This window comes from Marilutibacter chinensis, assembly GCF_021725675.1.
Taxonomy (GTDB): Bacteria; Pseudomonadota; Gammaproteobacteria; order Xanthomonadales; family Xanthomonadaceae; genus Marilutibacter; species Marilutibacter chinensis.
Map to the genome: position 1 here is coordinate 1 of NZ_JAKJPO010000022.1, position 55,287 is coordinate 55,287.

Consider the following 55,287-nt stretch of genomic DNA (forward strand, 5'->3'; position numbering starts at 1 on the left):
TGATGCGCGAGTCGCCGCAGCTCGCCGAGCGGATCGTCGCACGCTGGATCGGCGGTGCCGCACGTTACGCGTCGGCCTGAGCAGGCGCAGGAATCCGCTCTGGATCGATAGAATGGCAGGCCGAAAAAGCCACTCGGCCGAGTTCGCCGCCCGGTTCATCTCCCAACCCAAGGCCGAATTTTCCAGTTCTGCTCGGGCCTAACGCGGGGAGGAGGTCAGCCTGTTAAACCGGAAGGATCATTCCGCGCTTGTAGCTGACATACTCGCTCCGGTTCACCAGCATCCACGCTAGCTGCCGCAAATGCTCGAGGGTCGAGGTATCGACCTTGAGCCGGCGCATGATGGATTTGGTCCAGCGCAATTCATCGGGGTCGAAATCCCGATCGATATGCCCATCGCGCACTGCCATTTCAAAGAGCGCCGAACCGGGAAATGGCACCACGGCAAAGAAGAGGGCATAGTCCAGGCCCTCTTCGACGTTGCGCTTGGCCATTGTGATCGTGTCGAAAATCTCATCGATCGATTCATCCGGATAGCCGATCATGTAGTTCCCGGAGACGCGGATTCCGCGATCATTGAAGGCGCGAATCAGTTTCGCCGTATTGGTATCGGCGATTCGCCACTTGGCCGACGCGTAACGGTCTAGGATGCGTTGCGAGGCCGACTCGAATGGAAGTGCGAGCGCGGTGAAACCTGCTTCGGCCAACACGTCTATAAGCTCATGATCGACCTGTTGCTCCTGGGTACCCTGCCTGCCGCGATGGAGATGGCAAAGATTGATGCCGTTGACGTCAAGAAGCTTGAACCCGAGGTCGCGTACCATACGGAAGATGTCCAATGCGCGGCGCTTCTTCGCGAAGAGGCTGTCGTCCTCAATGAAGATGTACTCGACGCCAATGCTCTTGAGAGCCTCGAACTCGCGGTATGTCCGGTCTACGGATTTCATCCGGAAGGCGCCGACATGACCATATTCGGAGCCCGACTGTTCACGCGAGATATGGCAGTACTCACACCGGAAAGGGCAGCCGCGTGAGGTTTGAAGGGATGCGTACCTGATCGTCTGCCCTTCCGGGAAATTTCCGCCATGTGGTCGCGATATAGCCCAGTACTGCTGCATGGGCAACATATCCCACGCGGGCATCGGCAGTTCGTCGAGGTTCTGCAGGACTTGGCCGACGGGATTGCTTCGCTCTCGGCCGTCTTGATCTAGAAACATGATGCCTGGCACCGCCGAGAGGGGCACGCGTCCCTGAAGCGCTTCTGCGATGCGTACGATGGTGGTTTCGGCCTCGGAAATCGCTATCAGATCCGCACCGGCGGCGAAGAAACGTCTGCGCATGCTTCTTGCGTTCACTCCACCGGCAAGGATCAGCTTGTTCGGGTAGCAATTTCGGATCTGGGCGATCAGATCCAGGCATGGCGTGGTCTGTGGCGTAAAAATGGAAGTCAAACCGATGACGTCGTAATCCTCGATGGCTCGTAGTATCGCCTCCGCGGGCATCCCGATACGTCGCAAACCGTTCGGCTGAACCGTGACATTGAAGAAGCTGTCCTCCAATGGCGAGCCATCGGCGCCCACCGTGCAGTCAAGCACCGAAACCTCGTAACCGGCGTCGCGAAGCGCGCCGGCGAGGTAAGCGAGACTCAGCGAGCCATCGGGCTTCGCAACTTCGTTCTGAGCGAACTGGAGCGGAGGATAAAGAAGCAGAAAACGGGGGGATTTGCAGCGAGCCCTTACAATCTTCTGTTCTGCTGCAATTTCCACCATGGCGGTTCACATGCCCTGTTTCTTCCAATTCATCTACACTGTACCAGCTCACTCTTCGTGTCAAGTGGAAAGCGGCGGTTTCTAGCTTCTGCAAGAGGCGCAAAGAGCGCCCTATCACAGCGCCCGCGCTTACGCTTACTTCCGATGATCAGGGCCCGGGTCGGTCGCGTACCGGGTGGATCGTGTCGACCCGCATTTGCGCACATTGGCGTGCAAGTACGGTTGGCTTCGGCATCCTAACCGAGCATCCCGTCGTCCGCGCAACACGCATTGATGCCCTCAAGACCCGGGCCACTATAACCCTTGGCGTGTGTGGGACAGCCGTGAATGATTCGTGGCGACAGAAACCGCCTACTCTCGACAAAGGAACTGGAACGGTCCGGTTTGAAGCGGGCGGGCTGCGGAGGCTTTATTAGCGAGCCACGGCTCTGCGTGCCGACTGCATCGCGGCCGACGGCGTGTCGCTTCCCTGCTGACCACCGCCCTCCGGCACTCAAGCCCACAGAACTGGGGAATGGTCACAGCCGATCCAGCTACTTTCTTCAAGCGTAGCCGGACCGCTGTCCACCGCTACTGAGCCATTCGATATCCTTTTCCGGCAGCCTCATCTTACCTTTATGTAGCGACATGAGGAAGTTTTGACAGATCGCCGGCAAGAAGCTGCTGTACCTGAAGCTGTCTCCTCCGAGGAGGAGGTAAAGCTTTTCGAATGAATCGATGTCTGTCCATTCACTCTTTCCGTCGAACAGTATACGAGGGATATCGTTGGGATCCGAAGTTATAAACTCCTCATGAATCGTCACCCGCTTGGGGATACCGTCTTGCCGCGATGGGTGGACCTGCCTGAAACGCCTTCTCCTGAGTCCATCCCTGAAATTCAGCGCATAACGGAAATACTCGTTGCCGACACCGTTCTCCGCCGGCCATTTCAACTCTAGGAATACACTCATCAGCAGCAGATTCCGATAGATCGCCTTGTATCTGCTTTCCTTGGGCGCGCCACTCGTGAGTGCCTTCATCCAGCCGATCTCGCCTATGAAGACGTCGGTCTTCACGAATGCAGGGCTCGCATGCATCCTGAAGAACGGCGTCGCGAAATGGAACTGCCGAAACTTGTCGCGGATGACGTACTCGCCAATGTTCCTACTTTCAAGATATGCATCCAGCGCTGTCCAGAAGCACCCCCCACGCGCAAGTTTTAGGTGGGATGCGAGTTGGTTTCTGCCGATCGCAATATCTAGATCGTTGAGGTAGGGCACCTCGCGGTTTCCAACGACTACATATTCGAAGTCGTTGAACCCGAGAAGCTCCATGGCATCGGCGGCTGCAGTATTCAAGGCTCGATTCGGGAGGGGTGCAAAGTCAATTCCGACGAACATGATCGATATTCTCTTCGCCCACTGGGGTTTCGATGCCAAACGTGCAACTGTAGCCAATACTACCGCCGGGTAGCATAACGCGTGCGCCTCGATACTCCGGTCACATCACCTATGCACTGCCATAAGGTCTGCCGCCGGCCCCGGAGGCCTGCATCGAATGTTTCTATAGACTATGCGGCAGCGGGTAGCTCAATGTCCATCCGCTCAACGATCCGAATTTCGAGCGATCAGCGATACCTGCGTGTGCCGCTACGACGGCAGACGTCTGTATGGATAGGCGTGGACAAGTCGTTCCGGGCCCCTGCAGTCGTTCACGTGAACAGCGAACGACTTGGCGCCCGAGGTGTGTGGCGGCTGGTACCTTGTCGATCATCCGGTCGAGTCCATCGAACCGACGTTGAGCGGTTCCCGGCGAAGGTCCGGCAGGCAGGCCTCGCCATGAGTGCCGTGTTCAAGCGCCAGTTCGAGCGGCGAAGAGGTTGGCCGACGAGGTGACCATGCTCCAGTCGCGTCAACAGACGCAGTTGTGATGCATACTGCCCGCCAATCCGCGGCCACCGCCGCACCGGGCCGATCGCTCTGTCCATGCAGCGACCTTCGACCCCGATTGATCAGGATTGAGTTCCGAGCCAGCATTGGCAGGTCGGTTGGAGGAAGAGCGTTTGAGCAACGATACTAATACCGTAGGAAACATCATTGTTCTCGTTCTGGGAATGGCGCGCAGCGGATCGTCGGCGACGGCGCGGGTGATGTCGTTGTGCGGCGGCAGGTTACCCCTATCGCTGTTGCCGCCCAATCGGTGGAACCCTTCCGGCTATTGGGAGCCCTCCACCACGGTGCGGGCGAATGCTCGTTACCTCAGGGACAGCGGTTCGAGTTTCTTCGATACGCAGCTCGTTCAGGACGCTCCCGAAAGCGCATCGATCGATCGGGCTTTCGTTGTAGAGCTCGCCGAGCTGCTTCGGAGTTACAAGGACACGACCGCGGGTGCTCCGTTAATCTTGAAGGATCCGAGGATTGGCGTCTTGCTGCCTTTCTGGTTGGAGGCCATGGCGCATGCGGGCCTGTCGCCCCGCATCGTCATACCCGTAAGGCATCCAAACGAGGTGATCTCCTCACTCCACGCATGGAAGGGGGTGCCCCATGCCCATGCTGCCGAGCTCTGGCTGAAGTACAACCTGCTGACGGAACGCCACTCGCGGCACCTTCCGCGCACCTTCGTCAGCTATTCGAGGCTGTTAACGGACTGGCGACGAGAGATCTTGTCAATCGCCGGAACGTTGGGTTTGCCCTTAGCTCCAAGCGATGACGTCGACCGGTTCCTCGACCCGAGCCTCCGTCACATGATCAGCGACGAAGACGCGATATCGATCGATCTTCCCTGGCTTGGCGACGTCTATCGAACGATGTCATCAGAGTGCCAAGGCGGCCAGCTCGACGTCGAGCTTCTCGATGCCGCCTTTTCGGATCTGAGCCGTGCCCAAGCTATGGGTAGACGTCCTCCGCGCAGGTCGTTCGGCACCGATTTCGGCCTCGCAACTTGATCTCAGGCCGGGCGAGAAGCCGCGAGGCGAGACGCACGTCGATGGAGCCGCCGCTCGCGAAGGTCGACAGTGGCACAGGCGAGATCACGCCCATCGTGCGTCGGCCGGATCCGTCTTTACGGCTGGCCACGCAGGTAAAGATCATCGTGAGCCGGGCATACCTGCGTGCGCGTCGTAGTGATCTCGCCATCGCCTCCTCGAGGACTTCGCATCGCTCCGGGCTCTTCCGTCGCTTCCGGCTCGGACATCCGCTCGCAAGGAATAATCCTCATGCCTGGTGGCAAGTTGCTAGAAATGGCGGGAATCAGCCGTGGCGAGGCGTTGGGGCTTCGGCGTGTGCCATGCATCGTGACCCGCTTGCCTGCCAAAGATGGCCTGGAAAGCGCGGCCGGTTATCGTATGGGTCGTCCGTCGCGAGTATCGCCGTGATGCTGTGGCGTAGTCGTCGACGGCCCAACCGGATCAGTTGCTTCGTGCTTTGGCGATCTGCGCATCGAGGCGGCTGTCTTCCTCCTGGCGCAGCCGGTGCAGAGTTTCCTCGTCCACCATGCGCCCATCAAACATGAAGACCTTGCGCTGTGCGAAGTCGGCATAGCGCGGGTCGTGCGTGACCATGCAGATCGTGGATCCTGCCTTGTGCAGCTCCTCTAGCAGCACCATCACCGCTTCGCCGTTCCTGGAGTCAAGGTTACCGGTGGGCTCGTCCGCCAGCAGGATGGAGGGCGAGCCGACCAGGGCACGGGCAACGGCGACGCGCTGCTGCTGGCCGCCCGAAAGCTGCGCTGGGTAGTGTGAGAGACGATGCGCCATGCCGACCTTCTCTAGGACGTTCAGCACTTTGTCGCGACGTTCGGCCTTGCTAATGCCATCACGGTAGGTAAGCGGCAACTCGACGTTCTCGAACACGGTAAGATCGCCGATCAGATTGAAGGACTGGAAGATGAATCCGACCTCTTGGTTGCGGATGCGGGCACGTTCATCGGTAGCGATGTCGCCAACCGCCATGTCGTTGAGGAAATACTGGCCGCCGGTAGGCGTGTCAAGCAGCCCCAGAATCGAGAGCAAGGTCGATTTCCCGCAGCCGGACGGCCCGGAGATGGACACGTACTCGCCGTGCTCCAACGCAAAATGGACGTTGGAGAGCGCGTGGGTTTCGACATCGTCGGTGTAGAACACCTTGGCGATGTCCATCATGAGGACGAGCGGATTTTTCTCCGTCATGGGTCTGCTCTCCGTACGTGGGCTTGGCTCCTGTCAGGAGCGAGAGGGAAGGTTCAATCGATGCGGAGGCGGTCGTACTTGTCCCACTGCGACGTATCGGAAACTACGATCTGGTCGCCGGATTGCAGTCCTTGCCGAACCTCGATCAGGTTCATCGAAGCGCGCCCGAACTGCACCGAAACCCGCTGCGCGATTCCGGTTTTCGGATCGACCTTGAAGAGGCGCAGTTCAGAGTCGGGCTGGGCATAAGCGGGGCGTCCGACATAGAGCACGTCGGGCAGGCGCTCGATGCGGATCGTACCGTCCACGGAAAGGTCTGGGCGCGCGCCCGGCGGCAGGGCACCGATCAGGTCGACATCGACCAGCACTGTGCCAGTCTGCACAGCAGGGTCGAGGCGGATCACACGGCCGGACACCAAGCCGTTGCGCGTATCTATGCTCACTTCTTGGCCTTCGCGCACATCGGTGATCTGCGTCTCAGGGATGCGCAACACGGCCATCAATATGTCAGGACGCGCCACGCGTGCCAGGTTCGCTCCGGCGGCGATTTGCTGCCCTTCCTCCACCGGCACCTGCTGCAGCACGCCGGAGATGCCAGCGCGCACCTTCAGCGCGTCGAACTGGCGAGCGCGCAAGTCGGCAGTATTGCGTAGCTGTTCGATGCGCGCATCCTGTGCGGATTGCTGGGCCAGCATGGTCTGCATGAACTTGGCGGCGCGTTCCTTCTCGATGCCGACCCGCACCTTGAGCTGGTCAGAGGCGATCTGGTTGCGGCGATACTGGAGCTTCGAAATGATGCCGGTGGCGGCGAGTTCGGCCTCCGCTTCGGTCTGCATGCGCGCCAATTCATATTGGGCTTCGACATCGGCGAGTTTGGTCCTTTGATCGAGAAGCTGGCTTTCCATGGTCGCCCGCTGTGCCGCCATGTCTGCTTCGGCAGCGATGAGCTCAGAGTGCGCCACCAACTGCGCTTCGGCGACCTCGGGATTGCTCATCTCTAGGATGACGCTATCGGGCCGCACCACAGATCCTGGCTTCAGGACAATGCGTTCGACGCGTGCCGGCGTCTCTGCCGCGATCCACCGGATCTCCTTGGGCACCAGCAGGCCCGGCCCGCGGACTTCGCGCAGCATTTCACCGCGCTTGACGCTGTCTAACCAGAGATTCTCGCGTCCGACCTTGAACGCAGCGGGATCAAGCGTAATAGATACACCTAGTACGGTGAGTGCAAGCGCAATGCCTGCGGCAGCAAAGATGATCCGGCGACGACGCCTTTTCTTGGCAAAGTTGGGTCTTTTAATATCCATGTGATGTTCTGGACCTCACAATCTTGTGAACGTTACCATGATCATGGCCTTGGCACATACTCGGCAACCGACCAGTCGTCACTGAAGAATCAAGAAACACAGTTTGATTGCGATAGCCTGACACAGGCTGTCGGGCGCATCAGCGCTGGCCCGGCACGCGGGAAGCGTCCCGTTGTATTCGCTCCATAGGCTTTGTAGACTGACTTCATCTGATGACTGAGGCTGGATCCAGAGTTGCTTCAGGGTTCTAACCGGCTAATCGCTTGGGCGTGAGCTTCATCATCTCTGCCTTCCGGGCGCACGGGCAATGCATTCGAGATGCTCGATGACGAATTGGCGCACTGTACGGTCTTTGAAGAGGGCTCCGGTTTTCGCGATCGCGATGATCCTGACCCTTTTACTAGGCATCGGCTCGGTGGGCGCCATGTTTACCGTCGTCTACGGAGTGCTACTCGCCCCCTTGCCGTACGCTGAGCCGGATCGCTTGGTGGGTGTCGGCCTCCAGGTGGCCGATCAGCCACTGAGTCAGGCGCCGGGATTCTATTCCACCTACGAGCGCACGGCGCGGAGCCTGGACGACGTCGGTCTCTACAAGGCCGGCACTGCGAACGTCAGGACTAGCAGCGAGAGCGACGATGTAGAAAATGTCGCGACCTCGTGGGTGACCGCGTCGACGATGCGCCTGCTTCGCGTCCGCCCCTTGCTCGGCCGTTGGTTCACCTCCGAAGAGGAGGTCCGCGGCGGCCCCAATGTGGCGATTATCGGCGAGTCGGAATGGAGGTCGCGCTTCGGCTCCGCGGTTGACATCGTCGGAAAGACGCTGATTGTGAACGACGCGCCCCGCGTGATCGTCGGCGTCATGCCGGAGCACTTCGCGTTCCCTACGGCGGCCATACGCATCTGGCTTCCGATCAAGGAGAATGACGACGGCTCCGTTGGGAGCTTTTCGTATGCGGGTGTCGCGCGACTCGCCCCTGGAGTCACTGCAGCGCAGGCACAAGCCGAGCTCGGAAGCCTCTTGCCGAGGGTGGCAGAGTTGTACCCGCGTCTTCAATCCGGCGGCTCGACAGCGAGGTGGCTCGAAGACATGAAGCCGATGCCGGTCGTGCTGCCATTGCGCGATGAGCTGGTAGACAGGATCGCGCAGACGCTATGGCTGCTCGCTGCAGCGGCAGGGCTCGTTCTTCTCGTCGCTTGGGCGAACGCCTCCAATCTGATGCTGGCGCGTGCCGATGCCAGTCTGCTGGAAGTCGGAGTGCGTCAGGCGCTGGGCGCAAGCCGCCTGCGAATTGCAACCCACTTCCTTGGGGAGTCGACGCTGCTCGGCGCGATATCCGCAGTACTTGCGCTGATGGCATCGTATGGCGCCGTGAGAGCGCTCGTGGTTTTCGGGCCCGCCGATGTGCCGCGGTTGGAGGAACTCGAGATCGGTCTGACGACGGTCAGCCTCATCGCGCTCGTCGCGATCGTCGGGATGATCATATGCATGGCGGTCCCTGCAGCGCGGCTCCTGCAGGGCGGAATGCACCGGAATCTGCAGGACGGCACGCGCGGTCATTCAACGGGAAAGGCGCGGCAACGGCTCCGGACGGCCATCAGCGCACTCCAAATAGCTGTGGCTCTCGCAGTCTCGATCTGGTCCGCCCTGCTATTCCGCACCGCACTCCAAATCTACCAGACGCAACCTGGATTCGATGCCGCTGAGGTGACCACTGCCCGCATCCTGCTTCCGCTCGCACGCTATCGTGATTCCAGCACGGTGGCTTTCTATGCCCGCCTGGCCGAGCAGACGGCCCAGGTGCCCTCCGTTCGCTCCGTAGGACTGGTGGCGCAACTGCCGCTCGGAGGGGGCCATACCCTGCAGCAGGATTTCCAAATCGAGGGACGGCGGGCGCCTGTTTCTCTGCCGGTGAACATCGTCGGCAATGGGTACTTCGGAGCGATGAGAATCCCTGTCATCGCTGGCCGCGATTTCCGGCCCTTAGAGTCAGAGCAAAGCCGGGACATCATCATCAGCCGAAGCGCGGCCGGGATCCTTTTCGGGGATGGTAATGGGACGGCGGCCATCGGGAAGTCGTTGATGCTCGCGCCCAACGGACCGGCCTATACGGTCGTCGGCGTAGTCGGCGATGTACGCAACCGCGATCTGACGATACCCGCTTCCGCAATGCTGTACCGGCCTCAGATCGTACCGCTAGACCCCGACGCGGAGCCCGGTCCGCGGCCGTCAATGGTGCTCGTGGTGAGGTCGAGCGGTTCTTCTGGCGAGATCGTCTCAGCCATCCGGAAGATTGTGCGTGGGCTCGACCCTGCCGTTCCCATTTTCGATGTCAGATCGATGGATGACGTGGTCCGTGCTTCAACGGCCCGATTGTCGCTCAGTCTTGCGCTCATCACGGTTGCGGCCGCAGTCACCTCTTTGCTTGGTGGGATTGGACTGTATGCGCTGATGAGCTATATGGTTTCGCTCCGAACCCGTGAGTTCGGCGTCCGGATAGCTCTAGGCGCGGATCCTGGGCGGATTACCCGATTAGTTGTTGTCCGCGGACTGGTGCTGACCGTATGCGGCGTCGGCGTGGGATTCGCCCTGCATGCGTCCGCAGCACCGTTTTTCCGGGCGTTCCTCTATGGCGTAAAGGTCACAGACCCCCTCGCCCTTGCTGTCGCGACGCTGATGATTGTCGCCACCGCGGCCGTGGCAATCTGGATTCCCGCAAAGCGGGCTGCAAGTATCGACCCCGCGGAGGCATTGAGGTCGGAATAGCGATGTCGAACGTCCTCGGCCGGTCAGATCCAGGTCCATGGCGATCCAATCCGTTAATCTCAACGCTGCACGGCAATGTGATCACGCGGCACTGCAGCGGCCGGGATCGAGTGGCGACGCAGAGATTTTCCAGGGGGCACGACATGTCCGGCCCGCCGCTCGCATCGCCGCCGTCTGTTGCACGCGCTGAAGTTGTCCGTACGCAGGCCGTGCGCCCATTGCAGACGCGGACTGGCCGGAAAGGGAAGGGCGCGCCGGTCAAGAAGGTCGTCGAGCGATAAAGGTCAGCGGCGTTCGGAGGGGCAACCAGGGTCGAAGTGGCCGCACTGGAGTATGCGGACCGATTGGATCGCCGCGGCCGACAGGAGGCGTTTCTTCGGCGCGGGCCGAAGTGGCGTGCTCCCGAACAAGTGGTCCATGGAATTGCCAGCAAGGGTGGCTTCTCGAAGCCGCAGAGCGCAGCGCGGCCGAGATGCCAAAATGTTTTGCCGGCCGGCGACCGCCGCCGGAACGGTTCCCGTTGCCGCATGGCATAGGCTTGACGCTGGAGCGTGCCGATGCGCGGTCAGTGCGGAATTTCCAGTCCGGGTGTGACGGAAGGAGATGGCGATAGGCGGCACTGCTGCTAAATTGGCCTGCGTTACCGGAGTGGGAGGGATGAAGGAAAGTACTGATCTGCGGGAGAGGCGGGCTACATCGGCAGCTACATGGCGATTTTGACCTCCTCCCTGTAATTCGGACCAGCCAGAAGTAGAGAATTCGGCGACACTCAGGCCCGAAGGAGGCCCGTCGCCCTGAAGAAGTCGAAGTTCACCGAGGAACAGATCGCGTTTGCCCTTAAGCAGGCCGAGAGCGGCACGACGGTCGAGGAGATCTGCCGCAAGATGGGTATCAGCCAAGCCACGTTCTACGCCTGGCGAAAGAAGTTCGGAGGGCTGGGAGTGGCCGGACTGCGACGGCTGCGGCAGCTCGAGGAGGAGAACCGCAAGCTCAAGCAGCTGGTCGCCGACCTGAGCCTGGACAAGGTCATGCTGCAGGACGTGCTGTCAAAAAAGCTCTGAGGCCCGCGCTTCGCCGCCCGGTTCATCTCCCAACCCAAGGCCGAATTTTCCAGTTCTGCTCGGGCCTAACGCGGGGAAGAGGTCAGAGGTCAGAGCATGGAGTGATCCGATTCGTCAGTGGCGGCAGCTTCAGCGTTGCTTCCTGCGTGGAGTGGTTGCATCGACCGGATTTGGCCGGCAGTATTCACAGGATGACGCGGTAGGGGCTGGAGAGCTACCAAGGCGTCTTCGGTCCCGGTGACGAACGCGGCTCACCATTTCCAGAGTCCAGATTTTCTGCGCATCTGGGCGGCTCCATCGAGGTCGATGATCCGTGTTCGGCAAGGAGGTCGGCCGCATGCAGCATGATAGGAAGCGCTTCCATCAGAAGCGCGGTAGAGTCCAGAGCCGAAGGGCGGTGCGCCACGTCTCGCGATCATCTTCCGACGGAGGGGCGCGGCATGGACCATCGTGTGTGATTGTTTCCGCGTGATTGGAGTGAAAGTGCGTCCAGTATCTTCGCCGGGCATGATACCGGTCTACTATTTCGAAGAAGAACGTCTCGCGGCGATGCTGAAGGAGCACGACGGGGTGTTCGTCCACAACCAGCCCTTTCCGCATATCGTCCTCGACGACTTCCTACCTCCGGAGATCATGCGCCGACTGATCGACGAGTTTCCGGGCGTCGAGGACATTCCCTGGAAGAACTGGGGCGCCGGACGCACCAGAGGAGGGCAGGAAGTTCAGGGGAGCAAGCTGGGACAGAGCGACGAGACATTCTTTCCTCCCTTCATCCGGCACTTCCTGGCGCAACTGAACTCGGCGACCTTCATAAGATTCATCGAGCGCCTTACGGGAATTTCCGGACTCATAACCGATCCGACCTACTCGGGCTGTGGTCTCCATTCCACCGGATCCGGCGGACGGCTGATGATTCATACGGATGCGAATCGCCATCCGCACAGCGGCGCGCATCTCCATCAGATCCTAAACCTCATTGTTTACCTGAACGAGGATTGGAAAGGCGACTGGGGCGGCGACCTGGAGCTCTGGACGACCGACCGTAAGCCGCATCGCAAGATCGCGCCGATAGCAAATCGCGCGGTCCTGTTCTTCACGGGTACCCGCTCGTTCCATGGACACCCGGAGCCCCTCACATGTCCGCCCGAGCGGCGGCGAAATTCGCTGGCTGTCTACTACTATACGTACAAGCGCGAGCAGAACGAGGACTACGAAGGAATGCAGCACGCTGCCCGGTGGGTTCCGACTACGGCCGAAGATCGTGCGACCGCGCGGGAGCTCGCCGACAGTGGCCGTGCCCAGCTCGCGGCGATGGTCGGCAGCAGGATCGAAATACCCACGACGGCCTTGCGCATGCCGCTGGAGCCTCAATGGGGCGACCGCTTGCTTGTAACCCTGTTGGACGGGGAGGGCTTCGAATCCACGACATGCGAAAAAGTGCCTGCGCCGCACTTCACTTCTGACGCGGCGGGTTCGAATCTCCGGGCGTTCGCCTCCATAACGCCGCTGACAGGTGAGCATGGGGGTGATCGCGAGGTAGTGGCGCTGCTCGCCGAAGACGGTGCAGTGCATCTGGCAAAGAAGGACGAGACCCGGACACATTTCATCGGCTACATCGCCGCGTTTCTGCGAGTCCTCGGCTGCGCCAATCGGTGAGACTAGAGAGTGTGGCGGTTGCAGGCGCGCGTGCAGATACGAAAGCGTGCTGGTATGGAGGTAACATCCCGACTCCAACCGATGGAAGTGACTCATGAAAAGGCTTGTGCTCGAAGAAGGCGGCAAGGTCAGTGGACCATGCCAAGCCCCGAACGGCTGCAGCTGGCGTGGTGCAGTGTTGGTATGATCGTGTTCGCAAGGCGCGCGTCGCCTGGTTGGGGAGCGCTGGCGCGCGACTACGCCGCGGGGGTGCCGGTCCCGCCGGCAAGATTTTTCCCCTTTCACGATCTGCGCTTCTCGCGCGAGATTCCGGACCTCATTGAGCGCTGGAACCGGCTTGCTGCCGTATCGTATTTCGAATGCCGCGCGCGATTGTGCGAGATCGCCGACAGCACCCTCGCGCGCGTCGATGGCGCGATCCGGATCGATTGGACGGAGGTGCCGGCCTTCTTGGCGAACCGCAGTGACGAACGTCTCCTGCTTTTCTACCACGACGACGACGACTGGTTCCACCCATCGCTGGAAAGGATGCTCGGCGGCATCGACATCTCAGCGGTCGATGCGGTGGTCTTTCCGTTTCTCCGCCTCGCCAGATCATTGACCACGTTTTCATTCCAGGGCGCTCCGACGGCAGCGGCAATCGGTCGTTGCGAGGTATTTCGGTATCGCTACTGCACCAACAACTACGGACTGACGGCCCGTGCCCTCGCGCGTTCGGTCGATTTGGTCGAACATACCCAGGCTTCGGAGACCGCGGAAGCGTTGGGTTTCGTTGACATGCAGGTCGACGCGGTGGTCAGTGCCACCAACAAGACGCCATGCTCCGCGAGCTGGCTCTTCCGTCTTCCGGGCAACAAGGCTGGCTTCGACCGGTACATAAGAGCCTATGTCGAGACGCTCGAGGGCATTTCGATTCCCACTGAATCGCGTTGGATCCAGTCGCCATTGCGTCAGACGATCGACTTGTTCGAATCGGTGGTCGGGTAGCCAACGGCCCGGCCACCGGGATAGTCGCTCCCGCGGGCGAGGCGAAGATGCCGCGTGTCGCGCGCCTGCCGTGTAGATGCGTGTGTGACGCGAAAGTGAGCCAGGCCCGCGCTCGTTGTGAGCATGGCAACGGGAATGACTGCGGAATGACGCAGAACCGGACCTATGCCGCCGCGATCACACGAGCCTCCCGTGAAAGCCGGTGGAATAACGAAGCGCGCCGCGCTCTATGCGCCGCGCTGGGCCTGTCGTCGCACGAGATCCTCGACCACATCGTGAGGGAAGCCCCCACGCAGACGCGAAGGAACATTGACGGGGCGGCGACCAGGCAGCAGCGCGCCAATCGACTCGGCCGCAGCTTCGACGCGCTGCATATAAACAGCCTTGTCGCCTCCCAGGAAAGCGAGCGCCCAGTCGTTGCCGAACCGCGTATGCAGCTCTTCATCCGCAGCGAAGAACATGAACATGTCGGCGGTCGGCACGTCGCCCGCCTTGCGGAACACGTTAGCCAGATTGCTTACCGAATCCAGCGCATTGCCTTCCTGCACCACCTGTTGGATGCACAGACGGTCGACGACATCGTCGCCCTGGCTCCAGTGGTTCCACAAGTTCTCGGAATAGCGCTTGGCACCCAGTTCGCCGCCGAGCTCCTGGTACCGCGCCAGCGCCACGAATGCATGACGCGCTTCGTCCCAGACTTGCCTGGCCATGTCGAGCTTGAATTTCAGTGGGGCATCGCGGAACAGTACGATGTTCATCGCGCATACCTCCGTGGCTGGAATCTCGATCTCGATGAATATCTCGTGGATGATATCGAGGCGCCCTTCTGGCGAGTGAATCCATTCGGCCCAATTTCCTCCCGGCTCGGTGCGCAGTTGTAGCCGTGACTCTCGGGCGGGGCGCGCCACGAGAGGCGGCAGGATCTCGTCGCTGCGATAGGCGACGTACACGGCATCGGCATCGAATGGCGCATCCGCGCCTGCATCGCCAAGACACGCTGTCGCGCTTTGCAGCAGCAGGCCGGTCGGTTCATCGATCGTGGCATGTGGCGAGTTCCGCAGCTCATGCAGGAGCTGCCCCAGCAGGACCGATAATCTCGCTCGCAAGGCCTTCGCGGCAGCGAGGATAGCGTCATCCTCATGCGCAGTCGCTGCCAGTGCACTGAAAAACTCCTCATCTTCGGCCCGGCCGTGCCACCCTTTCCCCCCCGCCAGCTCCGAAAGCCTTCGCTCAATGGATTCGAGCATGCGTGCATATGCCCCGATTTCCCGTCCCATTGCCATCTTGCCGTCGCAGGCGGCAACGGCCGGGAGCCATGCGCAGCAGAATTCGATGGAGCGCAGAAGGTTGTAGCCAAAGCAAGAGAGTGCAGCGGAAGATCGCTGTAGATTTCTCATCCTTGTTTTCCATGCCGATCCCGTCCGGCGGGAGCGGCGTATATACCAAGGCGGTAGCGAGGACGCCCAGCCATGCAGGAGGGGAGGAACCTGGCGATCAGGTGGTCTAGGAAAGGGGCGGTCGACATCTGGCCACCGCCGCAGCGGGCTGCTGCTCCGTGCACTGGAGCGCAGATTTGCGCGCTCCGCAGCACCCTCGGCCGGATGCGCAAAGAGAACGGCATGGGACTTCGCTCCATCAAGGCGAAGCGTCCGCGAGCGAACGCGCAGGTCGGGCGACATCGGCGACATCGGCGATGACGGTGATGTAGGACGGCACTACCGGCATGCGCTGGAAGTCGTGATCGAGGAACTTCATACCCGATACTGTCCCCGAATCGCGAAATCCGGCGAACTTGTACGCGATGTACATTTGGCGATTTCGGTCGGTGGGGGCGAAGGCGGCTCGGAGTCGAACGCCGCTTGCAGCAGCGCTATGAACGAGATGTCCGATCAGTGCCGTGCCGACGCCACAGGTGGCGACGCGGCAGGACATGATGAGCAGCAGGATGGTCCACAGGTCCGCGCTCTTCTCGACGACTGCCAAGCCGACGGTGCCGCTGCTGCCATAGCGATCGGCGAGCTTGACAGCCAGTACCAGGTGCGCCGGCGACCGCGACAACCCTTCGAGCTCTTCGCGGGAGTACGTGAGTCCGGTCGTGTTCAACTGATTGGTTCTAATCGTCAATTCTTCGGCACGTGCAAGATCCCCCCGGCCGATCGGGTGGATCGTCATCTGCATGCCGAGTGTTGCCAGAAACTCATCCCGCGTGCCGGAAAATCTCTGTCCCGCCTCGGTACGTTCCATTTCGGCACGGTAGATCAGGCGGCGCGAGCGCGCCTCGTCGGTAATACTGCGGGGCCGTAGAAATTCCTGCTCGAGAAGGTCGCTGATGTCCGCAGAATCGATGACCCTCACCTGAGGCAGAAAGTAGCGCACCTCGTCGCGTTCGACCACCTGGTCGTCGACGAAAGCCAGCGCATCGACGCCGATCCCCAGACAGCTCGCGATCGACCTGATAGATTCAGCCTTGCTGTTCCATGAAATATGCGGGAACAGTAGGTACTCCGATAATCCGAACGACTCAATCACCGGCCATGCGATATCGTAGTCGTTCTTGCTTGCGACCGACTGCAGGATGCCGCGTGCGTCGAGTTCGCGAACGATCTCCACGATGCCGGGCTTGAGGGATTTTCCCCCGCCTTCGAGCAGCACTCCGTCCCAGAGCGTTTCATCGAGATCCCATACTACGCATTTAACCAGCGCCTGCCGATGTGCGAGCTGAGGAGACAGCATGCGATCAGCTCCTGGAGTAGGGTCGTTGCATGGCGTATGAGGCGAGGGAGTTTTGAAGCACTTCCCGCGTGCCTTCAATGATTTCGAGCACCATAGCATCCCTCATGTACCGCTCCACCGGATAGTCCTGGCTGGTGCCGTTCGCGCCATGCAGTCGAACCGCGTCCGTGGCGGTCCGAACCGCCGCTTGTGCGGCATGGTACTTCGCCAGCGCGGTTTCCATCACGGCGCGTGGATTCCCGGTCGCGCGGAAAGACGCGGCGCGGCAGCACAGCGCATAGGAGGTGGTGTGCGCCACGAGCATGTTGGTCAGTTCTCGCCGGATCAATTGGTGCTCGGAGAGGAGTTGGCCGCTTTGGGATCGCTTGGATGCGTACGCCAGGCAGGCGTCCAGGCAGGCTCGGATGACGCCCGCTGCGCCCCATGCGACCGAGAACCGGCCGTGGTCCAGTGCGGCGTTCGCGACGAAGGAGATGCCCGCGCCGATCGGCCCTACGCGATGCGAGGTGGGAACCTCGACATCGAGAAGCCGAAGGCGAGCCAGCATTGAGCCCCGGGTGCCGATCACGTCCGGCATCGGCTCGATGACGACCCCGTCTCTCTCCCGTTCGATAACGAGCGCCATGGGCTTGTTGCCAAAGCGGGCGAAGACGAGATACAGATCGGCGATCAAACCGAATGTGGTCCAAACCTTCGTTCCGGAGACCACGTAGGATCCGGCGCTTTCTCGAGCTTCGGTGCGTATGGAACTGGCCGCGCTGCCGGCGTCTGGTTCGGTGAGGGCGAATGCGATCAGTTTCCGGCCCGTGCACAGATCGGGGAGCCATCGAGCCTGCTGTTCGCTGCTTCCAAAGCGCACCAGAGCCTGAGATGCCATGTTGTGCACTGTAAGCATGCTTCGGACCGACGAGCATGCCCTGCCGATCTCCTCGGTCACTAGCCCGTAGGCTAGGGAATCCATCTCTGAGCCGCCCCACTCCGCCGGCAGCGCCGCTCCGAGCCAGCCACCCTCGCGCACGCCTTCCAGAAGCGTTGCAGGCATTGCTCGATCCCGGTCGGTCCGATCGGCAAGCGGGCCGACGACGTCCGATGCGAATCGTCTTGCGTATTCGCGGGCGGTGAGCTGTGAGTCGCTAAGGCGTAGATCCACGGTCTTCCCTGCCGAGCTTCCTATGCACGAACGCACTCATCGCATCGATGGAGCAGAAGTTGTCGAGATCGAGCTCCTCGCCTTCGACTGCGATCTGGAACTCCTGTTCGATGAAGAGAACCAGCTGCATCGCGAACAACGAATCAACCAGGCCGAGCTTGAAGATATCCTTATGATCGGCAACATCCGAGCCGATTCGATCGGTCAAGTACCTCCCGATCCGCTGCTTAATTTCCATGAGCCCTATCTTTTCCTTGCGTGCCGTATTCGAAAAATCCGGAGCCGGATTTCCGGCCTAGTCTGCCTTCTTTTACCATGCGCCGAAGCAGAGGCGAAGCTTCGAACTTCTTGTCATCGCAATCGTCGAGCAATACGTCGAGCGTTCGGAGGATCGTATCGAGACCGATCAGATCCGCGGTGGCAAGAGGGCCCATCTTGTGCGAAAAGCAATGGACGAAGATGGCGTCCACGTCGGAGGCGCCGGCCACCCCCTCCTCGAGTACCGCGACCGCCTCGTTGATCATCAGCATCATCACCCGGTTGGATACGAATCCGGGATTGTCACGGACCAGGATGGCCTCTTTTCCGAGCTGGTCCAGCAGCGTCCTGGCAGATGCCACGGCAGAGGCCGAACTGTGTGAACCCACGATCAGTTCCACATATCGCTTTTGCGGGACAGGATTCATGAAATGCAGGCCGACGACACTGGCGGGGCGACCGGTGGTCGCGCCGATGCGCCCGACCCGGATCGCCGATGTGTTGGCGGCGAATACGCAGTCCGCGCGGCACGTCCGGTCGAGTTCACGATACACCGCCTCCTTGACATTCCAGTCCTCGGTGACGTTTTCGACGACGAAATCGACACATTCCATATGCCGGTAGTCGGTCGAGACGGCGATACGGGAAAGGATCTCCGCGTGGTCGGATCCACGCAAAACTGGATCGCTGAGCGCAGCAAAACGCAGCCCGTTGGCGACATCGGTCAGCGCATCAGACAGTATCGATTCGGCGACATCGATCAGCACGACGCGGTGCCCAGTCTGGGCGAGCGACTGGGCGACCCCACGGCCGATCACTCCCGCGCCTACGACGCCTACTTTGTGGATCCTCATGACATATTCTTTTGTGCGGGAGCGGGACGGTTCTAGCAGATGGGGTGACGACCAAGTGTACCGATTTGCGGGGGACGCGGTCGTCGATCGTCCTTTGTTCGGAGCCGGGCCGACGCAGCGCGGACGGCCTTCGGATGTCTCCCGAGGCAGTCCCGCACCCGCGAAACGTTGTCGCCATTCCTTCCGCGGACCCGTTTTGAGCTGCGGACGCATCCGGGGAAATCCTGGGGCCCGAAAGCGCATTATTCGAAGGGTCCTGCCGTCGCCGGCTTCCGCGGCCGTGTCGTGCGGGCCGATGGAGTGCGCTCCGCGTCGTCGGCCGCGACGATCCTGGCGGCCGGACCATGGCGCAGCGCGAGTGAAGAGTGCTCCAACGCCAGCCGGCCCTTCTTTATTTCCTCGAAGTCCTTCCTCCAGATGCGTCCGAGCTCCACGCGAGCAGGTGATCCGAGAGCGGTCTCCGGGGCGGTTGTGAGTGAACCTTCGCGTCTGCGGCGGATATACACGAATCGATCGATATTGATGATCCGGGCCAGGAAATGCGCACGCAACAGGTACTCCGTATCTCCACCGAACATCCGAATGGTCGAAAAACCGCCAATCCGCTGGACGGTGGCGGTCAAGGCCACCGTGGTGGGGAAAAGCTGCGGATGCTCCGCAACTTCGCGCAACGCGGCATTGACATCGAGAGGAAACCTGACGGGAATGACGGCGTGCTCGATCTCGTCCAGCCGGAGTTCGTGAGATCCCACGATGTCGGCCCCGCTTTCGATGCGCGCGGTCAGAAGTTCCGTTAGGCGCGACGGTAAGGAGAAGTCGTCGGAGTCTTGGAAAGCGAGGTACTCGGCCGAGGAGTTCATCGACAGGAACTGCCGTATGGCGTAGGGTCCCACGGGCGGATCTTCCGCCTTGAACAGGCGAACGCGCCGTCCTGCGCGGACGGGCCGCCAGTCGGAAGACTCGTCGAGGCAGACCGAGGCACGGCAGTCCAACGACTGCGAGCAGACGCCCGAAAGACAGACATCGAGATGAGCGTTCGATCCCCTGTGAGGGATGATAAACTCGACCTCCGGATAGCCGAGGTCGCGCTCGATTGCATCGACCCCGTTGTAGATGCGGATTTCCGGGACATCCGTATGCCCGGAAAGGGCGTGCCGCACCACCCGATAGCATGCATCGGTCCGATCGCCAACTGCCGCGGGGAACGATCGGACCCATGCGCCGCTGGCAATGAACGACCGGGTGGGTGGATCGCGCCGCACGCGATCCTTCGGCGGGGGCACCGGCGCGACGAAGATGGAAAGCATGTCGGATCGCTGGGCGTGGCGCTCGACGATCGCGGCGTCGACAAGCGATCGGACGTCATCCTCGATGTGCCAGAAGCATTCGATTCCATTTGACGTGAGGGCGGACAGCAGTTCGTCGGGGGCGGGGGCGGCAGAGGATGTCGTCATCGATGGCGGATTCCTTTCTGGCGTCCTCCGCTCCTGCTGCGTTTAGCGCTCCTACTGGAATGAGCCATGCACAACTCCATGCGCATTGTTCAGGGCAGCGGCCGCCGTGTGGTTCCGGCGAGCCTGTCGTGAAGCCTCGCCTTCACATCCGGCCAATCACTGCGGATGATGCTGAAGAGAATCGAGTCGCGTACGCGTCCATCTCGGTAAATCAAGTGGCAACGCATGATCCCTTCCTGGGTCGCGCCGAGGATCCGCATGGCGGCGCGCGAGTTCATATTCCGCGGATCGGTGATCATCTCCACCCGATTCATCTCCAGATGATCGAACGCGTGACCCAATGTCAACAACCTCACCTCTGAGTTGATGAGGGATCCTCGCACTTCCTTCGAATACCAGGTGGAACCGATCGCAAGCCGCTTATGATCGCTGATGAGGTCGTAGTAGCGCGTGGTTCCCACGATCCTGTCGTCGCTCCGCCGCCTCACAGCGAACGGATAGTGGCGGCCGTTCTCGAGTTGCTCCATCGTGTAATCGAACCACTCATCGAAATGCTCGCCCGCGCCGTTGAAATTCAGCGGGAAATAGGTCCAGATGGCGTCGTCGCCTTCGGCGGCGATCCTGAGAGGTTCACGATGGGATAGTTCCAGTTTCTCGAGAGTTACAAGCTTACCCTGAAGACGTTGCGGCAGCGCGGTTGGCATGTCGGTGGTTCCGCGAGGCTAGCTGAAGCGTTGACGGGTGTAGGATCTGCCGAGAGCCTCCAGGAGGCCGTCGATGTCGATGACGCCGAGTGCTTCATCGATATAGAAAAGCGGTTGACTGCCATCAGCGGCCTGCCCGGTGCTCACGACCGGAATCGCGCCCGCAGCCTCCAGGCATAGGACCGGCAGGCTGCAAAGCCGTATCTTGCCCCGTCCGGCAGGCCTGAAAACGGCGCTGCCAGCCCAAGCCTGCACGGCCATTCCCAGAATGGGCGGGGTGGTAATCGCGATCTGGCCGCGCTTCCTGTGAATGGTCCAGCGCAGATGTCCGGGCAAACACGCAAGGATAGGGTCCTGATACTGGTCGCGGTCGCTTTTGATCTCGGAGATGTAACAGATCGCCGCCTCCCAGGCTTCCTGCAGCATAGATCTCCGCAGGCGCTCCATGAACTGGGGTGACAGCCTGGATTGCCGCAGACCTGTGCGGGTCTGCGCAGAGGAGTCCGTGTCGTTGCGCCCCGGCCCGGCCGTGTAAGGGCGGAAGATATTCGAGGTCAGTTCGCGGTACAGATCCACGCGGACCGAGTCCGTGATGCCATCGAGTTCCTGAAGGGTTCGATAGTTTACGGTGAAGATCAGTGATTTGAGAAGCGAGACGAATCTTCCCTGCGGATTCTCCTGTTCCGGATCTGGCTCCACGCGTGCCGCCGCCTCGAGCGAATCGACGACATTGATTGGATCGAAGAGCGGCCACATCGTCTTCGAGTAGTGTGCGTGAGCGAACTTGAACAAGCGGGCTTTCGCATCCCGCTTTTCTTTCGGGAGGCGGTCGCGAAGGAGGCTCCTGTAGTCGACAATGCGGATGTACGCGTCCAAGCCGAGCCGCTGTACCCAGTAAGCCAGCGTCGACTGATATCGATCGACCTCAGCGCTGGACTTGTTGACCGCTTCATGGAAACGTAGCCCATCGGAAACGACCGTGAACGTCGCAAGCCTCGGCGAGTCTTCGGATACCGGCACGTCATATAGCCCCTCAACGACCTTGGCGATCTCATACAGGCTCAACAAAAAATTGATTTCGCCGAGATCGGGGAGGGTGCCTCGGGCCTTCAGTGGTGACGGGATCTTGAACGGAAGCGCCGGGATGACCATTTCGATCGGCCGATGATCCTGGATCAGGCGTTTCAATCGCTGGTTCAGCGCCATCTTCTCGTTGTAGCGCGCCGCATTGCGCGAGAACTCCTTGTCGAGGATCGCTTCGGTGATGAACTCCGACGCTCCGAGCGCGTCCGCGGAGCCATGGCCGTATGCCCGGAACTGCTTCCTCGCGCGCATCTGCGCCGTCTCCATGCGCCGTTGGCAGTAGGTGGCGCTGGCCGCCTTCAGGATTGGGAACAACCTGGTCGTTAATGTGCCTTCGTCAATCTGCAGGCACGATGCACTGTAGCGTTCTTGCTCGTAGAGTCGAAAGTCTGGGTTCAGAGAAATCCGATGCATGAAGTGCGAACTGATGACCCCCTCGCGAATCCTGCTGAGGCCCACCTCATACGCATCCTCGGTAACTTGCGCGCTCTGCATTCGCTCAACGCTCACTATGCAACTCTCTGTGACAAGGCTTGCCTCCAAGTCGCTTCGTTCCAACGGTGCTCCGCAGCCGGCATGCGCGCGCGCAGCCTCTTAAGTTCAAAACTGATCGACAAGATGCAGCACATGCACCGGTACGTCCGGCATCCGTGGCGCGCGGCCCCGGCCAGCTTCCCGGGTTGACGTCCCCAGTGTCGCTGTTTGTTCGTCGCCTGGTCAAGCCGTTGATGTCACAAGCGAGGGTCGTCGCACGGCGCATGTTGTACGCGGAGTTTATCGATCTACGGTGACGCCAAGGATGGAGCGGCGGCTTGGATCGTCCCGTCGCCGCATGCATCGTGTCGATTTCCGGGAGCGCATGGAGTCGTGCCCGGAGGCGGCTCTCGGGTGCCTTGATACTCCGTCGGGGCTGCGCGGTCTTGGTCGCCCGACTTTCAGCGCGGTGCGGCATGGTGCGGCGGCGTCGGACGATGCCGCCGGCGAACGCCGGCCCGCCATCGCCATCGTGGGGCTTGGCGCAGACATGGTTGCCTTAAAGCGTAATCAAGCCTGTGGTTTACGCGCTCCTATCACGCCGCTGGCCTCGGGAGGCTCCTGCCGACAAACATACGGCTACATTCGCAGCGGGTTGGTAGCTCGCGGTGGGATCGGCATGCGGCGTCCGTCGTGCGTGGGTCCGTGGCCGGATCCCAGAAGACATGGCGCCATGCAGGCATCCGAACGGAACGAGCGGAGCAAGCGGGCTCGATCCCGCCGAGCTCGAACACGTACGGTGCAGGACAAGTCCTCGGTAGTAGCTTTCTGATGTGTCGTCCTGCGGTCGTGGGCGGAGTCACCATGTGATGATCGGTCGACTGCCATACGTTCTATGCGTCGCGGACGGCCTGTCTCGCATAATCCATCTCGGGCCGTGACGTGCGCGCATCCAGACTTGGTCAACACCATTGGGGATCCCGTCTGCGGAAGAGCGAGCCTTCCGAGTCCTTATCCACTTGCCGCGAGCCGTTCGCCACGCTTCCGCATCGTCGAGAAGTGGCTCGCGCTCCGACTCGCATTTGGGTCCGGGATGAATGATTCGGTATCGCAGATACTCGACGCCACACGCACGGCGGGCGCTTCCGTCAGCCTGTGGCGAGCTGTGGTCGAGACAGGACGCGCCAAGTCGGCATAAAGTGGCCAGGTTCACAGGTTCGACGATGGCGACGGAGGGACGATCCGGCTTCCGGAGCGAGGAGATCATCGTTGGCGCCGCTGCGAACGCCGCCAACTCGGTGCGCGGCGATAGGGAGGGGGTATTTCAGCGCATGCGATGCGGGATGCCGATTGCGTCGCGCATCCTCGCCAGCCACGGATCGTTCCGTCGCCAGGATGCAATTGCCAGGTTGTATGGGCTCTGACTATGGTATACGATCGCGAGTGCCGTAAAATCCTGATGGATACTCTATGGTGGCAGATGCGGCCTCTGTACAAGGGATTCGCGCTTTTGCTGCCATCCCAGCATGCATAAAACTGGATGAGCCTAAAACGTCGACAGGAGTCGCGGAGTGGATGCGCAGCGTGCGGCATGGTGAGGATGCAGAAGCGAGCATGGAAGAAATGCATGTCGGCATAGACGCTCTCTGTACCCTCCGCCTCTCAGGACCGTATATGCCACTACCGATGGGGTCTTGGGGGTGTCCGTTCCTTCGATCCAGGGCGCGAGGCGCACAGCGGTGTCGCTTGCCTGCCGCAGGACGGACTCGACAGGACCAGATGTCATTCGAACTGCCTTTCGTGCCTTCTTTACCACAAAATGGCGCGTAAAGACGACGTGAACTCACGCCACGCTGGGTCTTCCGACAGTCGAACTACGCAATCCTCAGCGACGATGCCCCCTCGTCAGAGCGTATTGCAACTTGCGCATAATCTCTTCTCGGTCCTTGGCCACAGCCAGCACGCGTTGTCCTTGGTCTGGAGCACCAGTCGCTCGCTTGCCATAGGGATGTGCATACTGACCCTTGCGGCAGGCGTGCTACCTGCGGCGATCGCCTACGTCGGTGCGAAAATTGTAGATGCGGTACTGGCGGCGATCAGCCAACCGGATTCGACAGCGCATGGCACAGCGTTCGGATGGGTTGTGGTTGAAGGGCTGCTGGTCGCCTGCATGGCCGCGACGCAGCGCGCGGTAACGCTGCTGCAGCATCTGCTGCGCGGCCAGCTGAGTCAGCATGTCTTCGAGATGATCGCAAAAAAGGCGCTGGCAATGGAGTTGGCGCAGTTCGAAGACGCAGATATCTATGACAAGCTGGTTCGTGCGCGACAAGAGGCTCCCACGCGGCCCATATCGATCATAAGGCACATCTTCGCGCTCATCCAGAGCGTCGTATCGCTTTGCACCTTCGGCGCGATTCTGGTGAGTTTTTCGCCTTGGACGGTGGCGACTCTGCTGCTTTGCGGGTTGCCGGCATTCCTCGCGGAGTCGAAGTTTTCGGGCGATGCATTTCTTCTGCATCGATGGCGGTCTCCGGAAGGACGCAAACAGCTTTATCTCGAGAACGTGGCTCTCGATGACGATCACGTCAAAGAGGTCAAGCTCTTCGGATTGGGGCCGCTGTTGTTGAAGCGTCATCGCGACATCTACAGCAATCTGTACGCTGCTGACAAGAAACTTCTGGTTGGGCGGAACACGTGGGGCTTCTTTCTGGGGCTGATCGGTACGGCGGCACTGTACAGCGTATACGCCTCGATCGTCATGGCAGCGATCGCGGCTCAGATCACCCTGGGTCAGATGACCATGTATCTGATGTTGTTTCGTCAAGGTCAGTCGGCCATCTCCGCTGGCCTCGCCGCGGTCGGCGGCATGTATGAGGACAACTTGTATCTTTCCATTTTGTTCGACTACCTCAGAACGCCGGTGAAGCAGCGGAGCGGAGCGGACAGTGTTGGTCCGATGCAGGATGATGGCATCCGGTTCGAAAAGGTGAGTTTCCGCTATCCGGGTAGCGAGGAATTTGCGCTCGTCGACATCGATCTTCGCATCAAGCCGGGCGAGTCACTGGCCATCGTAGGGACGAATGGTTCCGGCAAGTCCACGCTGATCAAGCTCCTCACGCGTCTCTACGAACCGACGTCGGGGAGGATTCTGCTGGACGGTCTTGATCTGCAGGAGTGGAGCGAGTCGGCGTTGCGTGATCGCGTTGGGGTGATCTTCCAGGATTTCGTTCACTACAACTGGCTGGTTGGCGAGAACATAGGAGTGGGCGATGCCGACTACTTTGAGGACGAGTCTCGCTGGCGAGAGGCTGCCGTTAAGGGTATGGCCGCGCCCTTCATAACGAGTCTTCCCTCCGGCTATCGTACGCAGTTGGGGAAGTGGTTCAGGAGTGGACGGCAGCTGTCTGGCGGGCAGTGGCAGGCCATAGCCCTGGCTCGGGCCTTCATGCGAACGCGCGCCGATATCCTGGTGCTGGACGAGCCTACCTCGGCGATGGACGCCTCGGTGGAGGCCGACGTATTTGAGAGCTTCCGCGAGCGCTCTCTAGGAAAGATCGCCATCCTCATTTCGCACCGATTCTCTACCGTGCGCATGGCGGACCGAATCATCGTGGTAGAGGGCGGCCGGATAGTCGAGCGTGGCAATCACGATGAGCTGATGCGGGCGGGTGAGCGTTACGCACGACTGTTCTCGATACAGGCGAGCGGGTACCGATGATCTGGCGAAGCGCGCCGAATACGCAGCGAATCGAGCCGGCTTCCGCCCGCCCGTTTCCCGCGCTCTCCTTTGCAGCGTCAAGCGCGAGCCGTGCGAAGCGTAGCCTTCCACCTAACTGACACAGTGACAAAGGAGAACATCTGGCAGGCTAGGCCTAACGGAGGTTCTCAATGCGCAAGAGTCGATTTAGCGAGTCGCAGATCGTGTCGATCCTGAAGGAAGCCGACGGCGGAGTACCGGTCAAGTAGGTTGTGCGCAAGCACGGGATCAGTGTGCCTATGTAATGACCCAGCATTTCCTGCTCAGGTCAGGCCGCTAAGGCATACGCCTCAGCGGGTGTCTTCATGCCCAGCGCCTGGTGCGGGCGCCGGTGGTTGTAGAACTGGATCCAGTCGCCGACCACGCGGGTGGCATGCTGCTGGCTCTCGAAGCGGTGACGGTGCGTGCACTGTTCCTTCAAGGTGCGGATAACCCGTTCGACCATGCCGTTCTGCTGCGGGCAATGGGGGGGGATGAACTCCTGGCGCAGGCCGTAGCTGCGTACCAGCCGGGTGTAGTTGCGGCTGGTGAACACCAAGCCGTTGTCCGACCTCAGCAGGAAGGGGCGCGGCACCCGGCCTAGGACACCGAACCGGCTGATCAACGCCTGTTCCAGCGCGGCCGCTGCCGTCGTGGCCTTGCCGCTGCGGGACAGGTGCCAGCCCAGCAACTGCCGGGTGTGGCAGTCGATCACCAAGGCCAACGTGAGCCAGCCGTCACGACCACCCCAGACCCGGCACAGGTCCGTCGCCCAGCGTTCGTCCGGTCGCTGCGCCACCGAGGGCAGCGCCTGGATTCGCGGACGCATGCCGACGGCCCGCTTGCGGACCTGCCAGCCCTTGAGCTGGAAGATCAGCTGCACGGTGTTCTTGTTCATCGCCAGCAGTCCGGCCACCGTGCGGTAGCCAAAGGACGGCTCTTCCTCGATCAGGGCCTTGATCGGCCCGGCCAGCTCCGGCCTCACCTTCGGGGCCGCCTTGGTCGGCCGGTAATACACCGTGCGTCGCGGCTGCTCGAACCAACGGCAAAGCTTGGCCATCGACACCACCACACCCTCAGCCAGCAGTCCCTGCTGGATCGTCACCATCAGGTCTCGTCCTGTCCCAGCGGGGACGCCAATTTTTTTCGGGCGCGCAGCTCCAGCATGGCCTCGCCATAGGCTTCCTGCAGGTCCTTGAGCTGGCGCTCGTACTGCTGCCGCACGTCTTCTGGCTTGGCCCGCAGTGCGTTCTCCAGCCCGCGCTTGCCCTCGTCGACCCAGCTTTCAATCTCGGACGGCGGAATATCGAACTGTCTGCTGGCCTCGGCGACCGTCGTCTTGCCCTGGATGATCTCCAGTACCAGCGCCGACTTCCGGCACGCGGTCCATCGCTTGATCTCTTCTTCCATTACAGCGCTCATGGGTGCTCTCTCTGCAAGGTAACACCTGAGCAGGAAATCAGTGGGTCATTACATGTACCGGCTGTACTGCCAGGCTGGACTCAATCTGCGGCGCAAGCGGCCGCGTCGACGCAAGGCCGCGGCACATCGCCTGGAACGCATCACGCCGACGGCCCCCAACCAGGTCTGGAGCATGGACTTCGTGGCCGATGCCCTGTTCGATGGGCGCCGCTTCCGGGCCCTGACGGTGGTCGACAACTTCAGCAAGGAGAGCCTGGCCATCGAAGTGGACCAGCAGCTCAAGGGAGAGGACGTGGTGGCGGTGATGGAGCGGCTACGCCATCAGCGTGACCTGCCCCAGCGTATCCAGACCGACAACGGCAGCGAGTTCATCTCGATCGTGATGGACCGCTGGGCCTACGACCACGGCGTGACGATGGACTACTCCCGTCCCGGCACGCCCACCGACAACCTGTTCATCGAATCGTTCAACGGCAGTTTCAGGGACGAATGCCTCAACACCCATTGGTTCCTGTCGCTCGACGACGCCCGCCGGAAGATCGAAAGCTGGAGGGTCGATTACAATCATTTCCGGACGCACTCGTCGATCGGCGATGTCCCGCCGGCCGAGTTCGCCGCCCGGTTCATCTCCCAACCCAAGGCCGAATTTTCCAGTTCGGCTCGGGCCTAACGCGGGGAGGAGGTCAAACGCCATTGTTGGGGCGCAATTAAATTTTGGCGAACCCGAAGCTTAGGCGACGACGCCAGAATAAAGTCTGGTTGGTGCCCGCAGTCTCAGGAAAGCAATGGGCCGACGACGATCATCGCTCCGGATGCGGGACCAAGACCCAACTTGAATCGACGAACGATCTGACATCGAGATTCCTCTCGGCTGCGAACTCGTCCACCGCCCTCACGACTCCCGGCCAGCTTTCGCTGTAATCGTGTCCGCAAAGATAGCCACCGGGCTGCAATTTCGGCTGATACAGCAGGATGTCGTTCTTTACTTGTTCGTACGAGTGGTCGCCGTCTATGTAGACCACATCGATCGAAGCGTCCGGGACATTCGTTGCGAACAGTTCGGAGCTGCAGTTATGAATTAGGCATCTGGAACTAGCGATTTCCTTTCTGAATTTCTTCTGAAGTATCCGGGCGGCGTCGCCGCAGACATCGACGCATTCGAGCCTTCTCACCTTGGTGAAAGACAGGAAGACCGTAGAGGATTCGCCTATGTAACTGCCGATCTCTATCCAATGCGCCGCCTTCGGATTGGCGGAAAAAATGAAATCAACCATCTGGATAAGGCCAGTGAGCTGCGCCGTGCAGTCGGGCTTCCAGTGAGGAAAGAATCTGACCGAGCGATTTGGCAGTACTTGTTTCATGGGTATTGAGATCTCCTAAATGACCCACCTCGATGCCTTCGACGCCATTCTACTATCAGTGTCTGCGCGCCCGTGGATTGGCAGGATATCCGCCTAGCTTGGGGGGCCGGGGCGGTCTCGATTTGAGGTGCCAGTGTGGCGTAGGCCGAATGGTGCTTCTGCGTCGTTCGCCCGCGCCGAGACGCTACGCTTTGCACCGGCGGACGGCCTCCTGCCTGCAGACAATTCGAATGCGGATCCATTGCCGATCAATCGCGCCGACGAAATGTCGCTGGAATTCTCGCTTGCCACAACAACGTCCCTCAACGGCGTACGCCGCGGCTCATCACGACCCCGACGAATCCCCGATAGCTGCGAGGCCGCACATGGTGCAGCCGTTTTGAAAGGGTAATTCCTGGGGAAAGTCTGAACAACCCACCTCGGTGCCGAAGTTGGCCGCGTCAAAGCGCTGGATAGTCCTCGATCTGGTCGTGTGTGCGCCTCTTCAGGCGCGTTGGGGCGGGTTTTCCCGCCCTGCAGGCGCAATGCCCCGCCACCGGCAACAACTGCCAGCGCGCCATCCACAGGTTCGACAGCGCGAACAACGTCGGCACCTGCGCCGTGTTCTTCGCTAGACCACGGCGGCGCACCTGGGTGTAGCCGAACTGCCGCTTGATCACCCGGAACGGATGCTCGACCTTCGCGCGCAGGCTGGCCTTGTAGCGCTCCCTGCGCTCGACGTGGCGGCGCTCGCGCCGGTTTCTGATCGTGACCTCCTCCCCGCGTTAGGCCCGAGCCGAACTGGAAAATTCGGCTTTGGGTTGGGAGATGAGCCGGGCGGCGAACTCGGCCGGCGGGACATCGCCGATCGACGAGCGCGTCCGGAAATGATTGTAATCGACCCTCCAGCTTTCGATCTTCCGGCGGGCGTCGTTAAGCGACAGGAACCAGTGGGTGTTGAGGCATTCGTCCCTGAAGCTGCCGTTGAACGATTCGATGAACGGGTTGTCGGTGGGCTTGCCGTTTCCGCTGCATGCCGGTCGAACAGCCACTTCTCCGATGGCTTGATTGCTCCGAGTGGAGGATTCAGCATCCGGCACTGGAGCCGCCAGCCCCGATCACAAGGGCGGATTGCCATCAGCCGTCCAACGCTGGAACGAAGTCTCGTAATCGGGGCGGGGCTGCACGCCGAGCGGCGCCGGCACACCCAATTGGCGATATGCCCCTTCCTTGCCGCAGCGGTAATACACGCTAGGCTCAGGTACGTGGCGGCGGCGTAGGCCCGAACGCCTGATGTGGTGCCACATGATCCGATCGCCGATCAGGTGGCCGTAATCGGGCATCAATATCCAGTGATGCAGCAGCGGAAAGGCTTCGCGACCCAACAGCATGCAGTTGGTGTCTATGAAACGATCCGGGTCGGTCGCCGCGCAAGGAGCCATCGGGGTGCCATCGAGGTGGCAGAGCATTCGTCCGCTCGATACCACTGCGGCGCCGTCGTCACGGCGCGCGGCCATCAAATTGGCTATGTGCTGGGGCGCATACCAGTTGTCGGCATCGAGGAAAGCCACCGCCTCCACTCCCAGGCCGATGGCATGGTAGCTGCCGACCAGGCGCGGGGTGGAGCCGATGTCGCCGTGACTGACGGGCAGCACCACGTGGTGAGCATCCCATGCCTCTATCTCTGCCGCAGCATGGCCGTCGGCTACCAGCACATGTAGGCAGGAGAATGTCTGCGCCAGCACGCTATCGTGGCACTTGGCGAGTATGGCCAGGTCCTCCTTGAAGTAGGGGGTGATCACGGCGACGCTTGGTAGGGGAGGGCGGCTCATCGTATAGGGCTACGTCGATCGCTACTCGGGGGATAAGCGGTGGCAGTGTCCGACATCCATCCTCCATCGGATCCTGTGCCGCCAGTGGCTGGAACCGCGCACCGGCGAAGCGGGGAGTCGATGCCGATGCGGAACTGCACTGGCATGATCGGACACTTCGGCTTTGCGTTGTGCCGCGATTGTCCTGGGCTATAAGCGCGCGAATGGGGTGACGCACTCGGGCGCTTTCCGCTCAGCAGCGGCCGTCGATGGCACAACGCGCACGCAGTCCACGGCCGGTGAGGGAGAAGACATCGCCCGCGCATCGCGCTCCGCCGGCACGGTGCTGCTGTATACCATCTCCACCGCCTGTACGTTGGAATGATATGGATCACTCCCTCGAGCGTGCCGCTGCGGTATAACCAAAGACCACAGCATTATCATTTCGAGATCGCACGGGCGCTATGCTTCCGGACGCGCCCTGCATACCACCTTCTTACCGCCTGATCGTCGTTGTGACCTGTGTCGCGCCATGGCCGCAACGTGTCCGATGAGCTTCCAAGCGCAGATCCTAATAGTAGTCGGTCGCCCCCCTGGTCGGCTGCGACGATCGGATTCACTCCGGTGTTGAGGTGAAAGGCAATCACATCGGCATAATATCCACGTCGCTTCGGCGTCGCAGCGCGAGAGTGGAGCGCGCGGACCGACTATAGCTCACCCGATCCTTCCCGTCTATTTTCTCGCGATTTCCCGATGAAGCATGCGCCGGTAGGACCGAAATCGCGCCGCCCTTGCTCCGAAGATGCAGGTCGATGCCGAACATGATGGGCGGCCGATCAGAGCGTCGCTCGTGGCCGGGCATCCTGTATCAGCCGGCGGATTTTCCGGATGTGCGCCGCGGTCGTGGGAAATGACAAGTTGCGAAGGGAGCTGCTATGCTGGAGATCAATCCCTTTACCGGATTGGCTACGTACTTCCGCAAGAGCGGAAGGCGGCGCTCGAATGGGTTCGGCGTGTTCCCCATCTGACCCGTTCTGGCCGGGTCGACACCAAGAATTGAGACGGTTGCGGACGCCGACACGATCGGCGGCAAAGATCTCTTCTCCGATTGGGATTGTGAGGACAAGGGAATGATTCATTTCGTGACACTTCCGGCCCATCGATACACACACGACCTCCTTGTCACGAGGCTCGTACGAGAAGGGATTGCGGTTGGCCTGCAGGACTACGCAACACCTCCTGTCCGATTCTGCCAGCCGCAGGACACCGTGATCCTATGCGATGTCGAGCGCTTCCGAGAGGCAGACCTGAAAAGGCTGCAACGCTATGCACGGCATTGCGAAGCGGCCGGCACGCAGGTGCTCAATCATCCTCGGCGCGCGATGGGTAGGATGCGATTGATCAATTCTCTCGCGGCCCAGGGAAACGGCTTTCGGGCATGGACCGCATCGGAATTTCCTTCAGATGCCCGATTTCCGGTCTTCTTGCGGGACGAGTTCGAGCATAGTGGACCGGCTACTGAACTACTTCACGCTTCGGGCCAGGTCGCTGCCGCGCTGCGGCAGTATGACCGCAGCAGGCGTAGCGATGGGGAGCCACTCGTTGTCGAATTCGTGGACATTCGAGCGCGGGGAGATGACCGCTATCACAAGTACGGCGCCTTCTTCATGGACGGGACGGTGGTCCCCCGGCATCTTTTCTTCGCGAAACACTGGGTCGTGAAACGCCCCGATGAGCAATCCAAGGACGACCTCGCTGCCGAACGTGAATATCTGAGAGAGAACCATCATGCCGATTCGGTGGCTGAAGCTTGCAGACGTTGCGGTATCGACTACGGTCGCGTGGATTTCAGTGCCCGTAGTGACGGATCGATAATCGTGTTCGAAATCAATACGAATCCAACAGTTTTCCATCTTGAAGATTTCGAACAGGGGCCACGCCAAGAAGTTACTGAGAACTTCTACCGCGCATTCAAACGCAGCCTACCGATGAGTCGGTCCGCAGCTTCGGATAGCGCCAGCGAATTGAGCGATAAGACTGTGGCACGCCAATAGTGCGTAGGTCCCGCCAATGATCGTGTCCGAAGCGATGCAAGCCTCCGTCGTGGTTATCGGCGCAGGGCCCGCGGGGATCGACGTGGCATTGCGCCTTCATCGTGCTGGCCTTCGGACGGTTCTCGTGGAAGGCGGCGAACTGGCGGCTACAATCCAAAGCTGGCCACCAGGCACCAAAATGTTCAGTCCGAAGTACCGGGTTGTGGTCGGTGATCTGCCTTTTCCGCCGGAGCTGACCAATCGAGGACACCTGACGCGCGAACAGTACGTGCGCTATCTCAACGATGCGGTTCGTGGGTCTGGCCTTCTCGTTCTCACGCGCCACAAGGTAGTCTCAATCCAACGGGATGGCTTTTGCTTTACAGTAGGCATGCGCGCTGCGCTCGGTGGTCCTGGGCCGACTCGCATTCGCTGCCGTTTTGTCGTGCTCGCGACTGGTTGTATGCATACACCGGTCGCCCTCCGCGTTCCAGGTGAGAACCTGTCATTCGTGCGATCCTTGCCAGGCATGGACTTCGACGCGTTCAAGCCCGAAACTGTCTGCGTGATCGGAGGGCGTCATTCTGCGGTCGAGGCAAGTCTCCGATTTGTCGAAGGTGGGGCCGCGGTCACGCTCGTGTATCGTCGCAAACATTTGCTTGGCGCGGCCATCAAGAGCTGGCTGTACGACGAGGTTATAAGACGTATAGAAGGCGGTCAGATCCGTTTCCTCGAATCGACTGAAGTCACCGCGTTCGGCGCCGGAGGTCGGATCAGTATCCGGTCGAACGCTGACGGGATATCCGGGCAACTCCGATGCGACCTCGCGCTCGTCGCTTGTGGATTCACTTATGACACGAGTCTTCTTGAGAGCTCGGGTGTGGATGTTGCCGATGGCAAGCCATGTGTCGATGCATCCACCTTCGAAAGTAACATTGAAGGCGTGTTCGTCGTGGGCACGGCCGTCGCGGGTCAGCAGCAATCCGGTTACACCCATGACATCGACAATGTGTCTGGTCATGGAACGCTCGTGGCCAATCAGATCCTCCTCCGACGGCTCGGGGGTGGCTCGGGGGTAAACATTAGTGATGCAAGATGATATTCGCAGGGTTTATAAAGCTCATGGCGCAGGCAACGACTTTGCTATTTTAGTTGGCTCGGGAGAATGCATTGCCGACGAAATGGCTGCCGCCGCGCGAGAATTGTGTGATCGTCATCGGTCAATCGGCGCAGACGGGCTCGTATGGGTCGATATCGCCGCCCTGCCCGGGCCGGCGCAAGTGCGTGTCTGGAACCCTGACGGGTCGGTCGTGGGCATGTGTCTGAATGCAGCGCGGTGCGTGATGGTGCTCCTCCACCGCCTCTTCGACATCACGCAGGTCCAGATCCGTTTCGCTAACGTCGTGATCGAGGCATGGGTTGTGCCGGGTGGGGCCAGGCTGCAGTTCGCGTTGCAAGCGTCCGCAGGTAACGATCTGGAAGTGAGCGCGATCGGACCACGGGCATGGTTCGTGAACCTCGCCGACCCGCATGTCGTGATCGATTGGGATGCCAATGCGGCAATGCACGAGGCACCGCTGGCGGACATCGCCGCGGCGCATGCCTCGGGCGGCGGCCTCAGTGATCGCCCCTCCAATTGCCACTTGGTCGCACGCGACGGCGGCTCCGAATATCATCGGATCCGCTCGTTCGAGCGCCGTGTCGAAGCAGAGACGCTGGCCTGCGGCAGCGGCTGCGTCGCGTCCTATCTGGCGCTGTCGCTGGAGGGCGAACACGTTTTTCAGACGACGTCGGGCGACCGGATCCGACTGGCGAAGACGCGGTCGCACTGGTCGCTTGAGGGACCCGCCCTAATGGTGTTCGATACGGACGTACGCATTGTCGCCTTAGGAGGGGCTGCCTGAAACTGCGGCATATTCGAGCGTCCTGCCGATCAGAGTCGAGCCGATGCACCCAAGGCGTTTCGGTCGAAGGATGGTGGCGGCGTGTGCGCGTGGCGACAGGTGGGCGCCATCCGATGCAGAGGCTCGAAGTACCCGGCTTCGCAATCTACGGTTGCCGCCCGATCCGCCTATGGCCCTTGGTCCGGTCGGAGTCAGGGCCGCGGGCGTGCCTCGCCCACGTCGCGCTTCCCAAGACCGGCCCTTCCGTCCTTTCGCTGCGCCCCGTACGGAGCTCCCCATGACAACGCCATCCGCCACTTTGGGAATCCGTACCGTTCCGGCGTATCCGGAGAGACGGCGGGCGCTCTTCTACGTCTTCGACGGCGGCAGCGGGATCGGCCATCTGCGCCGTCTGGCGCGGATCGCGGACGTCATGCAGGAACGCTTCTCCTGCCTGATCGTCACCGGCCACGACGCCGCACCGCAGTGGATCGTGCCGCATGGCTGCGAGTACGTACGTCTGCCTGCGTGGGACAGCCTGATTCCATCGAAAGCTCAGTACTGGGGCCGCACGACGTTCCTCGATGCGACTCTCGATGAAGCGGTCGGGCTGCGGCGTTCGATCATCGAGGGCGTCGTGCGGGGGTTCCGGCCGGATGTGTTGATCGTGGATCACCTGCCGCTGGGGGCGCATGAGGAACTCGCGCCCATTCTCAAGACCACCCACTGCCTGAAGTGTCTTGTCACCCGAGGGATACAGAACGAAACCGAAGACCTTCAAAGGCTCGTGCTGGGAGGCCCAGCACTGGACAGCCTGCGTCACGACTACGATCGAATCTTCTCCGCCATCGATCCCGGCGTCTTCGACCTGAAGACGAACTATGAACTTCCTCCGCAGATCGCGGACAAGATCCTCTCAGTTGGTTATGTCGCGCCGGAACGGAAGGCGACGCTACGTGCGGATACGAGGACAGCGCGTGGCATCGCGAACGACGCGTTATGGGTCGTGGCATCGGCCGGAAGCGGGCAATGGGGTGAGCCTCTGATCGAGGCCTGTCTGGCGCTGGTTGAACGGTATCCGGACGTGTGCTTCGACATCGTGATGGGACCCAGGTCGCGAATGCGCCACACGGGCGACCAAGCGTTGCGAGGTACGGAACGGGTGCGGTTGCATTCGACATGTTCCAGTCTCGATTCGATGCATGCGAGTGCCGACCTGGTGATAACGTGCGGCGGATACAACACGCTTCTTGAGACCATCCAGGGGGGAGCGCGCATTCTTTGCATTCCCTATCGAACCGACGCTCGCGATGAGCCGCTGCATCATGCAACGATTCTCCGCCGGTTCGTAGACATTCGAGTCGCGGCCGACATCGACAGTTTGCTTGAACTCTTCGAAGAAGCCATCGCCGATTGCAGAAGTGGGCCGGCACGGGACCGTCGTGCGGCGCTTGACATGGGCGGAGCGGAGAGGATCTCGCGAACGATCCGTTCCGATCTGGATCGACACTGATCTGGCCGCCTCGGGCGTGCGGATCATCTTCACTGTGGTGCCGGAACCGGACGCTCTGGCGTCGATCAGATCCAGCGGAGCAATGTAGACGCAGCCTTCCGGGCTTCCGCGATGCTTGCGCATCCCGAAAGCCGCATCGCGTGTTCCAATTCGTTTGCAAGGAGCGTGATCATGTCGTTCACGCCTTGGGCGCCGCCCACGCTGAGCGCCCAGAAGACGGGGCGGCCGATAAACACCGCGTCGGCACCCAGTGCCAACGCCTTGAGGACGTCGGTGCCGAAGCGCACCCCTCCATCGAGAAAGACAGGCACTCGTCCGGACACTGCGGCGAAGATCTCGGGAAGGATGCGAATTGTGGAGATGCTGCCGTCCAGCTGTCTTCCGCCATGGTTGGACACCATCAGTCCCGCAAGTCCTGCTGCCAATGCCGGTTCCACATCCTGCGGATTCATGATGCCCTTTCCAATCACCGGCAGCGACGTCTGCCGGCACAGCGACGCTACGTCACTCCAACTTGCCGTTGGATCCAACTCCGCTCCGGCAATGGATCCGATCGGATTGTTGAAATTCGAACTCGACTGCCGGGAAAAATTCGCAGCGCAAACATCCTCGGGCAGGACAAACCGGTTGCGCAAGTTGGCCGGGCGCTTTCCAACCGTTGGACAGCCCAAACCGATCGAGATCGCTTCGAATCCGGCGGCTTCGGCGCGCGTGATCAGGTCGCGTGTCACGGCCCGGTCGCGGAACAGATAGACATGAAGCCACAGCCGAGCGCCGGGATTTTGCGCTGCGATCTCCTCCAGCGTGCGGCTAGCCATAGCGGAAACGATCATCACGATGTCGTTGTCCCGCGCCGCTTGCGCGCTCGCCAATTCGCCAAGGGGATGTGCGAGCTGATGGAAAGCGGCAGGGCTGAGTCCGATCGGGAGGCGCGACGTGCGCCCCAGATGGGTAGTCGACACATCGATCAGAGAAACATCGCGCATGACGAGCGGCAACACGCGGAGGCGATCGAAATCCTCGCGATTGGCCAGCGCGGTGACGCCGTTGTCCGCCCATCCGGCGATGTATTCGAAGATAGCGTGCGGAAGCCGCGCGCGCGCGCGCGCGTAGAAATCGTCAAGTTGAACAGGCGGTATTTCCACATCTTTCTCCGGCGATGGCGATCGGCGGTTCCGCATCTCAGCTTATGCGAACTGAGGCACGGAAAACCCAGGCCTTACACTGATCGACTCCGTGGAGTAGTGCTTCACGAACGACTCGGCGACATGCGCCACGGCCTCGGTCGTAGGGTGTCGACCGTCGCCTTGCCACAGCGGAATGCCCAAGCCGTGCATCTGAAAGAACTCGTATGCGGGGAAGTAGTAGACATGCGGGTCTTCGTGGCATTCGTCCAGAAAGGCATGGATGGCAGCGAGAAGCGTCGCTTTCGAGCGACTGTTCGCGACGTGTGGGTGGACGTTGCCGCCCGTGTGCTTGAGCGGCACAGGTGAGATCGTGAACACGATGGGCGCCTGAGCTGGCTTCGTGGCGCGGACGATCTGAACGATCTTCCGAAGATCCTCAACGCATTCGGTGACCGACAAGAAGCGGTTTATGGCTGCCCCGCTCCGCACTCCATTCAGCAGCGTCGCTCCAAGGTAGGGCGACCGGTTGAGCGTGATGAGTTGATCGTCGATTTCGACCTCCCAGATGTCCGACAGCCCCAGCGTGACGATGAACGCGTCGGCACGCATGAATTCCCGCCGGGATTCTGATGCGATCTGTGCCTTGATGGCGGCCAGTCGCTCGACGTCGGGTGCATCGATACAGTGCCGCAGGGCGTCAGCGTAGACCACGCCTCCCTCCCGTCGGGGAATGCACCATTCGACATCTGGAGCGGAATGCCCTGCAGCGCGCTGAAGTTCGTAGAGTATCGTGCGGCTGTTGTAGTGGATGCCCCAGGTGACCTCAGGGACGGCAAAGCCCTGAAATTTCAGCCAGCGGTTGATGTTCAGCGCGAAGCAGCTGCCGATGGAATAAGCGCGAGTGTCGCGCCTGAGGAATTTCGCTGCGTCTGAAAAGGATTCGAGCGGATTGTCGTCGTGTCGCCACTTGTTTCCCACTTGAGCCAACAGCGTACGCCAATACATGTCCTTCTCCCGTTTCAAATTAGTGATACGATCCGCATCGGCACTACGAATGCAGTGCTCACATTCCAAGTGGGCGGCACGCCCCCGATATCGCGGGGATCGGGGCCCGATTGTAGTAGATTGCGATGAGCTGGAACACGTGGGGATCGGATCGGCTTGCCCATGGTCGCGTTTTTCTTGAACCTAAGGCTGCCTCATCCGCTCCCTCTGGAACGTCGCCGCACGCGCGATCGCGATGCCGGTACGGCGCTGCAGTACGAGCAAGCGTCATACTGCTGGCGGCTGGAGGACGCGATACGCTACGTGGTGTCTGCAGACAAAAGGCATTCGTCGAGAACCCATGATGCGACCGACACGGCAGGCAGGGATTTCCGTTAGGCCTCTGGCGCACGCGCTGGGTGCCGAGGTAAACGGGATCGATCTTGCCAGACAACCTGACTCCGCGGCCGTCGCCTTTATTCGCGATGCCTGGAAGAGGCATCTGGTGCTGGTTTTCCCTGGGCAGGACGTCAGCGCCGAAGCTCATACTCGCTTCTGCAGCGCTTTCGGCGCGCTCAGAGAGATACGGCCGGTTGCCCATCAGGTCCCCGACGAGCCGTACGTCAGATACGTATCCAACGTCAGGGACTCCGCCATCAATCCAGTTCATGAGTCAGGCGAAATGCAGTTCCACGCTGACCAGAGCTACTTGCGGGTCCCGTGCATTGCGACGACGCTCTATGCGATGGAAGTTCCGAATGCGGGCGGGAATACCATGTTCATTAACTGCTACGACGCGTATGCCACACTGCCTCATGACCTGAAACGCGCAGTCGTAGGGCGCAAGGCGCTGAACGTTCTCGACTATGCTAGCATTCCCACGCTACGCGGCAGCGCCTTGGGTTCAAGTATGCCCCAGTGGTGGCATCCGATGGTCCGGACCCATCCTGAAACGGGCCGTGAAGCGCTTTTCGTCAACCGAATGATGACGCGCGCCGTCGAGGGTCTCGACCACGCCGAGAGCGGGGCGTTGTTGCGCCGCCTGTTTGAGCATCAAGAGCAAGAGCGCTTCATGTATGAGCATGTCTGGGCTCCGGGCGATTTCCTGATGTGGGACAACCGATGCACACTCCACGCACGCCGAGACTTCGATCCGCGAGACCGCCGGATGCTGCGCCGAGTGACGATCCACGCTAGGACAGCAGACTGACGGGCGGCGCCGCTTAGGTGGAACTGCGCCGTCTGGTACCGCAGTCTTCATGTGATCGTTGGTGGTGGAAGAATTCCCTAACCGATCGTCAGGGCGCCGGTCGGCGCATCCGGTCCTGTCCGACGCAACGCGTCTGGCCCCGGGGCAACGGTCGCATCGGCCCGGTCGATAGCGTGATCGGCCGGGTCGATCAGCCACCGCCGGACCCGGCTTGACGCCAGGTTTTGAACACCTCCACGGCGACGCTGTTGGACAGGTTGAGTGACCTCCTCCCCGCGTTAGGCCCGAGCCGAACTGGAAAATTCGGCCTTGGGTTGGGAGATGAACCGGGCGGCGAACTCGGCCGGTGGGACATCGCCGATCGACGAGTGCGTCCGGAAATGATTGTAATCGACCCTCCAGCTTTCGATCTTCCGGCGGGCGTCGTCGAGCGACAGGAACCAATGGGTGTTGAGGCATTCGTCCCTGAAACTGCCGTTGAACGATTCGATGAACAGGTTGTCGGTGGGCGTGCCGGGACGGGAGTAGTCCATCGTCACGCCGTGGTCGTAGGCCCAGCGGTCCATCACGATCGAGATGAACTCGCTGCCGTTGTCGGTCTGGATACGCTGGGGCAGGTCACGCTGATGGCGTAGCCGCTCCATCACCGCCACCACGTCTTCGGCCTTGAGTTGCTGGTCGACTTCAATGGCCAGGCACTCCTTGCTGAAGTTGTCCACCACCGTCAGGGCCCGGAAGCGGCGCCCATCGAACAGGGCATCGGCCACGAAGTCCATGCTCCAGACCTGGTTGGGGGCCGTCGGCGTGATGCGTTCCAGGTGATGTGCCGCGGCCTTGCGTCGACGCGGCCGCTTGCGCCGCAGATTGATGAGTCCAGCCTGGCAGTACGGCCGGTACACGCGCTTATGGTTGGCCTTCCAGTCCTCCCGGCGCAGCAGCACGAAGATCCGACGGAAGCCGTAGCGGACCCGCGTGGCGGCAATCTCCTCGATCCGCCGAAGCAATGGGGCATCGTCGTTCTCCCGGGCTGGTAGTACCACGCCGAGCGGCTTTGCCTGACCACCTCGCAGGCCCGGCGCACGCCGACGCGGTAACGGTCGATCAAATGACCCACGAGCGTCTTGCGCTGCGCGGGCCTCAGAGCTTTTTTGACAGCACGTCCTGCAGCATGACCTTGTCCAGGCTCAGGTCGGCGACCAGCTGCTTGAGCTTGCGGTTGTCCTCCTCGAGCTGCCGCAGCCGTCGCAGTTCGGCCACCCCCAGCCCTCCGAACTTCTTTCGCCAGGCGTAGAACGTGGCCTGGCTGATGCCCATCTTGAGGCAGATCTCCTCGACCGTCGTGCCGCTCTCGGCCTGCTTAAGGGCAAACGCGATCTGTTCCTCGGTGAACTTCGACTTCTTCATGGCGACAAGCCTCCTTGTGGCCTGAGTGTCGCCGAATTCTCTAGTACTGACTGGTCCGATTTTCAGGGAGGAGGTCATATCAATAGGCCGGATTCTGGTGCCAGGCCCAAGCAGTCGAAAGGATCCCCTCGATACCAGGGTAGCGGGGTTGCCAACCGAGCTCGGCACGCGCTTTGTCGCTGCTGGCCACTAGGACGGCTGGATCGCCTGTGCGACGAGCAGCCACCTCGTAGGCGATCTTTCTCCCTGTCACCTGCTCGGCCGCAGCCAGCACCTCACGGACGCTGAATCCGCCACCATTGCCCAAATTGAACCGTCCGGCACCTTCATTGTGTGCCATCCAGTGTAGTGCCTTGAGGTGTGCGTCTGCCAGATCGTTCACATGCACGTAGTCGCGGATGCATGTCCCGTCCCGCGTCGGGTAGTCGTCCCCAAGAACCTTGAGTCCCGACCTCTGGCCAAGAACCGAGCGGAACATGTTCGGAATTAAGTGCGTCTCGGGATGGTGCGACTCGCCAATGCATCCGGACGGATCTGCACCTGCCGCATTGAAGTACCTCAATGCCACCGAGCGCAGCTGGTAAGCCCTGGCGGCGTCTTCAAGGATCGACTCCACCATTAGCTTGCTTTTGCCATACGGGTTTATGGGGCGGCAGGGGTGGGTTTCGTCGATCAGGTCACGCTCCGGATTTCCGAAGACCGCCGCAGTCGATGAGAACACCAGCTTGTCGACGTCATGACGCCTCATCGCGTCGAGCAGGTTGAGGGTCCCGGTCACATTGGCGCGGTAGTAGTCATAGGGTGCGGTCACCGACTCGCCGACCAGCGACCGAGCACAAAAGTGCATCACTGCATCGAAGCGATTCGATGACAAGACACGGTTCAGTGAATCCGGTTGCAGCAAATCGGCTTCGACAAGGGGTCCCCACTGCACGGCCTGACGGTGACCGGTACTTAGGTTGTCGAGGACGTGAACTTCGATGCCTTCTCCCGCAAGCAGCTTCACCACGTGCGCGCCGATATAGCCTGCACCTCCTGCGATCAACACTTTCATTATCGCCTCATCAACTCGAATATAGCTCTATTAACTCAAGCGACATCAAACCAATACGAGACCGTCTTGGGGGCGTCGGTGTACAGATGCAGCTGGGCCGGGGAATTGGCATCAGTCGTATGGGCGAGGCGGCGGCATTCGCGGGTCCGGGTCAGCGTGTGCTGCTGGGCGTACTCACGAGCGTGAGGCATGACGCGTCGCCGTCCGGACCCGTAGCGGACTGTAACCGATGCGTACCGTGTGTGCGGGTGCCTGGTGTCATTGCCGTCTCGCGATGGCGGACTGGCGCGAAGACCGGCAGCGGATCCGGGCGAACCGGCAGCGCCGCGACGTCGGCATCTATCACGCGTGCGTGGCGACCGGACCATAGCCCTCAGCCCCAGAAGATGTCGAAGGCTTCTTTCTCGGGCACCTCGTCCTGCGGACCTTAATCGACATAGGCCTCCATCCGTTCGAGGTCCTTGGCCTTGACCCATTCGACGATGCCGCTGCCGCCGTCTTCGACCAACTGGCCGACGGCGCCGACGCGGACCTCGACCATGCCCTCGGGTGGCTCGTTGGCGGCGATCGGTTTGCCTTCGAGCGCCGTGCGCATGTAGTCGATCCAGATCGGCAGCGCGGCCCTGCTACCCAATTCGCCGCGCCCGAGCGACTTGAAGTTGTCGCGGCCGACCCAGACGGTGGTGACGTAAGGGCCACCGAAGCCCGAGAACCATGCATCGCGGAAATCGTTGCTAGATCCCGTCTTGCAGGCCACATCTTCGCGCTTGAGCACCTTGGCGGCCCTGTCAGTGCCGCGCTGGACCACGTCGCGTATTATCGAGACCAGCTGGTAGGCCACGCGCGCGTCAATCGCGCGCGGCGCTACCGCTGCGCCGACCGGTAGTTCCGCGGAGGGCTTCCTGTCAGTGGCCTTGGCGTTTTCGTCCGATGTGGTCCGCCGTGCGCTGCCGGCCGGCCCGAGGTCGAAGCCTGCCACTGTGTTCGACACCCGGATCGGCTTGCCGGAAGCGCCGATACCACAGCTGCGGCAGGCGGTCGCCGGCTTCTCTTTGAGCACGACATGGCCGCCATGGTCGCGGACCTCGTCGAGCAGCCAGGGCGTGATCCTATAACCGCCGTTGGCGAAGGTGGCGTAGCCGCCTGCGACCATGATCGGCGGCAACGAGGCGCCACCGAGCGACATCGACAGATTTTGTGGCAGCAGCTCTTCGTCCAAGCAGAAACGGCTGATGTAGCGGCGCGTATAGTCCACGCCGATCGCATTCAGCGGGCGCACCGAGATCAGGTTGCGCGACTGCACCAACGCCTCGCGCACGCGCATGGCACCGGCGAAGTTGCTGCTTTCGTTCTGCGGCCGCCAGACCTTGTCATTGCGCATCCGGAACACCAGAGGCGCGTCGAGCACGATCGAGGCGAGATTGAAGCCCTTCTCGAGCGCGGCCGCGTACACAAACGGCTTGAACGAGGAGCCGGGCTAGCGCCGCGCTTGGGTGGCGCGGTTGAATTTGCTGCCGGCGAAGCTGTAGTCGCCGCTGAGCGCGCGCATTGCGTCGGTGTCGTAGTCCAGCGAGATCAGCGCGGCTTGGGGGCGGGGAATCTGGTCCCCCCGCCAGCTTGGGAGGCGGATCGGGGGCGGTTTTGTCGTCCTTGCCCCCCTGTTGGCCGCTTTGGGTGGCTCGAAGATGCGCACCCGCGCCAGGTCGCCGCGCTTGAACAGCGCCGACGGACTGCGGCCTGGCCTGGGGCGGGTGCTGGCGGCGTCCAGCATGATCTGGGTACCGTCGGCCAGGACCGCGTCGGCGATGCCGCCGCCGCTGCGCAGCACGATAGGCCAACCCGACCAGCAGCACGGCGCCGAGCGAGAGGAATAGGGCCCAGCGGAGCAGGCGGCGGAAGCGGGGCATCGGAGGGGGGGCAAAAGCAGTCGAAGTCGGCGGAGTATGGAGGAGCCGCGGTGAGACCCCTCCGATGTCGCCGAAACCGTGTTTGGGCGGCGTTTAGGGTGTGGCGGCGAGTGGCAGATTGGCACATAGAGGTTGCCAGCCCGTGAAAAGTCCGTTATGTGGCGAGGGACGATGTGCGCGCAAACGCCCGTCACAAGGGGGAGTCGTAGGATTGACCACAAAAAAGCCAAGCGCCCTTGGTTGGGGTCGATAGCAGCTCGACTGCGGTCAAGCTGCAGCAGCTGGCTCGCACCGGCGCGGGCGTCGGTTACCGGGTCGAGCGTTACGCAGTTGAACCGCTTCCGCCGAATGCGGTGGCCGAAAAGACCACCGTCGAGATGTACGCCTCGGCCTTGGAGCTGGGCTGCATGACCGCCAAGTTCATGGATATGGAGGCCTTCGCGGTCGAAAACGCCTTTACCCTGCAGGCCGAAAGCCTCGACCTGTGTCGTGACGGCCTGGCCGCGCTGGGTCGACATCGGCGCGAGCATGACCACGCTCAACATCCTGCGCAACGGCCGCAGCCTGTGCAGCCATGAACAGGTGTTCGGCGGCAAGCAGCTCACCGACGAGGTGATGCAGCGCTACGGCCCAAGCTACGGAGGAGGCCGGTCTGGCCAAGCGCCAGGGTGGCCTGCCCGAAAGCTACGAGGTCGAGGTGCTCGAGCCGTTCAAGGAGGCGCTGGTGTAGCAGATCTGCCGCCTGCTGCAGTTCTTCTACGCCGGCAGCGAGTTCAACAGTGTCGACCAGGTGGTGTTGGTCGGCGGCTGCGCCTCGATCCCGGGCGTGGTCGAAATGGTCGGGGAACAGATCGACGTGCCGCCTGCGCTGGCCCAGGACGCGCACGCGCTGATAATCGCCTGCGGCTTGGGAGTATAGGAAGAATAAACGCCCTTCGGCTGCAAAATCTGCACCTGTCTCGCCTCCCGACAACCAAATCCTGCCCTCGGATCGAACGCCGTCCTGCCTGTCCCATGCAGGGGCGGCATCCGGTCCTGTGCGTGCTTCTTACCCCAGCCGATGCGCTCAGAGGAACAGGCCCTTGGGGTCGGGCGCCTGCGTCTCCAGGTGGGTGAGGATCCTGGCGATCACCGCCGGGGCTTCGATGCAGGCAATCAGCTTGACGGGCGCTGCCGCACAGGCCGGGCTCGTCTGGACGTCTAGCTTGAACACGCGCTTGAGGCGCTGCGCCCGGGTCATGGCGGCACGCTGCTCGGCAGGCGTTCGCTCCTCGATCTGCTCCGCAGGTTGAGGCGGGCTGCTTTTCCCCGCCGGGCGGGCGCGACCTGCGCCGGTCGCGGCTGTTAGAGGCGAATACCCCGTGGTAGCGCGTCAGGTTCACCGGTGGCGGCGGCACCAGCGCCGCCGGCCGGGTGATGAAGTCCACAGTGGCTCGAAGATCACGTGCATGATGCCGTCCCAGTATGAGGTCTTCAGGCGGTACCGGAGATTGTCGTTGGGCAGCAGGGACAGGCGCTGTTCCGACACCGCCGGCTCGCTGACGTAGCGGCAAAGTCGTTCCAGCTTGTCGCGTCGGCTGGCCTTGGCAGCCACCCCGGCATGCAGCGAGAACCCTGCCATCTGGTCCGCTCCGTCCGCGCCCGGCGCCGCGAAATCGTCGGCCGGCAGCGTCTGCAGCAGCCGGACCTTGCGCCTTGGTGCGGACTAGCTGTGATCTCTCAGTAGGTTGTTCATCCGGGGAGGCGGAAGACTGGAGGTGCGAATCAGCCACCGTTCCAGGAGCCCCGGATGAACCTGCATAAACATGCTCGTCTTAGCCCCCGCGGTCGAGCCCTTCTCGTCCGGCGCATCGTTGAAGAAGGGCTTCGAGCCGAGGAGGCGGCCCACGCAGCGGGGGCAGTGTGCGAACCGCGTACAAGTGGCTCAAACGCTTCAGGGAGGAAGGACTGGAGGGACTGCTGGACCGGCCTTCCCGCCCACAATCCTGTTCGCATGCAACATCGCCGGCGGTAGTCGCCCAGCTGATCGAACGACGACAGGCCCGGCAGACCTATCGCCAGATCGCTCTGGAGCTTGGCGTTGCCCCAAGCACGACCGCTCGACCGCTGCGACGGGCGGGGCTACACCGATTGGCCGAGTTGGAGCCGGCCCGGCCCGACAATCGCTTTGAACACCCCAAGCCCGGCGATCTGCTGCATCTGGATATCAAGAAGCTTGGTCGCTTCTGGCGGCCCGGCCATCGTATGACCGGCGACCGGACCACCGCTTCCGATAGTGTGGGCTGAGAGTTTGTCCACCTGGCAATCGATAACCACTCCCGCGAGGCCTTCGGCGCCATCGAGCGCGACATGAGTGCCTGCCGTGCGCTGCTTCGCGCCGTGCGTTACTACCGGGGCCTGGGGATCCATTTCCGCCGGGTCTTGACCGGCAACGGCGCCTGTTACAGATCACGTCGCTTTCGCCGGCCCGTCAAGCGCCTCGGGCTTCGCCACAAATGGACCCGGCCCTACACGCCACGCACCAACGGCAAGGCCGAGCGACGGGTTCAGACCGCACTGCAGGAATGGGCCTATGCGAGCGCCTATGACAGCTGCGAGCAGCGCCGCCAGGTGCTTCCCCACTGGTTGCACCACTACAACTGGCATCGCCCTCACGCCAGCTTGGGCTACAAGCCTCCGATCAGCCGACTGCCACTGAACAACGTACTGGGTTTACACAGTTAGACCACGGCAGCGCACCTGGGTGTAGCCGAACTGCCGCTTGATCACCCGGAACGGATGCTCGACCTTCGCGCGCAGGCTGGCCTTGTAGCGCTCCCTGCGCTCGACGTGGCGGCGCTCGCGCCGGTTTCTGATCGCACGCGATGATCGTGGCATCCACAATCGTCCCGCACGCAGGCTCTGGCCCTTGCGCGCCAGGTGCGCGTTGACCCGGTCCAACAACCTCCGCGCCAGGTTTGCGTCTCCAGCAGGCGACGGAAGTTGAGGATCGTGGCCTCGTCGGGCAGAGCATACAGACCACCCAAATGGGCGAACCGACGCAGCGTCGGAATCTCGTACAGCGCGAGCGGTGACCTCGTGCCAAGGGCATTGCTTGTGATGCTCTTCTTGGGCGACCCTCCAGGGCTGAATGCGCGGTCCGCGATGAAGGTTGCGTTGCACCTGCCGTACATCGCCTCAGTGGGATCCGGTACTCGCCGTCTGTTGCGTCGGCAGCGGATTCATTGGCAGGGGGAGCACCGAAAGGCCGTTCGTCCCATTCGGCCATGGATGTCCGACGAGACCGGCGGCACGACCGATATCGAACCCTCTCGAACGATGGGCCACGCTCATACGTCATTCGACGATGGCTACCGACCGGCGATTGCCGCACAAGTAGGCACTTGTTCAATCATGCCGGGGCGCGAGAACGGTCGCTCTTGTAATGAGTCGTCTCTGAAGAATCAGTTCTTCAGCCCACGCTAGCCGCGCATCGTCGCGACAGGCGGATCATAGCGGCGGGCGCATCGCCAAGGCTTTCTGAAGGCGGCGGTCATCAACTAGGTCCCCGCTCGCCAAGCCCTCTTCCAGAGTGGTCGGCGGCGGCCGAAGGCCGACATAGTAGGCCGGCAGGGTTCCACCCAAGAGGTGTTGGCTGTAGAGGTGGCGCCAAGTGTCTCCCACTCTGGAACTGACGCGCGGGTTGCGAATCAGGGCCTCGGTTCCCTCCCGAATCTTACGCTCCAGTTGGTCGTAGCTGCGCACAGGGAAATGGAGGATATCCAGTCCAGAGGAGGGCGCGGCCGGTACTGCCTGTCCGTCCAGCATGACGACGTGATTACCATCTCCGATGGCAATGGCGGCGAGCCCGCGATGACACACCTTGGGCGGCAGCGGGCGACCGCGACTGTTCAGCGACCTCCGTTCACGAATGGTCTGCTTCTGATGGAAAGGCAGTTCGTCGGCCGCATTCGGTCCGGGTGGCAAGAAATTCCGTCGCTCCACGCTTAAGGCCTGCACCGAGGCGGGAATCGCGGCCAGCTCGTCTTTTAGGTTGCCCCCGGTAGGCCACCAAAATTCGTCGGCATCACTGTTGATCACCCAGTCCGCGCCGTATTCCTCGGCTGCCATCCGAGCCATGCGTGTCACCCACACCGCTTGATCATGGGTGTGGCTGGACTCACGCAGAAGCCGCAACACACCTTTGCGCTCGTAGGTCTCAAGGACGGCATCGGTGCCATCGCTGGAGCCGTTGTCGGTGGCGATGATCAGATCCACTCCGCGGCTCAGGTGGAAGTCCAGCATGCTGCCGACGATATCGGCCTCATTGCGGCAGAGCAGAGTGAGTATCAGGCGCATTCCCAGAATCCATTCAATTCAAGGCCTCTCGTTCATCGCGCCGGCGTGGCATCCATGCTGGCTGCATGCGAGAAGGATACGGTACGACCGTTGCACGTCGGCAGCTACTGAAGACCGGCGCGAGGCAGGCTGGCGCACCGGTTTAGCACAGTCGCGAAGTGATCTTCGATCGCATTCACGCTGAGGAAAATCTCCGCGAAACGACGACCTTCGCCCCCGATGCGCTCCGCCACTTCCGGATGGGCGCGTAGCCAAGCATAGCGCGCGGGAAGATTAGCCAGATCGTCGGCTATCGGAACATAGTGCTCCCAAGGAACCAATCCTGGATAGAAGAACTGACGCCATCGGTGCTGCATCAACAACACCGACCCTGTCCGCAGCGAGTTGGCGACTCGTTTCCACGTGGAAGCCACTCCGTCCGTCGAGATCAGATACTTGTATGACGCGAAATCAGATGGCGGAATTTCCGGCGCGGGACCACCAAGGAGGGCATTCAGCTGCTGCCGAAGCGCCCGCCCGGCATCCGTATCGGGAAAGTTATCGTAATGCGTTATCCGAGCATCGATAATCTCCGGGCTTTCCGCCGCGAGCCTTAACAAGTGATAACGCGGAAAGCGGTGACAGTTCTCTGCATCGGGATAGCCGGGACCGGTCAACCGCCCGCGCCATTTCATGAGATCCTTTCGGCTCGCAAACGGCGTACGTGACGCAGCTTCGTCGATCGACTCGATCTCCCTCCCATAGCTCTCGTCTTGCAATGTGAAGTCCGGGATCGCCAACGCATTGCTGCTGACAGGATCGCCTTCAAGCCAGTCCCCGCGCAGGAATGGTACACGCCTCACGAAATCGACGAACTGGGCCACCTGTGATTCGACGACATAGACGCTGTCGCTCAGCAGCACCAGGACATCAGCGCTACCTTGCAGTCGAGCGCGTATGCGGTCAAGGAACGGCAGGAACTGGCGCGCGAGGCGACGGTGGATCCTTGGGTTGTCGGTGACGATGCTGTGCTGGAACGATCCTTCCTTGAACTGACAGCGAACGATGAGCGGGGGCCTTCGAAGCGTTCCGGGCGAGCGCAGGAAAGCCACGAACGCCTCTACGAGGTTCTCGTTAGTTCCGTTCGCCTCCAGGTGTGCAAAGCTCCGATGCATCTGGGCATCGATTCGCTTCTTGGGCGAAGGCGAGGTCATCGCGCCGTGTCGTCCAGATGAGTGGCGTTCGCGTAGCGCGCATGATAATCGCGCATTGTCGGCAGGAGAATTTCGCGAAGGTTCCGCCTCGGATGCCAGTCCAGCAGCGTATGTGCATGCGTCAGGTCGGGCATCCGACGGTCGCAGTCCTCGTACCCCGGCCCATAGAACGTCTCACTGGAAACATCGATGATGGGATGATCACTATAGGCAGGATCTTCGGTGATCTCGGCGTAGATCTCACGCATCATCTCGGCCAGTCGACGCATCGTAACCTCATTGTTGCGATTGCCGATGTTGAAGATCCGGTTCTGCGCCTTCAGCGGCCGATCGAGCATGCTGACGATGGCTTCAACGGCCTCCTCGATAGCCACGATGGTACGCCTGGCTTCGCCGCCATCCACCAACTTGATTGGATCGCCGCGCAACAGTGCCGCCATGAAGCAGGCCAGTACGCGGGGAATCCCATCTCCGTCGCTACGTGGGATATAGTCCATCCGTGGCCCGAAAAAATTTAGCGGCCGGATTATAGTAAAGGGCATCCCACTTGTCGCATGGTGGGCGTATATGATCCGCTCCATCATCTGCTTGGCGCACGCGTAGGTCCATCTCTGATTCGACACGGGGCCCATGATCAGAGGTGTTTGATCCTCACGCAACTCATAGAGGCCAGGATCGTCCACCTCAGTCTGTGTATAGCTCGATAGTGTGCGTCCGTAAACCTCGCTGGTCGAAAAGTAGACAAGCCACTTGTTCGCCCGTGCGCATGCCTCGACGATGGGATAGGAGTCGAAAAGATTCGTTCGGATTACATCGAGCGGTCGCGTGTTGTACTGGGCCGGATTGCAGATCGCGGCAAGATTGATCAACGCGTCGGCCCAGGCGAGCCGTTCCTCGAGACGGCGCAGTTCGACACCATCTATACAGGGAGCCTGATGAAACGTGAAGCGCGGATTCCCCACATGCTTGGCGATCTTGCTCACCTCTGGATCCCAACCTTCAACTTCCACGTCCGAACGGCTCAACAAACGGTCCAATAGATGACTACCAACAAATCCACCGCATCCTAAAATAAGCAGTTTCAACGCCGACTCCTATTTTTGAGAAATGAAATTGGACTTCGCCGCTACTGCCCCGTTCTTCGTTGCACTGCCGGATTCCACGTCTGATTCGCCCAGCGGCTACAGAGAACCGAGTACGCATACTCACGATCATACTCAAGGAGTAGGCGGTGCACTAGCTGCGAAACACAGCGGGCGACAATGGAAGTTCGATGCCGCTGCAAACGTTGACCGACAGAGGAAAGCACGGACAGATATTGGCTCTGGACGTGATCGATGCACTCGTCGCACCGAAAGCTATCATCATCATTGCACGATTCACCTGTGGGATGGATTTCAGTGTATGGCTATCCGTGCTCCTGTGCAGGGCCGGCCCGTAGGTGCGGCGCACGTATCAGGCGATCACGACAGCCGGCACCGCGAAATCGCCGGTTTCCAGCAGGCGCTGGGCGTCGCTGTTCGACACCTTGCCACCCACCGTTCCCGAACCGGAGGAAACGGCTGAAACCGATCCTGACATACTCGCTGCCAAGCACCCATCACCGAAACCAGGGCCTCGGGTAATTATTCGACTTGTACACTCGGCATTCCGCCAGACTGCTACAGACGTCGATGACACGCCATGGAAGGTGCATCTCGAACGACTTTATGCGGTTCTGGCTTCTGTCAATCCTTGACTCTATAGACGCTCTTGCTTCCGTGCCATGTCTTGCAAATGTAATTGAGATCGATCGCATACACGAGCTCCAGACCTAGATCGAGCACTGGCGTCTTGAACATCTCAAGATAGCTTCTCCGTTTTGCCGCCCGTTCGTAGAACGAACCAAACTGTTTGACGTACTCCCAGAACGGTATCTGCGCTTCACCCTGCCAAATTTCGAACGCGACGGCGTACTCGCTCGGGATGCCCGGTCGGTTGATGTAGAGATCGATCCGGGCCACTCCGTCTTCGCCCAGCACGCGGTTCACTTCTTCGAGAAATCTCGACTTTTCGGCGTAGAACATGAACGACGCCTGCGAATATACGATGTCGAAGTAATTATCTGGATACGGAAGCCCTCCATTGACGTCGTGAAATACCAAGGTCGGCGGCACCACTTCCGTGATCTCCTCTTCAAGAAAGATTCCCCGTCGTACCGCGACCGTCTTCATGGTATCCCAGTCCCCGTGGGACTGCGTCCTATTGATCCCATGGAGCTCGATTCCAGGCCCGTACTTCTTTCTCAGCTCCATGAGCGCTGTTCCAAAGCCGAACCCTGTCTCGAGTATCCGGATACGTTTGCCGTTTTTCAGCTTTCCATCGATGAGCGCCACCATGTCGCCCACCCGCTTTTCGAGGTCGCTGAGGCCCCTTGCACGGAAGGGAAGAAGCCTTTCAATGTCCATCTGTCCGAGCATCAGGATGCCCTCCCATCGTCGTCACCGTCGTGGCTCGCGAAGCCCTAATACTCTAGAGCTCAGATATCCCCACGCCTATCATATCGGCAGTATTTGATCGAGCACCGCGAGCGGTATTGCCCGCAAGCGATCCAGACAACGGCTCACCGGTTCCATAAGCCAACGCCTGACCAAGGCTTTGTGCCCGACCCGCAGCATGGAGTAGAGCTTGCGCTTCGAACACCGTGGCGACAGCCAATCGGCGATCCCGGTCGCTTCGCAGGCCAGGTCGGCGAGCCAGCTAGCGAGCGCAACCGATGTGTTCACCAGCAGCAGGATCTGCAGACGTGCTCCACTGTGCGTGAGAGTGTCCTCCACGCCCTAGCTGTACAGGATCCGGACATAATCTTTCAGTGATGTAAGGGAATCTAAGGCCTTCGAGGTTGTCGATCTTGCGAGCTTGTTGCACGAGCTCGTCAGGCGCAACAGCAAGCTCGGTCCAGCGCGACGCGGTCACGTTCACCCGCTCGCGGCCACGCACCTTCTCGGGATACTTGAAGCCCACGTGCCTGAACAGCAACTCGAGGTCACTGATCAGGTTGGAGGTCCTCAGGGCGATGTTGCACCCATTGGAGAAGCTGCAATACATCGACCGCACGAAGCCTTCCGGAAATTCGCGTAGAGCGTTGGTGAGGAACTTCTCGAAGTGTGGGTTTCCGCAGGTCTTGTCGAGCATGTGGGTAGGGTGCGATCCGTCGCCTCGATCCCAGATTGGCCATGCCGCTCGATGGTGAACCTGGCTTCGGGCGTACGCCCAGTACGAGCGGTACCAATCGAGTGGTTCTCGAACGACGAAGACTCGGTGTGTGGGTGGATTCTCGAGCTGCAGCCGACGGAACGACATGTGCCGATCGCCAACCTTCACCCCATTGAGATGTTCGACGAGGGCCGCTTCGAGAAAGCATCCACCGGTCTTCGGTATGTGCGTGAACAGCAGGTCGTAGTCCCTGCAGAGGATAGCCATGTGCTAGCTCCGTGAGTTGAGTGGAACGGCGGAAAGCAGTTGCCTCCGCACGAAGAACGTGTCATCGCCGATCGCCTTCTCTAGGTAGCCACCGAAGTGCCGCTCGATCGCCGCTTGGACCGGCTCGCGGCAACCGCTCGTGAAGCGAGCGTGCAGTTTGATGACTACCGCATTCACCCGCGCCAGCCATTCGGTGTTCTCCGCGAACAAGAATCGCTCGCCCGCCTCGATATCGATCTTGACGAGGTCGACGATACCGAAACCGTAGCGGTCGAGGATCTGCGTGACGGTCGATGCCTCGAATGCGTCGCCGGCGCCCGGTTTCGCCTCTGCAACAGGGAACGCCCACGCGTTGGCGTCGACAGCCGACGAATAGCCTGGGGCGATGCTCGCCCGTGCCATGCGTGCATTGCGGGAATCGGGCTCGTCCGCCACGATCTTGCGGATTGGCTAGAGGGATGCGTGGTACACGACCGAGTACCAAACGTTGGCACCGACGTCGATCATGCTGATAGGAGTGAACTTGTAGTCGAACTGGTAATCCAGCCGATTGAAAACCTAGTTTTATGTGTGCCAGTTGGTCGTGCCCCTGCGAGCGGTCTGCAGTCCGGACCTTGTGCCGACAAGGCCCACGACCGACTCGGCATCGACACCGGCCCCGGGCCACGGCCGCCGGCGCCTTGCGCGTCCAGCCGTACTTTCGTACGGCGCGGGTTACTGCGGTCACCGCTTGCATCCGTACGGCGGTATCAGCGGCCACTCCGGAGGTGGCGGCTCTCGCTCGTCACGCTCTTCGCAGCTGTTTGCGCGGCTCCACTTCGCTGAGGAACATCCGCTTCTCGCCGTCGCCGAAAGCTGTCTCGATAATGCGAATGTCCCGCACCAGATGCTGCTACTCCACTGGCGCTCATGGAGCAGTACTTTCCCTATGGCTTCGCCTCCTTGAAGAGTGCGCCATGCGCGCGCCTTTATCCAGTCAGAACACATGCAACCTGTTGGTCTTGATGCGGAGAAGTGGGGTGGCCTCAAGCTCTGAGGGCTTCCTAGTCAGATGCAATGGTACACCTATATCGCGATTCTCGGAGTGGCCGAAGCGCAGGGGAGATTTTTGGATTCCTTTACAGGAATGCGCCATGAGCGCGCCGTAGAGAGGCGGTAGCCGCGTCCCGGGTGGGGGTCGACCTTCAATACGAATGTCCATCCACGACGAGTTGAGGCGCAGCCGCAAACGGGCGCTGCGAGATCAAGCTAAGCGGTCAGGGCGTTGCACAGGTCAGCCAAGAATCGATGGCACTTAAGGTTGCGTGTCGCTCAGGCTGGTTTGTTTGGAAGCGGCCACAACTGCGTCGGAAGCTCGATGACATCCTCGGCTACTAGGCTGTGTGCGGCACGGCATGTGGCTCCGGCCTGAGTCCGAACAATCAGCTGTTGCTCTTGCATCAAGGCAAAGACCGCCTCCTGCAGCTGTTGACGGCGTGCGGGTGTTTCGTTGGCCGTGAGCTGCACCAGATCACCGAAGCGAAGTGGTGTATGCAACTGTTCGATGCGCTTGGGGATGTCCTCACACAATGCATCCAGCGTGATGCAGCTGGCATGCGCGTCGAAGCGGTTGTCAAACGCAGGTTGCCCGTTGTTCTCGATAAATCCGAGCATATTGAAGCATGGGCCACCCGGGTGGTGGAGATTGTTGTTCTCCCAATGAATCCGCTTCATCTCCTCATTCGCCCGCAAGTGCTGGGCGAGTGTAGGAGCCAATAGCCTCTTCGACTGGACCGGGGCACGATATAGAAGGGCGTGCAGTAGGTCGCACCAGAGATACTCCGAATCTGTTCGGTCGTGGTCGACTGGATGGCACGCCGCCAGGTGAGGTAACCCTCGCCATCGCCGCCATTCTTGATCGCCAGCAACTGCTCTGCGGTCAAAACATTGCCCAATCCGGCACGCTGCAAGGCTGCGTTGAGTTTGTCGACCATTTCCTCGGAGAGGAAATTGGCCAGGTTGTCGATCATCCAGGTCAGGAACACTTCGGCGGATGGCAACGCGGCGAGGATCGTTTTCACTGTTTCCGGGTTAAGGAAAGTCAGAACAACTCCCCTGATATCGGCGACGATAGCGCATCGCGACTGGGTTGATGATCGATGCAGCTGACGTTCGGTGACGCTGAAGGTATGGGCAAGCGCAAGCGCACACGCCGGGAGGTCTTCCTGGCCGAGATGGAGCAAGTGGTGCCGTGGAAGGCACTGCTGACGCTGATCGAGCCGCACTATCCGAAGGCTGGGCGTCTAGGCCGGGCAAGCCGTACCCACAGGAGACGATGTTGCGGATCCACTTCCTGCAGCAATGGTACGCGTTGAGCGACTTGGCGATGGAGGAAGTGCTGTACGAGATTCCGACGCTGCGTCGGTTCGCCCATTTGGGCGGTCTGTATGCTCTGCCCGACGAGGCCACGATCCTCAACTTCCGTCGCCTGCTG

Annotated in this window: 38 protein-coding genes and 12 pseudogenes; 15 read left to right on the top strand and 35 right to left on the bottom strand. The window is 61.0% G+C overall.

The window, feature by feature from the left end; genetic code table 11:
• Positions 1-223: 223 nt before the first annotated feature.
• The gene (locus L3V18_RS18455) at positions 224-1,768 is read right to left on the bottom strand and encodes a B12-binding domain-containing radical SAM protein (protein WP_237056870.1); all 1,545 of its coding nucleotides are present in this window, start codon (positions 1,766-1,768) and stop codon (positions 224-226) included.
• 542 nt (positions 1,769-2,310) lie between these two features.
• Positions 2,311-3,147: a hypothetical protein gene (locus tag L3V18_RS18460; protein WP_237056872.1), complete on the bottom strand. Its 837-nt coding sequence runs from the start codon at positions 3,145-3,147 to the stop codon at positions 2,311-2,313.
• A gap of 662 nt (positions 3,148-3,809) precedes the next feature.
• Between L3V18_RS18460 and L3V18_RS18465 the strand changes: the two genes are divergently transcribed.
• A complete protein-coding gene (locus L3V18_RS18465; RefSeq protein WP_237056874.1) occupies positions 3,810-4,691 on the top strand; it encodes a sulfotransferase family protein in 882 nt (293 codons plus the stop codon).
• Between the two features lie 462 nt (positions 4,692-5,153).
• On the opposite strand, the gene L3V18_RS18470 is transcribed toward L3V18_RS18465, so the two are convergent.
• Both L3V18_RS18470 and L3V18_RS18475 read right to left on the bottom strand, forming a co-directional pair.
• Complete coding sequence (locus L3V18_RS18470) at positions 5,154-5,912, bottom strand: ABC transporter ATP-binding protein (RefSeq protein ID WP_237056876.1); 759 nt, start codon at positions 5,910-5,912, stop codon at positions 5,154-5,156.
• A 53-nt stretch (positions 5,913-5,965) separates the two neighbouring features.
• Positions 5,966-7,219, bottom strand: a complete 1,254-nt coding sequence (locus L3V18_RS18475) for an efflux RND transporter periplasmic adaptor subunit (protein WP_237056878.1) — start codon at positions 7,217-7,219, stop codon at positions 5,966-5,968.
• Between the two features lie 325 nt (positions 7,220-7,544).
• On the opposite strand from L3V18_RS18475, the gene L3V18_RS18480 reads away from it, so the two are divergent.
• From L3V18_RS18480 to L3V18_RS18495, 4 genes and pseudogenes are all read left to right on the top strand, one after another.
• A complete protein-coding gene (locus tag L3V18_RS18480) occupies positions 7,545-9,983 on the top strand; it encodes an ABC transporter permease (protein WP_255784115.1) in 2,439 nt (812 codons plus the stop codon).
• Between the two features lie 794 nt (positions 9,984-10,777).
• Positions 10,778-11,041: pseudogene (tnpA, locus tag L3V18_RS18485) on the top strand (IS66 family insertion sequence element accessory protein TnpA); the annotation flags it as partial.
• 486 nt (positions 11,042-11,527) lie between these two features.
• On the top strand, positions 11,528-12,700 hold the full coding sequence (locus tag L3V18_RS18490) for a 2OG-Fe(II) oxygenase (protein WP_237056881.1): 1,173 nt from the start codon (positions 11,528-11,530) through the stop codon (positions 12,698-12,700).
• A 138-nt stretch (positions 12,701-12,838) separates the two neighbouring features.
• Positions 12,839-13,687: a hypothetical protein gene (locus tag L3V18_RS18495; RefSeq protein ID WP_237056882.1), complete on the top strand. Its 849-nt coding sequence runs from the start codon at positions 12,839-12,841 to the stop codon at positions 13,685-13,687.
• A gap of 227 nt (positions 13,688-13,914) precedes the next feature.
• On the opposite strand, the gene L3V18_RS18500 is transcribed toward L3V18_RS18495, so the two are convergent.
• From L3V18_RS18500 to L3V18_RS18535, 8 genes are all read right to left on the bottom strand, one after another.
• A complete protein-coding gene (locus tag L3V18_RS18500) occupies positions 13,915-15,084 on the bottom strand; it encodes a ferritin-like domain-containing protein (protein ID WP_237056883.1) in 1,170 nt (389 codons plus the stop codon).
• A gap of 238 nt (positions 15,085-15,322) precedes the next feature.
• Positions 15,323-16,420 carry an HAD-IIIC family phosphatase gene (locus L3V18_RS18505; RefSeq protein WP_237056884.1) on the bottom strand — a complete coding sequence of 366 codons (1,098 nt, stop codon included), beginning with the start codon at positions 16,418-16,420 and terminating at the stop codon, positions 15,323-15,325.
• 4 nt (positions 16,421-16,424) lie between these two features.
• Positions 16,425-17,606 carry an acyl-CoA dehydrogenase family protein gene (locus L3V18_RS19360; protein WP_343226360.1) on the bottom strand — a complete coding sequence of 394 codons (1,182 nt, stop codon included), beginning with the start codon at positions 17,604-17,606 and terminating at the stop codon, positions 16,425-16,427.
• Complete coding sequence (locus tag L3V18_RS19285) at positions 17,554-17,808, bottom strand: acyl carrier protein (RefSeq protein WP_255784117.1); 255 nt, start codon at positions 17,806-17,808, stop codon at positions 17,554-17,556. The genes L3V18_RS19360 and L3V18_RS19285 overlap by 53 nt, the downstream gene beginning before the upstream one ends.
• The gene (locus tag L3V18_RS18520) at positions 17,798-18,682 is read right to left on the bottom strand and encodes a 3-hydroxyacyl-CoA dehydrogenase family protein (RefSeq protein WP_237056886.1); all 885 of its coding nucleotides are present in this window, start codon (positions 18,680-18,682) and stop codon (positions 17,798-17,800) included. The genes L3V18_RS19285 and L3V18_RS18520 overlap by 11 nt, the downstream gene beginning before the upstream one ends.
• A gap of 242 nt (positions 18,683-18,924) precedes the next feature.
• Positions 18,925-20,136 (bottom strand): glycosyltransferase family protein, encoded by a 1,212-nt coding sequence (locus tag L3V18_RS18525; protein WP_237056887.1) that lies wholly within the window; start codon positions 20,134-20,136, stop codon positions 18,925-18,927.
• A gap of 89 nt (positions 20,137-20,225) precedes the next feature.
• Entirely contained in the window at positions 20,226-20,840 is a 615-nt protein-coding gene (locus L3V18_RS18530; protein WP_237056888.1) for a GNAT family N-acetyltransferase, read from the bottom strand.
• An 18-nt stretch (positions 20,841-20,858) separates the two neighbouring features.
• A complete protein-coding gene (locus tag L3V18_RS18535; protein WP_237056890.1) occupies positions 20,859-22,418 on the bottom strand; it encodes an L-tyrosine/L-tryptophan isonitrile synthase family protein in 1,560 nt (519 codons plus the stop codon).
• A 1,873-nt stretch (positions 22,419-24,291) separates the two neighbouring features.
• Between L3V18_RS18535 and L3V18_RS18540 the strand changes: the two genes are divergently transcribed.
• A complete protein-coding gene (locus L3V18_RS18540; protein ID WP_237056892.1) occupies positions 24,292-26,115 on the top strand; it encodes an ABC transporter ATP-binding protein in 1,824 nt (607 codons plus the stop codon).
• 307 nt (positions 26,116-26,422) lie between these two features.
• Here the strand turns inward: L3V18_RS18540 and L3V18_RS18545 are convergent, their stop codons facing one another.
• Both L3V18_RS18545 and L3V18_RS18550 read right to left on the bottom strand, forming a co-directional pair.
• Positions 26,423-27,241 carry an IS3 family transposase gene (locus L3V18_RS18545; protein ID WP_237056894.1) on the bottom strand — a complete coding sequence of 273 codons (819 nt, stop codon included), beginning with the start codon at positions 27,239-27,241 and terminating at the stop codon, positions 26,423-26,425.
• Complete coding sequence (locus L3V18_RS18550; RefSeq protein WP_343226361.1) at positions 27,241-27,555, bottom strand: DUF1153 domain-containing protein; 315 nt, start codon at positions 27,553-27,555, stop codon at positions 27,241-27,243. The genes L3V18_RS18545 and L3V18_RS18550 overlap by 1 nt, the downstream gene beginning before the upstream one ends.
• A 55-nt stretch (positions 27,556-27,610) precedes the next feature.
• Here L3V18_RS18550 and L3V18_RS18555 point away from each other — a divergent pair.
• Positions 27,611-28,225 (top strand): annotated as a pseudogene (locus L3V18_RS18555) (IS3 family transposase); the annotation flags it as partial.
• A 130-nt stretch (positions 28,226-28,355) separates the two neighbouring features.
• Here L3V18_RS18555 and L3V18_RS18560 read toward each other — a convergent pair.
• The 4 genes and pseudogenes from L3V18_RS18560 to L3V18_RS18575 form a co-directional block, all read right to left on the bottom strand.
• Complete coding sequence (locus L3V18_RS18560; protein WP_237056898.1) at positions 28,356-28,916, bottom strand: class I SAM-dependent methyltransferase; 561 nt, start codon at positions 28,914-28,916, stop codon at positions 28,356-28,358.
• 527 nt (positions 28,917-29,443) lie between these two features.
• Positions 29,444-29,662: pseudogene (locus L3V18_RS18565) on the bottom strand (transposase); the annotation flags it as partial.
• An 18-nt stretch (positions 29,663-29,680) separates the two neighbouring features.
• Positions 29,681-29,929 (bottom strand): annotated as a pseudogene (locus tag L3V18_RS18570) (integrase core domain-containing protein); the annotation flags it as partial.
• Positions 29,930-30,013: 84 nt separating this feature from the next.
• Complete coding sequence (locus L3V18_RS18575; protein ID WP_237056900.1) at positions 30,014-30,697, bottom strand: glycosyltransferase; 684 nt, start codon at positions 30,695-30,697, stop codon at positions 30,014-30,016.
• A gap of 1,139 nt (positions 30,698-31,836) precedes the next feature.
• Between L3V18_RS18575 and L3V18_RS18580 the strand changes: the two genes are divergently transcribed.
• From L3V18_RS18580 to L3V18_RS18595, 4 genes are all read left to right on the top strand, one after another.
• Positions 31,837-32,760 carry an ATP-grasp domain-containing protein gene (locus tag L3V18_RS18580; RefSeq protein WP_237056902.1) on the top strand — a complete coding sequence of 308 codons (924 nt, stop codon included), beginning with the start codon at positions 31,837-31,839 and terminating at the stop codon, positions 32,758-32,760.
• Between the two features lie 16 nt (positions 32,761-32,776).
• Complete coding sequence (locus L3V18_RS18585) at positions 32,777-33,838, top strand: NAD(P)-binding domain-containing protein (protein ID WP_237056904.1); 1,062 nt, start codon at positions 32,777-32,779, stop codon at positions 33,836-33,838.
• Positions 33,828-34,643, top strand: a complete 816-nt coding sequence (locus tag L3V18_RS18590; protein WP_237056906.1) for a diaminopimelate epimerase — start codon at positions 33,828-33,830, stop codon at positions 34,641-34,643. The genes L3V18_RS18585 and L3V18_RS18590 overlap by 11 nt, the downstream gene beginning before the upstream one ends.
• A gap of 277 nt (positions 34,644-34,920) precedes the next feature.
• Entirely contained in the window at positions 34,921-36,135 is a 1,215-nt protein-coding gene (locus L3V18_RS18595; protein WP_237056908.1) for a glycosyltransferase, read from the top strand.
• A gap of 65 nt (positions 36,136-36,200) precedes the next feature.
• On the opposite strand, the gene L3V18_RS18600 is transcribed toward L3V18_RS18595, so the two are convergent.
• Both L3V18_RS18600 and L3V18_RS18605 read right to left on the bottom strand, forming a co-directional pair.
• Positions 36,201-37,280 carry an alpha-hydroxy acid oxidase gene (locus tag L3V18_RS18600; protein WP_237056910.1) on the bottom strand — a complete coding sequence of 360 codons (1,080 nt, stop codon included), beginning with the start codon at positions 37,278-37,280 and terminating at the stop codon, positions 36,201-36,203.
• 42 nt (positions 37,281-37,322) lie between these two features.
• A complete protein-coding gene (locus L3V18_RS18605; RefSeq protein ID WP_237056912.1) occupies positions 37,323-38,285 on the bottom strand; it encodes a GSCFA domain-containing protein in 963 nt (320 codons plus the stop codon).
• Between the two features lie 322 nt (positions 38,286-38,607).
• On the opposite strand from L3V18_RS18605, the gene L3V18_RS18610 reads away from it, so the two are divergent.
• Positions 38,608-39,456: a TauD/TfdA dioxygenase family protein gene (locus L3V18_RS18610; protein WP_237056915.1), complete on the top strand. Its 849-nt coding sequence runs from the start codon at positions 38,608-38,610 to the stop codon at positions 39,454-39,456.
• A gap of 278 nt (positions 39,457-39,734) precedes the next feature.
• Here the strand turns inward: L3V18_RS18610 and L3V18_RS18615 are convergent.
• From L3V18_RS18615 to L3V18_RS19535, 4 genes and pseudogenes are all read right to left on the bottom strand, one after another.
• Positions 39,735-40,860, bottom strand: a pseudogene (locus tag L3V18_RS18615) (IS3 family transposase).
• Between the two features lie 79 nt (positions 40,861-40,939).
• The gene (gene galE / locus L3V18_RS18620; RefSeq protein ID WP_237056917.1) at positions 40,940-41,914 is read right to left on the bottom strand and encodes a UDP-glucose 4-epimerase GalE; all 975 of its coding nucleotides are present in this window, start codon (positions 41,912-41,914) and stop codon (positions 40,940-40,942) included.
• A gap of 427 nt (positions 41,915-42,341) precedes the next feature.
• A pseudogene (locus L3V18_RS18625) lies at positions 42,342-43,379 on the bottom strand (penicillin-binding transpeptidase domain-containing protein); the annotation flags it as partial.
• A 12-nt stretch (positions 43,380-43,391) separates the two neighbouring features.
• Entirely contained in the window at positions 43,392-43,742 is a 351-nt protein-coding gene (locus tag L3V18_RS19535) for a hypothetical protein (RefSeq protein ID WP_484502732.1), read from the bottom strand.
• 315 nt (positions 43,743-44,057) lie between these two features.
• Here L3V18_RS19535 and pilM point away from each other — a divergent pair.
• A pseudogene (pilM, locus tag L3V18_RS18630) lies at positions 44,058-44,740 on the top strand (type IV pilus assembly protein PilM).
• 174 nt (positions 44,741-44,914) lie between these two features.
• Here the strand turns inward: pilM and L3V18_RS18635 are convergent.
• Positions 44,915-45,514 (bottom strand): annotated as a pseudogene (locus L3V18_RS18635) (transposase); the annotation flags it as partial.
• A 96-nt stretch (positions 45,515-45,610) separates the two neighbouring features.
• Between L3V18_RS18635 and L3V18_RS18640 the strand changes: the two are divergent.
• Positions 45,611-46,545 (top strand): annotated as a pseudogene (locus tag L3V18_RS18640) (IS481 family transposase).
• Here the strand turns inward: L3V18_RS18640 and L3V18_RS18645 are convergent.
• The 10 genes and pseudogenes from L3V18_RS18645 to L3V18_RS18690 form a co-directional block, all read right to left on the bottom strand.
• Positions 46,543-46,886, bottom strand: a pseudogene (locus L3V18_RS18645) (transposase); the annotation flags it as partial. The pseudogenes L3V18_RS18640 and L3V18_RS18645 overlap by 3 nt on opposite strands.
• Before the next feature lie 424 nt (positions 46,887-47,310).
• Positions 47,311-48,159, bottom strand: coding sequence for a glycosyltransferase family 2 protein (locus L3V18_RS18650; RefSeq protein WP_237056919.1), 849 nt, complete (start codon positions 48,157-48,159; stop codon positions 47,311-47,313).
• A gap of 104 nt (positions 48,160-48,263) precedes the next feature.
• Positions 48,264-49,352, bottom strand: a complete 1,089-nt coding sequence (locus L3V18_RS18655; RefSeq protein WP_237056921.1) for a glycosyl transferase family 90 — start codon at positions 49,350-49,352, stop codon at positions 48,264-48,266.
• Positions 49,349-50,437 (bottom strand): NAD-dependent epimerase/dehydratase family protein, encoded by a 1,089-nt coding sequence (locus L3V18_RS18660; RefSeq protein ID WP_237056922.1) that lies wholly within the window; start codon positions 50,435-50,437, stop codon positions 49,349-49,351. Before L3V18_RS18660 ends, L3V18_RS18655 begins: the two co-directional genes overlap by 4 nt.
• A gap of 642 nt (positions 50,438-51,079) precedes the next feature.
• Positions 51,080-51,811 (bottom strand): methyltransferase domain-containing protein, encoded by a 732-nt coding sequence (locus L3V18_RS18665; protein WP_237056924.1) that lies wholly within the window; start codon positions 51,809-51,811, stop codon positions 51,080-51,082.
• Between the two features lie 78 nt (positions 51,812-51,889).
• A pseudogene (locus L3V18_RS18670) lies at positions 51,890-52,168 on the bottom strand (IS4 family transposase); the annotation flags it as partial.
• The gene (locus L3V18_RS18675) at positions 52,092-52,814 is read right to left on the bottom strand and encodes a hypothetical protein (RefSeq protein ID WP_237056927.1); all 723 of its coding nucleotides are present in this window, start codon (positions 52,812-52,814) and stop codon (positions 52,092-52,094) included. The gene L3V18_RS18675 and the pseudogene L3V18_RS18670, both read right to left, overlap by 77 nt.
• A gap of 3 nt (positions 52,815-52,817) precedes the next feature.
• Complete coding sequence (locus L3V18_RS18680) at positions 52,818-53,216, bottom strand: hypothetical protein (protein ID WP_237056925.1); 399 nt, start codon at positions 53,214-53,216, stop codon at positions 52,818-52,820.
• Between the two features lie 909 nt (positions 53,217-54,125).
• On the bottom strand, positions 54,126-54,527 hold the full coding sequence (locus L3V18_RS18685) for a hypothetical protein (protein WP_237056926.1): 402 nt from the start codon (positions 54,525-54,527) through the stop codon (positions 54,126-54,128).
• A complete protein-coding gene (locus tag L3V18_RS18690) occupies positions 54,524-55,036 on the bottom strand; it encodes a class I SAM-dependent methyltransferase (protein ID WP_237056928.1) in 513 nt (170 codons plus the stop codon). Before L3V18_RS18690 ends, L3V18_RS18685 begins: the two co-directional genes overlap by 4 nt.
• Here L3V18_RS18690 and L3V18_RS18695 point away from each other — a divergent pair.
• Positions 54,953-55,287: pseudogene (locus L3V18_RS18695) on the top strand (transposase); the annotation flags it as partial. The gene L3V18_RS18690 and the pseudogene L3V18_RS18695 overlap by 84 nt on opposite strands.

Excerpts from the sequence above, each read along its gene's own strand:
- L3V18_RS18455 (WP_237056870.1), bottom strand. The coding sequence starts at position 1,768 with ATGGTGGAAATTGCAGCAGAACAGAAGATTGTAAGGGCTCGCTGCAAA.
- L3V18_RS18460 (WP_237056872.1), bottom strand. The coding sequence starts at position 3,147 with ATGTTCGTCGGAATTGACTTTGCACCCCTCCCGAATCGAGCCTTGAAT.
- L3V18_RS18470 (WP_237056876.1), bottom strand. The coding sequence starts at position 5,912 with ATGACGGAGAAAAATCCGCTCGTCCTCATGATGGACATCGCCAAGGTG.
- L3V18_RS18475 (WP_237056878.1), bottom strand. The coding sequence starts at position 7,219 with ATGGATATTAAAAGACCCAACTTTGCCAAGAAAAGGCGTCGTCGCCGG.
- L3V18_RS18480 (WP_255784115.1), top strand. The coding sequence starts at position 7,545 with ATGACGAATTGGCGCACTGTACGGTCTTTGAAGAGGGCTCCGGTTTTC.
- L3V18_RS18495 (WP_237056882.1), top strand. The coding sequence starts at position 12,839 with ATGCCAAGCCCCGAACGGCTGCAGCTGGCGTGGTGCAGTGTTGGTATG.
- L3V18_RS18500 (WP_237056883.1), bottom strand. The coding sequence starts at position 15,084 with ATGAGAAATCTACAGCGATCTTCCGCTGCACTCTCTTGCTTTGGCTAC.
- L3V18_RS18505 (WP_237056884.1), bottom strand. The coding sequence starts at position 16,420 with ATGCTGTCTCCTCAGCTCGCACATCGGCAGGCGCTGGTTAAATGCGTA.
- L3V18_RS19285 (WP_255784117.1), bottom strand. The coding sequence starts at position 17,808 with ATGGAAATTAAGCAGCGGATCGGGAGGTACTTGACCGATCGAATCGGC.
- L3V18_RS18520 (WP_237056886.1), bottom strand. The coding sequence starts at position 18,682 with ATGAGGATCCACAAAGTAGGCGTCGTAGGCGCGGGAGTGATCGGCCGT.
- L3V18_RS18525 (WP_237056887.1), bottom strand. The coding sequence starts at position 20,136 with ATGACGACATCCTCTGCCGCCCCCGCCCCCGACGAACTGCTGTCCGCC.
- L3V18_RS18530 (WP_237056888.1), bottom strand. The coding sequence starts at position 20,840 with ATGCCAACCGCGCTGCCGCAACGTCTTCAGGGTAAGCTTGTAACTCTC.
- L3V18_RS18535 (WP_237056890.1), bottom strand. The coding sequence starts at position 22,418 with ATGCAGAGCGCGCAAGTTACCGAGGATGCGTATGAGGTGGGCCTCAGC.
- L3V18_RS18540 (WP_237056892.1), top strand. The coding sequence starts at position 24,292 with ATGCCCCCTCGTCAGAGCGTATTGCAACTTGCGCATAATCTCTTCTCG.
- L3V18_RS18545 (WP_237056894.1), bottom strand. The coding sequence starts at position 27,241 with ATGGTGACGATCCAGCAGGGACTGCTGGCTGAGGGTGTGGTGGTGTCG.
- L3V18_RS18550 (WP_343226361.1), bottom strand. The coding sequence starts at position 27,555 with ATGAGCGCTGTAATGGAAGAAGAGATCAAGCGATGGACCGCGTGCCGG.
- L3V18_RS18560 (WP_237056898.1), bottom strand. The coding sequence starts at position 28,916 with ATGAAACAAGTACTGCCAAATCGCTCGGTCAGATTCTTTCCTCACTGG.
- L3V18_RS18580 (WP_237056902.1), top strand. The coding sequence starts at position 31,837 with ATGATTCATTTCGTGACACTTCCGGCCCATCGATACACACACGACCTC.
- L3V18_RS18585 (WP_237056904.1), top strand. The coding sequence starts at position 32,777 with ATGATCGTGTCCGAAGCGATGCAAGCCTCCGTCGTGGTTATCGGCGCA.
- L3V18_RS18590 (WP_237056906.1), top strand. The coding sequence starts at position 33,828 with ATGCAAGATGATATTCGCAGGGTTTATAAAGCTCATGGCGCAGGCAAC.
- L3V18_RS18595 (WP_237056908.1), top strand. The coding sequence starts at position 34,921 with ATGACAACGCCATCCGCCACTTTGGGAATCCGTACCGTTCCGGCGTAT.
- L3V18_RS18610 (WP_237056915.1), top strand. The coding sequence starts at position 38,608 with ATGATGCGACCGACACGGCAGGCAGGGATTTCCGTTAGGCCTCTGGCG.
- galE (WP_237056917.1), bottom strand. The coding sequence starts at position 41,914 with ATGAAAGTGTTGATCGCAGGAGGTGCAGGCTATATCGGCGCGCACGTG.
- L3V18_RS18650 (WP_237056919.1), bottom strand. The coding sequence starts at position 48,159 with ATGCGCCTGATACTCACTCTGCTCTGCCGCAATGAGGCCGATATCGTC.
- L3V18_RS18655 (WP_237056921.1), bottom strand. The coding sequence starts at position 49,352 with ATGACCTCGCCTTCGCCCAAGAAGCGAATCGATGCCCAGATGCATCGG.
- L3V18_RS18665 (WP_237056924.1), bottom strand. The coding sequence starts at position 51,811 with ATGCTCGGACAGATGGACATTGAAAGGCTTCTTCCCTTCCGTGCAAGG.
- L3V18_RS18675 (WP_237056927.1), bottom strand. The coding sequence starts at position 52,814 with ATGGCTATCCTCTGCAGGGACTACGACCTGCTGTTCACGCACATACCG.
- L3V18_RS18680 (WP_237056925.1), bottom strand. The coding sequence starts at position 53,216 with ATGGCACGGGCGAGCATCGCCCCAGGCTATTCGTCGGCTGTCGACGCC.
- L3V18_RS18685 (WP_237056926.1), bottom strand. The coding sequence starts at position 54,527 with ATGAAGCGGATTCATTGGGAGAACAACAATCTCCACCACCCGGGTGGC.